The organism is Pelomonas aquatica, from assembly GCF_026712205.1.
GTDB lineage: Bacteria > Pseudomonadota > Gammaproteobacteria > Burkholderiales > Burkholderiaceae_C > Pelomonas > Pelomonas aquatica.
Genome location: NZ_JAPPUW010000016.1, coordinates 54,342 through 101,156, shown reverse-complemented (window position 1 = coordinate 101,156; position 46,815 = coordinate 54,342). Strand labels below are relative to the sequence as shown.

Below are 46,815 nucleotides of genomic sequence, written 5' to 3'. Positions count from 1 at the left end.
CTGGTCTCGCTGGTGGATACCCACCAGCAACTCCAGCGTTTTACTTGAACCGCCGGATGCGGACCCGCACGTCCGGTGGTGTGAGAGGGCTGAGGGGGCGACCCCTCACCCTACTCGATTTGGCGTCCGGCCCATCGGCAGTGCCCCACTGGCGGGTGCACGCGAAACGCGCAGGGGGCCATTGCCCATTCAGCATGCATCGTCGCCGGCGGGTGGCAAGGGGCCTTCTCATTCCGGGTAGAGGGTGATAGCCGGGAATTATTGCATCGCGTCAGGGCGTGAAAGAAGCCGCGAAAACGAGACCCCGAAGGCCGCAAACCCGCACCGTCATCCCCTTGTCATGCGACCGCTTCGCGCGCAAACTGGGCTCGTCGATTCCCCACTCCCACCCACCTCCGCTACCCGAAAGACCCTCCCTCCTCCTCCCCTCGTTCCTCATTTTTCCGGTTTCCGTTTTCCCGACCCTTCCTCTGAAAGGAGGCTTTATGAATCTGACGATCAGTGGCCATCACCTCGAAGTCACGCCGGCTCTGCGTGAGTATGTGCTTACCAAGCTGGACCGTGTGACCCGCCACTTCGACCAGGTCGTTGACATCAACGTCCTGCTGACCGTGGAGAAGCAAAAGGAAAAGGAACGCCGGCAGCGCGCCGAAGTGACGCTGCACGTGAAGGGCCGCGACATCTTCGTCGAGAACTCCCACGAGGATCTCTATGCCGCCATTGATCAGTTGATGGACAAGCTGGACCGCCAGGTCTGCCGCCACAAGGACAAGGTGCAGGACCACCACCACGCCTCGGCCAAGCGCCTCGAGGTGCCGGCACGCTGAGGCAGCCCGGCCCAAGCACCACGGCGGCCTGCGGGCCGCTTTTGTTTTTGCGATGCGCAATCCATGGCAATCGGTTGTTGCTGCAGTGCCGCAAAAACCCGCATTCGGGGGCCTGGAGAGGCGTTTTCCACGGCCCTAGGGTCTGCCGCCCACCCCAAAACGGCCCGGGGTTCCATAATCTGCTGCTCTGTGATGACCCATCGCCCGGTTCCGGCCGCGCCCCAACGGCGCCCCCGATGACCGGCCTCCGCCCATGAACCGTCTCGCCGCCATCCTGCCCGCCGACAATGTGTTGGTGAATGTGGATGCGTCCAGCAAGAAACGCGTCTTCGAACATGCCGGCCTGCTGTTCGAGAACCACCACCAGATGGCGCGGGCGCTGGTCACCGACAACCTGTTCGCGCGCGAGCGCCTGGGCTCGACCGGCCTCGGCCATGGCGTCGCGATCCCGCATGGCCGCGTCAAGGGGCTGAAGAACCCGCTGGCCGCCGTGCTGCGCCTGCAGCAGCCCATCGCCTTCGACGCGCCGGACGACGAGCCTGTCGGCCTGCTGATCTTCCTGCTCGTGCCCGAGGCGGCCACGCAGCGCCACCTGGAAATCCTGTCCGAGATCGCCGAGATGCTGTCCGACCGCGAACTGCGCGAGCAGCTCAAGTCCGAGCCGGACGCGGCGACGCTGCACAAGCTGATCGCGGCCTGGGAACCGCTGAAGTCCGTCGCCTGAGCCGGCGCCCCTCTTGAAGCCCACCTCGATCAGTGCAGAAAGGCTCTTCGAAGAGCACCGCGAGGCCCTGCGCTGGGAGTGGATCGCCGGCCACGCCCATCCCGAGCGCCGCTTCGACGAGGCCGCCGTGCGCGATGCGCAGAGCGCGGCCGACCTGGTCGGCTACCTGAACTACATCCATCCCTACCGGGTGCAGATCGTCGGCCGCCGCGAGGTCGCCTACCTCAGCCAGGAGAGCGTCGAGATCCAGGACCGCCGCATCTCGCGCATCGTCACGCTGGAGCCTCCGGTGCTGATCTGCGCCGACGACACCGTGCCGCCGCCGCGCCTGGTGGCCATGTGCGACCGCGCCGAGATCCCGCTGTTCCGCACGACCGAATCCGCCGGCCATGTCATCGACGTGGTGCGCGGCTACCTGGCCCAGCTGTTCGCCAACCGCACGACCCGCCACGGCGTGTTCATGGACATCCTGGGCCTGGGCGTGCTGCTGACCGGCGAATCGGGCCTGGGCAAGAGCGAGCTCGGCCTGGAGCTGATCTCGCGCGGCCACGGCCTCGTCGCCGACGACGCGGTGGACTTCTTCCGCATCGCGCAGACCGCCATCGAGGGCCGCTGCCCCGAGCTGCTGCTCAACCTGCTCGAAGTGCGCGGCATCGGCCTGCTCGACATCAAGGCCATCTTTGGCGAGACGGCGGTGCGCCGCAAGATGCGCCTCAAGCTCATCGTCCACCTCGTGCGCAAGGAGACGATGGAGCGCGACTTCGAGCGCCTGCCCTACGAGCCGCTCTATGAGGACGTGCTCGGCATGCCGGTGCGCAAGGTCGTCATCGCGGTCGACGCGGGCCGCAACCTCGCCGTGCTCGTCGAGGCCGCCGTGCGCAACACCATCCTGCAGCTGCGCGGCATCGACACCTACAAGGAATTCGTCGAGCGCCACCAGCGTGCTATCGACAACGGTTCCATAGATTGAACACGCTGAGCTCGTTCGGCGACATCGCCCGCCTGCTCGTCCTCAACACGGACAGCTACAAGGCCAGCCACTGGCTGCAATACCCGCCCGGCACGACCCGGGTCTTCAGCTACATCGAGGCGCGCGGCGGCAGCCTGCCCTACACGGTCTTCTTCGGACTGCAGGCGCTGCTGAAGGAATACCTCACCCAGGCGGTCACGAGCGATGACGTGGCACTGGCCGCCGAGGTCTGCGCAGCCCACGGCCTGCCCTTCCATCGCGAGGGCTGGCAGCACATCGTCGACGCGCATGCCGGCCGGCTGCCGGTGCGCGTCCGCGCGGTGCCCGAGGGCACGGTCGTGCCGGTGGGCCATGCCCTCGTCACCGTCGAGAACACCGACCCGGCCTGCTGGTGGCTGACCAGCTTCCTCGAGACGGCGCTGCTGCGCGTCTGGTACCCGACGACGGTGGCCAGCCACAGCCAGGCGACGCGCCGCCTGATCGCCGACGCGCTCGAACGCACCGGCGACCCGGCCGGCCTGCCCTTCAAGCTGCACGACTTCGGCGCGCGCGGCGTGTCCTCGCTGGAGTCGGCCGTGCTGGGCGGCATGGCCCACCTCGTGAACTTCCAGGGCACGGACACGATGTCGGCCCTGCTCGGCGCCCGCGCCTACTACGGCGAGCCCATGGCCGGCTTCTCCATCCCGGCGGCCGAGCACAGCACCATCACGGCCTGGGGCCGCGACGGCGAGCTGGACGCCTACCGCAACATGCTCAGGCAGTTCGCCAGGCCCGGCGCGCTGCTGGCCGTCGTGTCCGACTCCTACGACCTTGACAGCGCCGTCGCCAGGCTCTGGGGCGGCGCACTGCGCGACGAGGTCATCGCCAGCGGCGCGACCGTCGTCATCCGCCCCGACAGCGGCGACCCGACCAGCGTCGTGCTGCGCACCGTGCGCGCGCTGGACGCGAGCTTCGGCAGCGACCTGAACGCCAAGGGCTACAAGGTGCTGCGCCATGTGCGCGTCATCCAGGGCGACGGCATCACGCGCGCCGCCATCGCCAGCATCCTCGGCGCGCTGGAGTCGGCCGGCTACTCGGCCGACAACATCGCCTTCGGCCAGGGCGGCGCGCTGCTGCAGCAGGTCAACCGCGACACGCTGGGCTTCGCGATGAAGGCCTCGGCCGCCGAGGTGGGCGGGCGCTGGCGCGATGTCTTCAAGGCGCCCGTCACCGACCCCGCCAAGCGCAGCAAGGCCGGGCGGCTGACGCTGATGCGTCGCGGCGATGCGTTCGCGACCGTGCGCCTGGACTCGCCCGGCTACCAGCAGGCCCTGGCCGACGGTGCGACCGAGGTGATGCGCACCGTCTTCGAGGACGGCCGCCTGCTCGTCGACGACAGCTTCGCGGCCATCCGCGCCCGCGCGGCCGGCTAAGAGGTTGAGAGTCTTTCACCCATGCCCGCCCTGCACGCCAAAACACCCCCGCTCGTCGTTGCAAATGCTCGCCATAGCCCGAGCTATGGCTGTGCTTTGCGCCTAGATCGAGGGCGTTTTGACGCGCCTTTCGGGCACGGCCGAAAAACTCCCAACCTCTGAGTCCCCGGGGCGGCCGGGGGACAATCCGGCGATGGCAGTCCTCTCCCTCACCAACGCCCATCTCGCCTTCGGCCACGTCGCCCTGCTCGATGGCGCCAACTTCGCGCTGGAAACCGGCGAACGCGTCGGCCTCATCGGCCGCAATGGCACCGGCAAGTCCTCGCTGCTGAAGATCCTGGCCGGCCTCGAAAAGCTCGACGACGGCCTGCTGCAGCAACAGCAGGGCCTCACCAACGTCTATGTGCCGCAGGAGCCCGAGTTGCGTGCTGACGCGACCATCTTCGAGTCGGTGAGCGAGGGCGTGGCCGAGGCCAAGGCCCTGCGCGAACGCTACGAGCGCCACGACGAGAACGACGATCTGGCCTGGGTGCAGGAGCGCATCGAGCACATCGGCGCGTGGAACTGGGAGCAGCGCGTCGACGAGACGCTGCACCGCCTGGGCCTCGATGGCAGCCGCCTCGTCGGCAGCCTGTCCGGCGGCCTGAAGAAGCGCGTGGCCCTGGGCCGCGCGCTGGTGGCCCAGCCCGATGTGCTGCTGCTGGATGAGCCCACCAACCACCTGGACCTGGACGCCATCACCTGGCTGGAAGGCCTGCTGAACGACTTCAAGGGTTCGCTGCTGCTCATCACCCACGACCGCGCCTTCCTGGACAACGTGGCCAACCGCATCGTCGAGCTGGACCGCGGCCAGCTGCGCGGCTACCCCGGGAACTTCGCCGCCTTCCAGGCCGCCAAGGCCTACGAGCTGGAGAACGAGGCGCTGGCCAATGCACGCTTCGACAAGCTGCTGGCGCAGGAAGAGGTGTGGATCCGCAAGGGCGTGGAAGCGCGGCGCACGCGTTCCGTCGCCCGCGTGCAGCGCTTGCAGGAGATGCGTCTGCAGCATGCGGCACGACGCGACGTGCAGGGCAAGGTGAGGCTGGACATCGATACCGGCAGTGCCAGCGGCAAGATCGTGGCCGAGCTGGAGGACGTGTCCAAGAGCTACGGCGAGCGCGCCATCGTGCGCGGCTTCACCAGCACCATCCTGCGCGGCGACAAGGTGGGCCTGATCGGCCCCAACGGCGCGGGCAAGACGACGCTCTTGAAGATGATCCTCGGCGAGCTGCCACCCGACAGCGGCACGGTGCGCCTGGGCTCGCGGTTGACGGTGGCCTACTTCGACCAGATGCGCGACACGCTGAACCTCGACGCGACGCTGGCCGACACCATCAGCCCCGGCTCGGAGTGGATCGAGATCGGCACGCAGAAGAAGCACGTCAAGAGCTACCTCGGCGACTTCCTGTTCTCGCCGGCGCGCGCCAACTCGCCGGTGCGCACGCTGTCCGGGGGCGAGCGCAACCGCCTGCTGCTGGCCCGCCTGTTCGCGCGGCCGGCCAATGTTCTGGTGCTGGACGAGCCGACCAACGACCTCGACATCGAGACGCTGGAACTGCTGGAGGAACTGCTGGCCGACTACGACGGCACGGTCTTCCTCGTCAGCCACGACCGCCGCTTCCTGGACAACGTCGTCACGTCCACCATCGTCTACGAAGGCGATGCGCGCTGGCGCGAGTACGAGGGCAGCGTGCAGGACTGGCTGACGCAGTCCAGGCGTGCCGTTGCGCTGCAGGCCAAGGCCGCGCCGGCCGCCGCACCCACGCCGCCGCCCGCGCCCGAGCCGGCCCCGGTGGTCGCGACCAAGCGCAAGCTCAGCTACAAGGAGCAGCGCGAGCTGGACGAGATCCCGAAGCAGATCGCCGCGCTGGAGGCCGAGCAGACCCAGCTGAATGCGCTGATTGCCGGCAGCGAGCTCTACACGCAGGGCGCCAAGCGCATTGCCGAAGTGACCGACCGCGCCGCGGACATCGACGCCGAGCTGCTGGCGCTGATGGAGCGCTGGGAAGTGCTGGAGTCCAGGTGAACGCGCCGCCAGCCTGGAGCCCTCAGGCAGGCTGCAGCTTCTCGAGCGGCACGAAGGCCGTCTGCCCCTTGAGCTGGACGACCGTCTCGCCATGGCGGTGCACGACGTACTGGGCCACATGGACGGCGCCCTGGTAGCGGACCCTGTCGCCCGGCTTGACGACCGGCTGGGGCGGCAGGGCGGGCAGCACCGGCCGCGGCGCGGGCCTGGCGTCGCGCACCCGGCCGTGCAGGCCGGGCGACTGCTTGGCCATGGTCTCCAGCGCCCGCGTCATCTCGGCCTGCAGCTGTTCGGCCGTGAAGGGCTTCTTCAGCAGGAAATGGGCGCCGAGGGCCTGGGCCTCGAACCCGTGCTCGGGTGCGACCTCGAAGCTCAGCAGCGACAGCTGCAGGGCCGGCTGGACTTCGCGCAGGCGCTGGTAGAGCTGGAGGCCGGTCAGCGGCGCCTTCGGGAACCAGTCGGTGATCAGGAAATGGGGCTTGAAGGCCAAGCCCTGGGCCAGCGCGGCCTCGGTATCGGCGCAGCACAGGATGCTGTCGGCGGCGAAGCCGTGGCTGTGCAGCAGCTGGCGCGCGAAGGCCTGCACACCCGCCAGCGCGTCTACAACGAGAAATTTCAAGGGGTCGCTCATGTCCGCATCGGGCGCTGCGGCTGCGGCGGCGCCAGGCGACGGATTGTGCCGGCAGCCATCTGCCGGCCCCGGAGCGAACCCCTGTCGAGCGAGAAATTTTTCGTCGGCTCCGCGCGTGCGGGGCCGGGCCGTCAGCCTTGCAGGCGGCAGAAATCGGCGCGCAGGCCCGACGGCGTGCGCGCCAGGTAGAGCGTCTGGGCAGGGCCGCCTTCCCGCGTGAGCGTGAGCAGCGCGTCGCCCAGGCCCGCGGGCAACGGGCCGGCAAAGCTCAGGCTGAACTGCTCGCCGGCCTGAGGGCCGGGCCGGGGCGTGGCCGCCCGCAGCGTGACGGCATGCCCGTCGACCTCGAAGCGCTGGCCGACATGGGCCTGCCAGCTCGCCAGCCCGGCCTGCTCGCCCAGGCTGGGGCGCACGCCGGCCAGCGCGGCAGGGGTGCCGGCACCGGCAACGATGGCGGTGGCGCCGCCCTTCAGGAAATCGCGCTTGTTGATCATGGCGGGCACTCCTCGGTGGTGGGGCGGCGGGCGGGCCGGCGCATGGCCTGGTGCAGGCCTTCGGGCTCGCCATCGGCGACGAAGCCCAGCCGCTCGTAGAGCCGCCGGGCGGGGTTGTGGATCTCGACGTGGATGCCCAGAGACTGGCGGCGCCCGTCGGCCTCGCGCGCCAGCGCCTGCAGGCAGCGCGTGCCGATGCCGCGCCCGCGCCAGGCGGGCAGCAGCGCGATGTCGAGCACATGCAGGGCTTCGGGCCGGCGGTCGACCCAGAGCCGGCCGGCCACTTCGCCGTCGCCCGCGAGGATGAGCTGGCAGACCGCCCGCGGGAAATGCTGCCGGTAGTGCTGCTGCTGGGCGCGATGCTGCATCGCGACGAAGCGTTCGCACTGCTCGGCCGGCCAGCCGGTCAGCGCCAGTTCGTCGGCGCGCGTGCCGGCGTAGATGGCGAGCTGCCAGGCCTCGTCGGCCGGCGTCGCGACGCGCAAGCGGCAGTCGTCCATGGGGGTGGGCTCAGCTGCGCGCCGGGTATACGCCCTGCAGCGCGATGCAGAAGTTCAGGCTGAGATAGGGCTGGCGGTTCTCGTGCGGCTGGCTACCGCCGGCGGGGCTGATGGCGGTGCCCGCCATGAGCGTCGTCGGCCCCGGCGCGTGGTAAACATTGCCGCCGCCGTTGGCCGTCGGGGCCATCACATTGCCGGCCGGGCTCGTCGATGCCGGCGTGAGGCCGGCCATCAGGCCATGGGTGTGGACGGGCATCTCGGAAGCCAGCAGCGACACCGTGGCCTCGCCGTCGACCTCGCCAAGGAATCTCTGGCTCAGGCCTGCACCCTGTCCCGCGCCCATCGCGAAAGAGCCGCCCAAGTTGGGCAGCGCGAAGTTGGACGTGCCATTGCCGCCGTAGGTGGTGCCCAGCAGCGAGAACAGCGCGGTGTTCTGGCTGATCGGCATCAGCTGTCCATCGCAGGCGGCCCAGCCCTTGGGCGCGAAATTGAACGGCAGGACGCGAATCTCGGCGAGAAAGGGGTTGGACATGTCGCGCTCCTCAGGACTGGGACGGGAAGATGCCGAACAGCGAAATGATGTAGCTCACCGCCACCGTCGGCGCCATGTTGTCGTGGGGCTGCGAGCCGCCGGCCATGCCGACGCCGACCGCGGCCATCGGCGTCGACGCGGCCGCGGTGTCGTAGCTGGCGAAGCTGGTGGTCGCGAGCAGGGCGCCGCCGGGCGAAGTGCCGATGGCGGCGGCCGAGCTGGCGAGCATGGCATGCGTGTGCTGTGGGGTCTGGCCGGATGTCAGCGTGACGGTCTCTGAGCCCCCCTTCTCGCCGATGACGTGGCCCTGGCCCATATGCACCGGGATGCGGCCGGCCAGGTTCGGCAGCGCGAAATTGGATTGGCCATCCCCGCCATAGGTCGTGCCGACCAGCTGGAACAGCGTCGGGTTTTCTGAGATGGCCAGCAACTGGCCCTGGCAGAACGCCCACCCGACGGGCGCGAAGTTGCCGGCAAAGAGGCGGATCTCGCCAACGTAGGGGCTGGACATCGCGGTCTCCTCGTTCAGTTCTGGCTGGGGAAGATGCCTTGCAGCGCGATGATCCACATCAGCACGGTGTAGGGCTGCATGTTCTGGTGGGGCTGGCTGCCGCCGATCGAGGTCAGTGAACTGCTGCCCATCACCGTGTCATTGCCGACCGGCGCGTAGCGGTTCATGCCGCCACGCGGTTTTGCAGCCGGCAGCGCGCCGCCCGGCACGCTGGCATTGGCGATGTCGGCGCTGGCCGTCAGCGTGTGCGTGTGCGTCGGCAACTGGCTGCTGTTCAGCGTCACGGTTTCGGCGCCGGCTTTCTGGCCCAGCACGACGCCGTTGCCGCGGTGCAGCGGCGCCCGGCCCTGCAGGTCGGGCAGCGAGAAGGTTCTCATGCCGTCGCCGCCATAGGTGGTGCCCAGCAGCGAGAACAGCGCCTGGTTCTGGTTGATGGGCAGGAGCTGGCCGTTGCACAGCGCCCAGCCCTTGGGCGGGAAGTTGAAGCTCGCGAGCTTGAGTTCGCCGAGGAAGGGTTCAGACATGGCGGTGTCTCCTAGCCGAACACGGCTTCGTAATGCAGGCCGGCGGCCGTGCGGGCCACAGGCACCAGGAAGAGGTCCATCGCGTCGAGCTGCGGGTGCTCGAGCCGGTAGATGCGCTGCGGCAGTGCCGGCTCGGCCGCGGCCTCGAAGGTCAGGCTGAAGGACTGCGCGCCGCCGCGGCCGGCACTGGCGTCGATGAGCTGGGCCGGCAGTTCGGCCGCATCGTCCAGTCGCAGCGTGAAGCGGCTGCCCACCAGCGGCGCGAAGCGCGCCAGCGTGAAGGCGGCTTCAGGCACGGCGCCGCGCCGCGCCGGCGCCCAGGGCAGCGATGGCGAATAGCGCCAGCGTGGCCGGCTCAGGCAGGTTGTTGCCACCGCCAGGGCCCGTGCTGGCGTCTCGCGTGATGAGGTCGATGCGGAAGTCGGCATGCGCAGCGCCCGAACCCGTGCCTCGGTCCTTGAACACGATGTTGTCGAGGTCGAGGCTGACCGTGTGCGGGTCGATGAGGTTAACGAGGCCGGACGCCGGCAACGGGCTGGCCAGGCCGCTGAAGCCGCTGGTCAGGAAATCGTCGAAGGCATAGACGGTGAAGCCGGTGATGATCTTGCCGGCGATGCTGAGGGCGTCGAACTCGTAGCGCGCATGCTCGCCGCCGAGACCGAGGTAGCCGGTGGTGAAGACGGTGGTGCCGGAGTAGCTGCTCACGTGGATGGAGTCGCCGCTGAAGGAGACAAACTCGTTGTCCGCCAGAAAATTGCTGACGGCCCCGCTGCCGCCATGAACCACGGACTGGATGCCGGTGCCGAGATTGGCCGTGGTGACGAGCTGGGACACGCTGATTGGCGTTGCCGTCGGGTCGCCCAGGACGCCACCGGGCGCGATCAGCTTGACGGTGATGTCGCTGACGAAATTGGCCCGGGCCGACATCGACGACAGCGCGAGCAGCGTGCCGAGAGCGGCACCGATCAGGCTGCGGACGGGGGACGAAGCAAGTCGCATGAAACCCTCCCTGGCGTGAACCGAGCCGCAAGTTGACTCGCGGCCGGCCTCGGGCGCTAGGGGCCTGCCCCGCGAACGCGGGGGGAAGAAACTAGGGGGTTGTCGCGCGGCCGCGGAGGTCGTCCACGCACGCGCGCAGCGCGCGCCAGAAGGCCGGGTCCAGCGAGGTCGCCATGTTGATGCGCATCAGCGGGCCGGGGCGGCGCGTGGCGCTGAAGAGGGCGCCGGGCGCGGTCAGCCAGCCGGCGTCGAGCAGGGGCTGGGCCAGGCGCTCGGTGTCGACGCCGACGTTCAGCCAGCCGAACAGGCCGTCGGGCGGCGCGGCCCAGCTGAAGCCCTGCCTGGTGGCCAGGGACGCCACGCGCTGTCGCGCAGTGGCGAGGCGCTCGCGCAGGCGCTGCGCGTGGCGGCGCAGCCGGCCCTGCTCCAGGCACAGCGCGACGGCGCGCTCCAGCACGGGCGAGCTGGTCAGGCCGTCGAGCAGCTTGGTGTCGGTCAGCGCGCGCAGCCGCTCGGGCGCGGTGGCCAGATAGCCCACGCGCCAGGCCGGCGTCAGCACCTTGGAGAAGCCGCTCACATAGGTCACGCGGCGCAGGCCGTCCAGGGCCGCCAGGCGCGGCGCATGCTCGGACGCGAGGAAGCCGTAGCTGTCGTCCTCGACGATGAAGAAATCGTGCTCGTCGGCCAGGCGCAGCAGGCGGTGGGCGCCGGCCAGGTCGAGGCTGTGGCCGGTCGGGTTGTGCAGCACCGACACGGTCAGGTAGGCGCGCGGCCCATGCTGGGCGGCCAGCGCGGCGAGCACGTCCAGGTCCGGCCCGCGCGCGCCGCGCGGCACGGGCAGCAGGCGGATGCCGGCCTGCGTCAGCCGCGCGAACATGATGGCCCAGCCGGGGTCGTCGACGAGGACGGCGTCGCCCGGCTGCAGCTGGCTGCGGATGATGAGGTCCAGCGCATGCGTGGCGCCGTTGGTCGTCAGGATCTGGGCCGGCCCGGCGTGGATGCCCAGGTCGGCCAGGCGCTGGCCGAGGGCGTTGCGCAGGCGCTCGTCGCCGCTGGGGTCACCGTAGCTGAGCTGCACGGCGTGGGCCTGCGCATCGTGCAGCCGGCGCAGCGCGGACTGCAGCAGCGCCGGGTCCAGCCAGTCGGCCGGCAGCGTGCCCAGGCCCGGGGAGCGCGCCGCGTCGGCCTCGAACATGCCGCGGATCAGCGCGGTGGCGTCCATCGGCGCCTGGCGCGGCGCGGCCGCGGCCGCAGCGTGGGGCAGGCGCGTGGCCGCCGCGGGCCGCGTCTCGCGCACGAAGAAGCCGCGCTGGCGGCGCGCCTCCAGCAGGCCGGCGGCCTGCAGCTGGTCGTAGGCGGCGACGACCGTGTGCGGGCTGACGCCGTGCTGGCGCGCGCAGTCGCGCACCGAGGGCAGGCGGGCGCCCGGCAGCAGCAGGCGTTCGCGGATGCGCTGGGCATAGCGCTCGGCCAGTTGGCCCGCCAGGGGCTGGCTGGCGCCGCGCTGCAGCGGCGGATGTGTAGCGGTGGGCATGGCAATACAGAAGCGTGGCCGAACCGGCCGACTGTACTGGTTCTGTATCGGTTGCTGTGCCTAGACTGAGCCCATGCCAGGACTTTCCACATCGGCGATCCCAACCACCAGTGCCTCCGACGCGGCGCGAGGCCTGCTGCTCGGCATCGCCGGCGTCGTCATGTTCGCGCTCAGCATCCCGATGACGCGCCTGGCCGGCGGCAGCGTGCAGGCGCCGCAGCTGGACCCGGCCTTCGTCGCCTTCGGCCGCGCGGCCGTGGCGGGGCTGCTGTCCGTCGCCTACCTCGCCGCCACCGGCGCACGCCGGCCGCGCGGGCCGGAGTGGCGGCTGCTGGCGCTGACGGCGGGCGGCGTGGTCTTCGGCTGGCCGCTGCTGTCGGGCCTGGCCGTGCGGCATGTGGATGCCGTGCATGCGGCCGTCGTGTCCGGCGTGCTGCCGCTGGCCACGGCCGTCATCGCCGCGCTGGTGCTGCGCCAGCGGCCGAGCCGCGGCTTCTGGGCCTGCGCGTTCGCGGGCCTGGCCCTGGTCGTCGGCTTTGCGGCCTGGCGCGGCGCGGGCGGGCTGGAGATGGCCGACGGGCTGCTGCTGGGCGCCGTGGTCTGCGCTTCGGCGGGTTATGTCGGCGGCGCGCGGCTGTCCCGGGGGTTCAGCGCCGAGCAGGTCATCTGCTGGGTGCTGGTCATCAGCCTGCCCATCACGCTGCCGCTGGCGCTGTGGACCCGGCCGACCGCGCCGGTCGCGCCCTCGGCCTGGGCCGGCTTCGCCTATGTGTCGCTGGTCTCGATGTGGATCGGCTTCTTCGCCTGGTATCGCGGCCTGGCGCTGGGCGGCACGCTGCGCGTCAGCCAGGTGCAGGTGCTGCAGCCCTTCCTGTCCATGCTGTTCGCCGTGCCGCTGCTGGGCGAGAAGCTGGACGCGATGACCGTCGTCTTCGCCGCCGCGGTGCTGGCGGTGGTCTGGCTGGGCAAGCGCCAGCCGGTGAATTGATGCAGGAGATGTGCGATGGATGACCGATTCACGACCCGGCTCGCGCCCGGCCAGGCGCTGACGCTGGCCGCCGCGCGCGGGCCGCGCCGCCTGGTCGTGACCCAGGGCCGGCTGTGGGTCACGCTGGCCGGCCAGCTGGACGACCACTGGCTGCGCGCCGGCGAGGGCCTGACGCTGGCCGGCGGCCGGCCGGCCGTCGTCGAGGCCTGGCCCGAGGCTGCCTTCCAGCTGCTGCAGCCCGCCGCATCGCCGCGCGTGCCGCGGTCGACTGGATGCTAGGCTGAGCCCTTTGAAATTCCATGTAACTCCACCATGAGCACCGTCTGGACCCAAGCCCGCCGCGCTGCGCGGATGAACCCGTCGATCATCCGGGAGATCCTCAAGGTCACCGAGAAGCCCGGCATCCTGTCCATGGCCGGCGGGTTGCCGTCGGCCGACACCTTCCCGGTCGCCGAACTGAAGGCGGCCTGCGACCGCGTGCTGACCCAGGCGCCGCGCGAGGCCCTGCAGTACGCCGCCAGCGAGGGCTTCGCGCCGCTGCGCGAGTGGGTGGCCGGGCGCGTCGCGGCGCTGGGCATGCACGTCAGGCCCGAGCAGGTGCTGGTCACCAGCGGCTCGCAGCAGGGCCTGGACCTTGCGGCCAAGGTGCTGTGCGATGCCGGCGCGCCGGTGGCCGTCGAGACGCCGACCTACCTCGGCGCGCTGCAGGCCTTCACGCCCTACGAGCCCATCTACGCCAGCCTGGCCGGCGACGACGAGGGGCCGCGCCCCGAGGCGCTGGCGGCGCTGCCGCACGATGCGCCGGGCACGCGTTTCGCCTATCTGCTGCCCAACTACCAGAACCCGACCGGCCGCGTGATGAGCGCGCCCCGCCGTGCCGAGCTCGTCGACGCGGCGCGCCGGGCCGGCGTGCCCATCGTCGAGGACAACCCCTATGGCGACCTCTGGTTCGACCAGCCGCCGCCCGATTCGCTGTCCAGCCTCTGGCCCGAGGGCTCGCTCTACCTGGGCTCCTTCTCCAAGGTGCTGACGCCGGGCTTTCGCCTCGGCTACCTGATCGCGCCGGCCGAGCTCTTCCCGAAGCTGCTGCAGGCCAAGCAGGCCGCCGACCTGCACACGCCGGGCTTCAACCAGCGCGTCGTCCACGAGGTCATCCGCGACGGCTTCCTGGACCGCCACATCCCGTCCATCCGCGCCCGCTACAAGGCCAACCGCGACGCGATGGCCGCCGCGCTGCGCGAGCACCTGCCGCCGGGCTGCGAGTGGCAGTCGCCCGAGGGCGGCATGTTCTTCTGGCTGCGCCTGCCCGCGGGCCTGGACGCGATGGCCCTGCTGCCGCGCGCGGTCGACGCCGGCATCGCCTACGTGCCAGGCGCGGCCTTCTATGCGCACCAGCCGGATGCGCGCGCGCTGCGGCTGAGCTTCGTCACGCTGACGCCGGCGCTGATCGCCGAGGGCGTCGAGAAGCTGGGGCGGCTGCTGCACGAGGCGCTGGAGGTGGCGGCCGAACCGGCGCCTTAATCGCCGAGCCTGACAGAGAGCTGAAGCCCGCGCCTCGATCCGCCTCCCGGGTTTCCATATCCCCAATTCGTCGCCGCTCTGGCATCGTATGCATGGCCCCCGGCAAAGTCGCCGGGGTGGATTGCATAACGGAGACGAGGCAACGATGAAGCAGATCTTGACCGCAGCGGCCCTGGCGGCGATGGCATGGGGGGCGCAAGCCGCGGAGCCGATCAAGATCGGCGTGGCGGGGCCTTTCACCGGCGGGTCTTCGTCGATGGGCGTCAGCATGCGCGACGGCGTGCGCCTCGCGGCCGACGAGATCAACAAGGCCGGCGGCGTGCTGGGCCGCCAGATCCAGCTCGTCGAGCGCGACGACGAGGCCAAGAACGAGCGCGGCGTGCAGATCGCCCAGGAGCTCATCAACAAGGAAAGGGTGGCCGCCACCGTCGGCTACATCAACACCGGCGTGGCCCTGGCCTCGCAGCGCTTCTACCAGGACGCCAGGATCCCGGTGATGAACAACGTGGCCACCGGCTCCATCATCACCAAGCAGTTCGACGACAAGCCCGAGAACTACATCTTCCGCAACTCGGCCCACGACAGCATCCAGGCGCCGATGATCGTCGAGGAGGCCATCGCCAGGCGCGGCTTCAGGAAGGTCGCCATCCTGGCCGACAGCACCAACTATGGCCAGCTCGGCCGCGCCGACCTGGAGGCCGCGCTCAAGCTCAAGGGCGTCACGCCGGTGGCCGTCGAGAAGTTCAACATCAAGGACGTCGACATGACGGCCCAGCTGCTGAAGGCCAAGGAGGCCGGCGCCGAGGCCGTGCTGACCTATGGCATCGGCCCCGAGCTGGCCCAGATCGCCAACGGCATGACCAAGCTCGGCTGGAAGGTGCCGATGATCGGCAGCTGGACCCTGTCCATGGCCAACTACATCGACAACGCCGGCCCCGGCGGCGAGGGCGCGCGCATGCCGCAGACCTTCATCCAGGAGCCCACCACCCCGAAGCGCCAGAGCTTCATCATCAACTACCTGAAGACCTTCAACCCCAAGAACTCGCGCATCGAGTCGCCGGTGTCGGCGGCCCAGGGCTATGACTCCATCTACCTGCTGGCCGCGGCCATAAGGCAGGCCGGCTCCACCGAAGGCCCCAGGATCAAGGCCGCGCTGGAAGACCTGAAGACGCCGGTGGACGGCGTCGTGACGACCTACAACAAGCCCTTCTCCGCCCGCGACCACGAGGCCATCACGGCCAACATCCCGGTCATGGGCGAGGTCAAGGGCCAGCGCGTCGTCTACGCCTACCCCGACGACTTCAAGAAGGCCTCCGAGGTGCGCGTGAAGGACGCGAACGCCAAGGGGGCCCTCGAGCAGAAAAAGCGCCAGTAAAGAACGGCCATGCAGATATTGACCCAGCTCGTGTTCAGCGGCATCGCGCTGGGCATGATCTATGCCGTCATCGCCTTCGGCTACCAGCTCACGTTCGCGACCAGCGACACGCTGAACTTCGGCCAGGGCGAGGCGCTGATGCTTGGCGCGCTGGTCGGCCTCAGCCTGGTCGGCTGGGGCCTGAACTACTGGCTGATGCTGCCCCTGGTCTGCCTGTTCGGCGCGCTGCAAGGCGCGGTGGTCGAGCGCATCGGCGTGCGGCCGGCCATCAAGATGAAGAGCGAGTTCGGCTGGATCATGTCCACCATCGCGCTGGGCATCATCTTCAAGAACGTGGCCGAGAACGTCTGGGGGCGCGACGACCTGCGCTTCCCGTCGCCGCTGCCCGAGGCGCCGATGAAGATTCTCGGCGCCAATGTGCTGCCGATGGAGTTGCTGGTCATCGTCGGCGCGGTCGGCATGATGCTGGCCGTCGAGGTCTTCAACCGCAGGAGCATCTACGGCAAGGCGGTGGTGGCCACCTTCAACGACCGCGACGCCGCCAAGCTGATGGGCATCAACACCGGCCTCGTCATCACCTTCAGCTACGCGCTGTCGTCGCTGACGGCGGCGTTTGCCGGCGTGCTGATCGCGCCGCTGACGCTGACCGGCGCGACCATGGGCGCCGTGCTCGGGCTCAAGGCCTTCGCCGTCGCCATCATCGGCGGCCTGACCTCGGGCATGGGCATCGTCGTGGGCGGCATCATCCTCGGCGTGGCCGAGACGACGACGGGCTTCTACCTCTCCACCGGCTACAAGGACGTGCCCGGCCTCGTGCTGCTGCTGATCGTGCTGGCCGTGAAACCCGCGGGCCTGTTCGGCAAGACCGCCATCAAGAAAGTTTGATGATGTTGCGGGATGGACCTTTGAGCGAAGCGAAAAGCTCCGTCCTCAACTGGCTGAAAACATGAACATAAAAAACCTAGCGCTGGGCGCCGTGGCGGTCGCCGCCCTGGGCGCGTTCCCGCTGCTGTCGGGCAACCCGTACTACATCCACCTGGTCGAGACCATCATGATCTACGCGATCGTGCTGTTCGGCCTGGACATCGTCGTCGGCTACACCGGCCAGGTGTCGCTGGGCCACGCGGGCCTGTTCGGCATCGGCGCCTACACGGCGGGCGTGCTGATCCTGAAGCTGGATGCGCCGGTCTACGCGACGTTGCCGGCCGCCATCGCGGTGGCGGCCGTGTTCGGCGCGATGCTGGCGCTGCCGGCGCTGCGCGTGACGGGGCCTTACCTGGCCATGGTCACGCTGGCCTTCGGCACCATCATCCAGATCCTCATCAACGAGATGAGCTTCCTGACCGAAGGCCCGATGGGCATCACGCTGACCAAGCCGGCGCTGTTCGGCCACCCCCTCGACGAGATGCAGTTCTACTGGCTGGTCATGGCCTGCCTCGTCGCGGCGCTGGTCTTCGTGCACCGCGTGCTGCACTCCCAGCTCGGCCGCGCCTTCGAGGCCCTGCGCGGCAGCCCGGTCGCATCGGACTGCATGGGTGTCTCGGTCTACCGCTACAAGGTCTATGCCTTCGTCATCTCGGCGGCGCTGGCCGGCCTGGCGGGTTCGCTCTATGCCTATTCCGAGCAGTACATCAGCCCCAACACCTACAACTTCGAGCTGACGGTGATGTTCCTGCTGGCCATCATCATGGGCGGCCGCAAGACCCGCACCGGTGCGCTGCTCGGCGCGGCCATCATCGTCATGCTGCCCAAGCTGCTGGACGACCTGGAGGTCTTCCGCATCGGCGCCGTCGTGCTGGCCGTCATGGTGGCCCTCTCCGTGGCCGTGGGCCTGAAGCGCGGCAAGCTGACGAGGCAGGCCGCCGCCATCCCCGTGGTCGGCAGCATCGCGCTCGCGGCGGTCTCGTTCAAGCTGCAGACGATGACCGACTGGCGGCTGTCCATCTTCGGCCTCATCACGCTGTTCGTCGTCTACTACCTGCAGGACGGCATCGTCGGCTTCGTGCGCAATGCGCTGAACCTGAAGGTGAAGCAGGAGCGCGACCTGACCCAGGGCGCCGCCGCCGCGCTGACCCGCGCCGGCAGCCAGGGCGAGGCCGAGTTGCTCAAGGCCAGCGGCGTGCTGATGCAGTTCGGCGGCCTGAAGGCGCTGAACAACGTCGACCTCGTCGTGCAGCGCGGCAGCATCCACGGCCTGATCGGCCCCAACGGCTCGGGCAAGAGCACGATGATGAACGTGCTGACCGGCATCTACCAGCCCACCGCCGGCACGGTGGTGTTCGCCGGCCGCACGGTCAACGGCCGCACTTCGTCCGACATTGCGCTGTCGGGCATTGCGCGCACCTTCCAGAACGTGCAGCTGTTCGGCGAGATGACGGCGCTGCAGAACGTGCTCGTCGGCCTGCACCACAGCTTCAGCAGCCACCTCGTCGACATCGCGCTGCACCTGCCGCGCTACCGGCGCGAGGACCTCGAGCAGCGCGCCCGCGCGCATGCGCTGCTGGAGTTCGTCGGCCTGGACGTGCTGGCCGGCGAGGAGGCGCGCAACCTGCCCTACGGCAAGCAGCGCCTGCTGGAGATCGCCCGCGCGCTGGCGCTGGACCCGCAGCTGCTGCTGCTCGACGAGCCCGCCGCCGGCCTGACCGCGCCCGACATCAAGGAGCTGCTCGAGATCATCCGCAAGATCCGCGCGGCCGGCGTCACCGTCATCCTCATCGAGCACCACATGGACGTCGTCATGAGCCTGTGCGACCGCGTCTCGGTGCTGGACTTCGGCCAGAAGATCGCCGAAGGCCTGCCGGCCGAGGTGCAGGCCAACGAGAAGGTCATCGAGGCCTATCTGGGCGGCCAGGCGTCATGACGGTGGCCTGCATACAGCGGGCCGAGCGCCGGGCCGCTCCCAAGCCGGCCCGCACTCCCTCGGGGAGTCGGCTGGCGTACCCGACAGCCGGAGGGCTCCATTCATCATGCTGACCATCAAGAACCTCAGCGCGGGCTACGGCAAGGTCCAGGTGCTGCACGGCATCTCGCTGGACGTGCCCAAAGGCCGGGTCGTGACCCTGATCGGCTCCAACGGCGCCGGCAAGACGACGACGATGCGCGCGGTGAGCGGCATGATCAAGCCCAGCGGTGGCGAGATCACGCTCAACGAGCGCCGCATCGACGGCCTGGAGAGCTATCACATCGCCCGCCAGGGCCTGGCCCATTCGCCCGAAGGCCGGCGCGTGTTCGCGACGATGACGGTCACCGACAACCTGCGCCTGGGCGCCTTCCCGCGCTACACGGGCGAGCGGCCCAAGGGCGACATCGCCGGTGACCTGGAGCGCGCGCTCGAACTTTTCCCGCGCCTGAAGGAGCGCCGCCTGCAGCTGGCCGGCACGCTGTCCGGCGGCGAGCAGCAGATGCTCGCGATGGCCCGCGCCGTCATGCTCAACCCCGAGGTCGTGCTGCTGGACGAACCCTCCATGGGCCTCGCGCCCATCCTGGTCGACGAGGTCTTCCGCATCATCGAGAGCCTGAAGGCGCGCGGCGTGACCATGCTGCTCGTCGAGCAGTTCGCCGCCGCCGCGCTGAAGGTGGCCGACTACGGCTATGTGCTGGAGAACGGCCGCATCGCCGTGCACGGCCCGGCCGAGAAGCTGCGCAGCGATCCGGCCGTGCAGGCCGCCTACCTGGGCGGCGGCCACTGAGTTGGACAAGCGAGGCTACCGCCTCAGCTTCGCGGCGGCAGACATCGATGCCGTCGCGGCCCACGCCTTCCTGACCCGCGCCTACTGGTGCGAGGGCATCCCGCTGGCGCTGGTCGAGCGTGCGATCGCGAACTCGCTGTGCATCGCGCTGCATGCCGAGGGCGCGGGCCAGGTCGGCTTCGCCCGCGCGGTCACCGACCGCACGACCTTCGCCTATCTCTGCGACGTCTACGTCCTTGAAGACCACAGGGGGCGGGGGCTGGCCGATTGGATGGTTCAATCGCTGCTCGCTCACCCGGACCTGCAAGGCCTGCGCCGCTTCATGCTGTTCACGCGAGACGCCCAGCCGCTCTACGCCCGCCACGGCTTCCAGCCGCTGGCGACGCCGGAGCGCGGCATGGAGGTCGTGCGGCCGGGTCTCTACCTGACCGCCTCGCCTCCAACCAATGCCTGAACTGCGCCGCTTCGTCCAGGTCGACGTCTTCACCGCCACCCCGCTGAAGGGCAATGCCCTGGCCGTCGTCGTCGACGGCGCCGGCCTCGCCGACGCCGAGATGGCCGAGTTTGCGCGCTGGACCAACCTCAGCGAAACCACCTTCCTGTTGCCGCCCACCGATCCGGCCGCCGACTATCGCGTGCGCATCTTCACGCCCGGCGGCGAACTGCCCTTCGCCGGCCACCCGACGCTGGGCAGTGCCCATGCCTTCCTCGCCAGCGGCGGCGATGCGAAGAAGCCCGGCGAGGTCGTGCAGCAATGCGCCGTCGGTCTCGTGCGCGTGAAGCGCGACGGCGCCCGCCTGGCCTTCGCCGCGCCGCCGCTGAAGCGCAGCGGCCCGGTCGACGCGGCCACGCGCGCGCAGGCCATCGCGGCCCTGCGCATCGCGCCGGAGGCGCTGCTGGACGCGCAGTGGGTCGACAACGGCCCCGGCTGGATGGCCGTCCGCCTCGCCGACGCGGCCGGCGTGCTGGCCCTGCGGCCCGACTTCATCGCGATGCAGGGCCTCAAGCTCGGCGTCGTCGGCGCCCATCCGGCCGGCAGCGAATGCCAGTTCGAGGTGCGCGCCTTCGTGCCCGACCTCGGCATCCCCGAGGACCCCGTCACCGGCAGCCTGAATGCCGGCCTGGCGCTGTGGCTGCAGCAGGCGGGCCTGGCGGGCGACAGCTATGTGGCCGCGCAGGGCGCCGCGCTCGGCCGCGCGGGCCGAGTGCATGTGCGCCGCGATGCCGATGCGACCTGGATCGGCGGCGACGTCGTGCCCCTGATCCACGGCCAGGTGAGGCTGTGATGACCGAAGAACTCTTCCGCGAGGACGCGACGCTGCTGGGCTGCGACGCCACCGTGGTCGGGCAAGGGGAGGGCGGCGTCACGCTCGACCGCACCGTCTGCTACCCGCTCGGCGGCGGCCAGGCGGGCGACACCGGCTGGCTCGTCTCGCGCGAGCAGCGCTGGCGCATCGCCGACACGCGCAAGAGCAAGGAGAGCCCGGGCGCCATCGTCCACCTGATCGACGGCGAGCCGCCGGCCGTCGGCACGCCTGTGCGCGTGGAGGTCGACGCGCCGCGCCGCCAGGCCCACCGGCGCTTCCACACGGCCACGCATCTGCTGTGCGCGCTGCTGCCCTATCCGGTCGACGGCTGCTCCATCACCGAGACCTATGCGCGGCTGGACTTCCACACCGACCAGCCCTTCGACAAGGACGCCCTCCAGGCCGGCCTCGATCGCCTCGTCGCCGAGGCGCATCCGGTCGGCCACCGCTGGATCAGCGAGGAGGAGCTCGACGCCAACCCCGGCCTCGTGCGCTCCATGAGCGTGCAGCCGCCGCGCGGGCTCGGGCGGGTGAGGGTGCTGGAAATCAACGGCGTGGACCTGCAGCCTTGCGGCGGCACCCATGTGTCGAACACGGCCGAGATCGGCGCCGTGGTCGTCACGAAGATCGAGAAGAAGTCGGCCATGACGCGTCGCGTGGTCCTGGGGTTTGCGGGTTGAGGCTGCCGGTGCACGGAGCAAGTCATGGCCGCCCCCGATATCCAACTGATCAGGCCCGAATCTGCCGAAGACTGGCAGGAGGTTCGTCTCATCCTGCGCGACTACGCCGCCAGCCTGGTGGTGGACCTGGGCTTCCAGGGCTTCGAGGCGGAACTCGCCGCCCTGCCCGGCGCCTACGCGCCACCCGGTGGCCTGATGCTGCTGGCCACCGTCGACGGCGCGGTCGCCGGCAGCGGGGCCTTCCGGCCGCTGCCCGATGCCGATTACCCCAATGCCTGCGAGATGAAGCGCCTGTTCGTGCGCCCGGCCTTCCGCCGCTTCGGCCTGGGCCGCATGATTGCGCAGGCGCTGATGGAGCGCGCCGCCGAGGCCGGCTACTCGCGCATGCTGCTGGACACGCTGGACGACATGGCGGCCGCCCGCGGCCTCTACGAAAGCCTGGGCTTCGTCGAGGTGCCGCCGTTCTGCTTCAATCCCATCCCCGGCGCCCACTACCTGAAGGCCGAACTCGGCGCGTTCCGGCCGAGTTACTTCGGATAACCGCCTAGAGTGCCGGCATGGCACTCGAACCCGACATCCAGCCGCTGGGCGCTCACCGCTGCCTGCTCGGCGAATCGCCGCTCTGGCATCCCACCGAACAATGCCTCTACGCGGTCGACATCCCCGGCCGCCAGGTGCTGCGCTGGCGCGAGGGCGCGGACATGCCGGACATGTGGCCGCAGGACGCCGAGCCGGGCTGCATCGCGGCGCGGGCGGGCGGCGGCCTGCTGGTGGCGCGGCGCGATGGCCTGTGGGCGCTGGACACGTCGACGGGCGCCCAGCATCTCGTCAGCGCGCCGCCCTATGACCCGGCGCGACTGCGCTTCAACGACGGCAAGGTCGACCCGGCCGGCAGGCTGTGGGTCGGCAGCATTTCGGATGCGCGCGAGCCCGAGGCGGCGCTGTACCGTTTCGACGGCGGCGCCTTCGCGGCCCAGGTGCCCGGCCTGACGACGTCCAACGGCCTGGCCTGGAGCCCCGATGGCCGGCGCATGCACTGGTCCGACACCAAGGCACATCGCATCTACGTCGCCGACTTCGACGTGGCCACCGGCACGCTGTCTTCGCCGCGCGTCTGCGCCGAATTCAAGCCGCGCACGCCCGGCGAGGCCTATGGCGGTCGTCCCGACGGCGCGGCGATGGACGCCGAAGGCCACTACTGGGCCGCGATGTTCGAAGGCGGCTGCGTGCTGCGCATCGCGCCGGGCGGCGACGTCGTGCGGCGCATCGACCTGCCCGTGACCTGCCCGACCATGCCCACCTTCGGCGGCGCCGATGGCCGCACGCTCTTCGTCACGACGGCGCGCGAGAAGCGTCCCGCCGAAGAGCTGGCGCGCGAACCGCTGGCCGGCGCGGTGCTGCAACTGCGTGTCGATGTGCCCGGCTTGCCTGCGACGCTGACGCAGGCCTGAATTCCGAGCGCCGCCGGGGTTGCATTTACCCCGGTGTAACTCGTCACATATAATGAGGGGCTTTGTGGATGGCGCCCCGTGCGTCATCTCGGTGCGCGGCCCCTGGCAGTTTTAGGGGCCGAGTCGCCCACCCCAGGATCTGGCGCCATGACCGAAACCGGCCCCCGCAAGACCTGGCCTCCCGCCGCATCGTCGGCCGGCGGCTGGGACGACGAGAACGAGGAGCCGCCCGTCAAGGCCTTGAGCCCGGATGAGGCGGCGGCATTGAAGTCCGCGTTGCCGATGCTGTCGCCCTGGCGTGTGCTGGGGATGCAGCTGGTGGCAGGCTTGCTGTGCGTGGCCGTGATCCGGCTGTGGACGGCATCCGGCGTGGCCATGGTTTCGGCGCTGTACGGCGCCGCGGCGGTGGTGCTGCCCAACATGCTGCTGGCGCGGGGCATGACGAAGCGAGTGGACTCGGCAGTCGCTGCGGCTGCGGGGTTCATGGGTTGGGAATTTTTGAAAATCGGTGCATCGATCGCGATGCTGGTGCTGGCGCCAAAGGTGGTGCCGGGCCTGAGCTGGCCAGCCCTGCTGGTCACCCTCGCGGTGTGCATCAAGGTGAACTGGCTGGCGCTCGCGTGGCGCGGCCGAAAGAACTGACGAGGCAGAACGAAACATGGCAGCAGAAGGCCACGAAACCGCAGCCCCGAGCGCTGGTGAATACATCATTCACCACCTGCAGCACTTCCAGAGTGGCACGCAGAAGGGCATCGCCGACTTCTCCGTCGTCAACCTCGACTCGCTGTTCTTCAGCATCTTCCTCGGCGTGCTGAGCTGCTTCTTCCTGTGGCGCGCGGCGAAGTCCGCCACGTCGGGCGCTCCGGGTCGTTTTCAAGCCGCCGTCGAAATCCTCGTCGAAATGGTCGCCAACCAGGCCAAGGGCATCGTGCACAGCGCCGAGAGCCGCAAGCTCGTCGCGCCGCTGGCCCTGACCGTGTTCGTCTGGATCTTCCTGATGAATGCGATGGACCTGCTGCCGGTCGACCTGCTGCCTTGGGCTTGGCAGAACATCACCGGCGACCACCACGCCAAGCTGCGCGTCGTGCCGACGGCCGACCTGTCGATGACGATGGGTCTGTCCATCGGCGTGCTGGTCACCTGCCTGATCTACAACGTCAAGGTCAAGGGCGCCGGCGGCTGGGCGCACGAGCTGGTGGCCGCGCCCTTCGGCGACAAGGTCTATCTGTATCCGGTCAACTTCCTGATGCAGCTCATCGAGTTCGTCGCCAAGACCGTCTCGCACGGCATGCGGCTGTTCGGCAACATGTATGCCGGCGAACTGATTTTCCTGCTGATCGCGATGATGGGTGGCGCCTGGAGCCTGTCGGCCACCGGCATCGGCCTGGCCATCGGCCACATCGTCGCCGGCTCGGTGTGGGCGATCTTTCACATCCTGATCATCACGCTGCAGGCCTTCATCTTCATGATGCTGACGCTGATCTACATCGGCCAGGCGCACGACGCGCACTGAGCGTTCAAGTTTCCCCAAGCAGTTTTCCTTCAACCCTTTTCTCTCTAGTCCCTTAAGGAGTCATCGTGGAAGTCATTAGCTTTGTTGCTCTCGCCGCTGGTCTGATCATTGGTCTGGGCGCCTTCGGTGCCTGTATCGGCATCGGCATCATGGGCAGCAAGTACCTGGAGTCGGCCGCTCGCCAGCCCGAGCTGATGAACGAACTGCAGACCAAGATGTTCCTGCTGGCCGGCCTGATCGACGCGGCCTTCATCATCGGCACCGGTATCGCCCTGTGGTTCGCCACCGCCAACCCCTTCCTGGGCCAGCTGACGCAAATCGCCGGCAAGTAATTCGACGTTGCCGCCCCGCCCTCGGACTCCTGGGGGCGGCTTCAAGCACTCGAAACTTTGTGAGGCACCACCGTGTTTATTAACGCGTCGCTCATCGTTCAGATGATCGTGTTCCTGATCCTGGTCGGGTTCACGATGAAGTATGTGTGGCCGCCGATCATCAAGGCGCTCGACGAGCGTGCCGCGAAGATCGCCGCCGGCCTGTCCGCCGCCGACAAGGCCAAGGCCGAGCTGGCCGGCGCCGAGGCGCAGATCGCCCAGGAACTGGCCCAGACCAAGGCCGAATCCGGCAAGCTGATCGCCGACGCTGAAAAGCGTGCCGCCGCCATCGTCGACGAGGCCAAGAAGCGCGCCGAAGACGAAGGCGCCAAGATCCTCGCCGCCGCCAAGGCCGATGCCGACCAGCAGGTCGGCCGCGCCCGCGAAGCGCTGCGCGACCAGGTCGCCGCGCTGGCCGTCAAGGGCGCCGAGCAGATCCTGCACAAGGAAGTCAATGCCGGCGTCCATGCCGAGTTGCTGGCTCGCCTGAAGACGGAGCTGTAAATGGCCGAGATCGCCACCATCGCCCGCCCTTACGCGGAAGCGCTGTTCCAAGTCGCCAAGGGCCAGAACCTGGCTGCCTGGGGTGCGCAGCTCGACGCGCTGGCCCAGGTGGCGCAGGACGCCGATCTGCGCCAGTTCGCCGATCACCCCAAGGCCCAGCCTGCCCAGGTCGTCGCGGTCATGACCGCGGCTGCCAAGCAGACGCTGGCCGGCGGCGTGCAGAACCTGCTGCAGACCGTCGTCGAGAACGGCCGCCTGGCCGCGCTGCCCGAGATCGTGGCCCAGTATCACGTACTGGCCAATGCCGCCTCCGGCGTGTCCGATGCGCAGATCTACAGCGCCTTCGAGATCAGCGACGCGCAGCTCGCCGAGCTCAAGGCCACGCTGGAGAAGCGCTTCGGCCGCAAGCTCGACGCCCATGTGCAGCTGGAGCCCGGCCTGATCGGCGGCGTTCGCGTCGTCGTCGGCGACGAGGTGCTGGACACCTCCGTCAAGGCCCGCCTGGAGCGCATGAAGGTCGCTCTGACGGCCTGATCCGCAGCCCACGCCCCGCAAGACATTCCACCGATTCACCCCCGCGTCTGACCCCGCCCTTGATCCGGCGACGGAACGGCCACCTGGGAGACCAAGCATGCAACTGAATCCCGCTGAAATTTCCGAACTGATCAAGAGCCGCATCGAGGGTCTTGGTGGCAGCACGGACATCCGCAACCAGGGCACCGTCGTGTCCGTTTCCGACGGCATCGTCCGCGTCCACGGCCTCTCGGACGTGATGCAGGGCGAGATGCTCGAATTCCCGCCGGCCGCTGACGGCACGCAGACCTTCGGTCTGGCCCTGAACCTCGAGCGCGACTCCGTCGGCGCCGTGATTCTGGGTGCCTACGAGCACGTCTCGGAAGGCGACACCGTCAAGTGCACGGGCCGCATCCTGGAAGTGCCGGTCGGCCCCGAGCTGATCGGCCGCGTCGTCAACGCGCTGGGCCAGCCCATCGATGGCAAGGGCCCGATCAACGCCAAGATGACCGACGTCATCGAGAAGGTCGCCCCGGGCGTCATCGCGCGTAAGTCGGTTGACCAGCCGGTGCAGACCGGCCTGAAGTCGATTGACTCGATGGTTCCCGTCGGCCGTGGCCAGCGCGAACTGATCATTGGCGACCGCCAGACCGGCAAGACCGCCGTGGCGATCGACGCGATCATCAACCAGAAGGGTCAGAATATGACCTGCGTCTACGTCGCCATCGGCCAGAAGGCGTCGTCGATCAAGAACGTGGTGCGCTCGCTGGAGCAGGCCGGCGCGATGGACTACACCATCGTCGTCGCCGCCTCGGCTTCGGAATCCGCCGCCATGCAGTACGTGTCGGCCTACTCCGGCTGCACGATGGGCGAATACTTCCGCGACCGCGGCCAAGACGCCCTGATCGTCTACGACGACCTGTCCAAGCAGGCCGTGGCCTACCGCCAGGTCTCGCTGCTGCTGCGCCGCCCGCCGGGCCGCGAAGCCTTCCCCGGCGACGTGTTCTATCTCCACAGCCGCCTGCTGGAGCGTGCCGCCCGCGTGAACGCCGACTACGTCGAAGCCTTCACCAAGGGCGAGGTCAAGGGCAAGACCGGTTCGCTGACCGCGCTGCCGATCATCGAGACGCAGGCCGGCGACGTGTCCGCCTTCGTGCCGACCAATGTGATCTCGATCACCGACGGCCAGATCTTCCTGGAAACCAACCTGTTCAACGCCGGTATCCGCCCCGCCATCAACGCCGGTATCTCGGTGTCGCGCGTCGGTGGCGCCGCCCAGACCAAGCTGATCAAGGCGCTGTCCGGCGGTATCCGTACCGACCTGGCCCAGTACCGTGAGCTGGCCGCGTTCGCGCAGTTCGCCTCCGACCTGGACGAAGCCACCCGCAAGCAGCTGGACCGTGGCGCCCGCGTGACGGAACTGCTGAAGCAGGCCCAGTATTCGCCGCTGCCCATCTCGCTGATGGCCGCCTCGCTGTACGCCGCCAACAAGGGCTTCATGGACAGCATCGAGGTCAAGAAGGTCCTGTCCTTCGAGCACGGCCTGCACCAGTTCCTGAAGACCAGCCATGCCGCGCTGCTCGCCAAGCTCGAGAACGACAAGGCGATGGACAAGGATGCGGAAGCCGAGCTGAACGCTGCGATCACTTCTTTCAAGAAGTCCTTCGCTTAAGCCACGGAACCTCGGGGCCGAGCCTCAAACCTCAGCCCCGTACTGACTAGGAGTTCGAATGGCTTCAAGCAAAGAAATCCGCGGCAAGATCAAGTCGGTCGAGAACACCAAGAAGATCACCAAGGCGATGGAGATGGTCGCCGCGTCCAAGATGCGCAAGGCGCAGGAACGGATGCGCTCGGCCCGCCCCTACGCGGAGAAGATCGGCAATATCGCCGCCGAACTGGCCAAGGCCAACCCCGAGTACCGCCATCCCTTCCTGGTGAAGAACGAGGAGGCGAAGACGGTCGGCATGGTTGTCGTCACGACGGACAAGGGCCTGTGCGGCGGTCTCAACACCAACCTGCTGCGCGCGGCCACGGCCAAGCTGAAGGAAGTGGAAGCCGCTGGCCACAAGGCCGAGGTCGTCGCCATCGGCGGCAAGGGCCTGGGCTTCATGAACCGCATCGGCGCCAAGGTCGTGGCCCACGCCACGCAGCTCGGCGACCAGCCCCACATCGAGGCCCTGATCGGCCCCGTCAAGGTGCTGCTCGACGCCTACGCCGAAGGCAGGCTGTCCGCCGTCTACCTCTGCTACACCAAGTTCATCAACACGATGAAGCAAGAGGTGCAGGTGCACCAGCTGCTGCCGCTCAAGGCCAGCGAGCTGGCGACGGAAAAGCCGGCCCACTCGTGGGATTACATCTACGAGCCCGATGCCGCGACCGTCATCAACGAACTGTTGGTGCGCTACTCGGAAGCGCTGGTCTTCCAGGCCGTCGCCGAGAACATGGCCAGCGAGCAGTCCGCCCGCATGGTGGCCATGAAGGCTGCGACCGACAACGCCGGCACGCTGATCGGCGAGCTGAAGCTGGTCTACAACAAGACCCGCCAGGCCGCCATCACCAAAGAGTTGTCCGAGATCGTCAGCGGCGCGGCCGCGGTGGGCTGATCCGGCCCGAACGCAAAGATTTGAATTGAAGGAACGCACAAATGGCTAACACTCAAAACGTCGGCAAGATCGTTCAGTGCATCGGCGCCGTCGTGGACGTGGAATTCCCGCGCGACAAGATGCCCAAGGTGTACGACGCCCTCAAGATGGAAGGCTCGGCCCTGACGCTGGAAGTCCAGCAGCAGCTGGGCGACGGCGTGGTCCGCACCATTGCTCTGGGCTCGTCCGACGGCCTGCGCCGCGGCACCCAGGTCTACAACACCGGCGACACCATCAAGGTGCCGGTCGGCAAGGCCACCCTCGGCCGCATCATGGACGTGCTGGGCAACCCCATCGACGAGCGCGGCCCGGTCTCTTCCGAGCTGACCGCCTCCATCCACCGCGCAGCCCCCGCCTACGACGAGCTGAGCCCCTCGCAGGACCTGCTCGAAACCGGCATCAAGGTGATCGACCTGATCTGCCCGTTCGCCAAGGGCGGCAAGGTGGGTCTGTTCGGCGGTGCCGGCGTCGGCAAGACCGTGAACATGATGGAGCTCATCAACAACATCGCCAAGGCGCACTCGGGTCTGTCCGTGTTCGCCGGCGTGGGTGAGCGCACCCGTGAGGGCAACGACTTCTATCACGAGATGTCGGACTCGAACGTGGTCGTCCAGGACAAGCTGGAAGACTCCAAGGTCGCCATGGTCTACGGCCAGATGAACGAGCCCCCGGGCAACCGTCTGCGCGTGGCCCTGACCGGCCTGACCATCGCCGAGTCCTTCCGCGACGAAGGCCGTGACGTGCTGTTCTTCGTGGACAACATCTACCGCTACACGCTGGCCGGTACCGAAGTGTCCGCGCTGCTGGGCCGCATGCCTTCCGCCGTGGGCTACCAGCCGACGCTGGCCGAGGAAATGGGCCGCCTGCAGGAGCGCATCACGTCGACCAAGGTCGGCTCGATCACGTCCATCCAGGCCGTCTACGTGCCCGCGGACGACCTGACCGACCCGTCGCCTGCCACGACCTTCGCCCACCTGGACGCCACCGTCGTGCTGTCGCGCGACATCGCCGCGCTGGGCATCTACCCCGCCGTGGACCCGCTGGACTCCACCAGCCGCCAGATCGACCCCAACGTCGTCGGCGAAGAGCACTACACGACGACCCGCTCCGTGCAGGCCGTGCTGCAGCGCTACAAGGAACTGCGCGACATCATCGCGATCCTGGGCATGGACGAGCTGTCGCCGGAAGACAAGCTGGCCGTGGCCCGCGCCCGCAAGATCCAGCGCTTCCTGTCGCAGCCCTTCCACGTCGCCGAAGTGTTCACGGGCACCCCGGGCAAGTACGTGCCGCTGAAGGAAACCATCCGCGGCTTCAAGATGATCGTCAACGGCGAGTGCGACGCGCTGCCGGAGCAGGCCTTCTACATGGTCGGCACCATCGACGAGGCATTCGAGAAAGCGAAGAAGATTCAGTAAGACTTCGCATACGGCGCGCTGGCGTTGTTGCCGTGCTCGGTGGACGCGAGTCCACCTCCGCGCGGCGCCTAGCCAGCCCACCGTCTGCTCGCTTACTGAACCTTCTTCCCGTTAAACAAGGATCAATCTCATGGCAACCCTCCACGTCGATGTGGTCTCCGCCGAAGAGCAGATCTTCTCCGGCGAGGCCAAGTTCGTCGCCCTGCCGGGCGAGGCCGGTGAACTGGGCATCCTGCCCAAGCACACGCCGCTGATCACCCGCATCAAGCCGGGCGCCGTGCGCATCGAGCGCACCGACGGCAGCGAAGAGTTCGTCTTCGTCGCTGGCGGCATCCTCGAGGTGCAGCCCAACCGCGTGACCGTGCTGGCCGACACCGCCATCCGCGGCAAGGATCTCGACGAAGCCAAGGCCACCGAGGCCAAGAAGCTGGCCGAGGAAGCCCTGAAGAACGCGAAGAGCGACCTCGACCTCGCCAAGGCGCAGAGCGAACTCGCCATCCAGGCGGCCCAGATCGCCGCGCTGCGGAAGTTCCTCAAGAAGTGAGTCTCCCATCCCGCAAGGGTGAGACGATGACGGCAGGCCGAGCGCCTGCCGTTTGTTTTTCCGAGGCCCGAATCCCATGACTGCGACGAACGACGTCATCCGACTGACCGCGCCCGACGGCGCCACCGCCACGATGAGCCTGAACGGCGGCCATCTGCTGTCCTGGCAGCCGGCCGGCGCGCCCGAGCAGCTCTACCTGTCGCCGCGCAGCGAGTACGCATCGGGCAAGAAGGCCATCCGCGGCGGCGTGCCGGTGATCTTTCCGCAGTTCTCCGACCGCGGCCCGCTGCCTCGGCATGGCTTCGCGCGCACGCTGCCCTGGGAACTGGTCAGCCAGGAGCAGGGCCAGGACGACGCGCTGGCCGTGCTGCGCTTGCGGGACGGCGATGCGACGCGCGCGATCTGGCCGCATGCCTTCGAGCTGGAGCTGAGCGTGCGCGTGTCCGGCCGCAGCCTCGACATCGAGCTGGCCTGCGAGAACACCGGCGACGCGCCGCTGCAGTTCACGGCCGCCCTGCATACCTATCTGCGCGTGGCCGACCTCGATGCCGTCAGCGTCGAAGGCCTGGCCGGCCTGCGCTATTTCGACAGCGTCAAGCAGGCCGAGGCGCTGCAGCGCATGGACCTGCTGCTGACCGGCGAGAAGGGCGTGCTGGACCTGGACCGCATCTACTTCGGCGTGAAGGAACGCCCGCTGCTCGTGACCGAAGACCGCCGCCAGGTCGTCATCCAGCAGCAGGGCTTCGACGATGCCGTGGTCTGGAACCCGGGCCCCGAGCGCTGCGCGAAGCTGGCCGACATGCCGCCCGAAGGCTGGAGCGAAATGCTCTGCGTGGAGGCGGCCAGCATCGGCCGCCCGATCGAGCTGCAGGCCGGCGAGAACTGGGTGGGGCGGCAGAGCCTGAGCTTGCTCTGAATCAGAGGGCGGCGCGAGGGCGGCGCCGATAATCCGGCGATGTTCGCCCCCCTCCAAAACGACAGCTTTCTGCGCGCCTGCCTGCGCCAGCCGACCGATCACACGCCCGTCTGGCTGATGCGCCAGGCGGGGCGCTATCTGCCCGAGTACCGGGCCACGCGCGAGAAGGCCGGCAGCTTCATGGGCCTGGCGACGAACACCGACTACGCGACCGAGGTGACGCTGCAGCCGCTGGAGCGTTTCCCGCTCGACGCGGCCATCCTGTTCAGCGACATCCTGACCGTGCCGGACGCAATGGGCCTGGGCCTGTCCTTCCAGCAAGGCGAGGGCCCGAAGTTCGCCAAGGCCGTGCGCGACGAGGCGGCCGTGGCGGCCCTCGAAGTGCCTGACATGAGCAAGCTGCGCTATGTCTTCGACGCGGTCACGTCCATCCGCCGTGCGCTGAACGGCCGCGTGCCGCTGATCGGCTTCTCGGGCAGCCCCTGGACGCTGGCCTGCTACATGGTCGAGGGCGGCGGCTCCGACGACTACCGGCTCGTGAAGAGCCTGATGTATTCGCGCCCGGACCTGATGCACCGCATGCTGGACGTGAATGCGCGCGCCGTGGCCGCCTACCTGAACGCGCAGATCGAGGCCGGCGCGCAGGCCGTCATGCTGTTCGATTCCTGGGGCGGCGTGCTGGCAGACGGCGCCTTCCAGCAGTTCAGCCTGGCCTACTCGCGCCAGGTGCTGGCGGCCGTGAAGACCGAGCACGAGGGTCGGCGCATCCCGCGCATCCTGTTCACCAAGGGCGGCGGCCCGTGGCTGGACGAAATCGCCGACGCGGGCGCCGACGTCGTGGGCCTGGACTGGACGATGAACCTCGGCGCCGCCCGCGCCCGCGTCGGCCAGCGCGTCGCGCTGCAGGGCAACCTGGACCCCAATGTGCTGTTCGCGCCGCCCGAGGCCGTGCGCGCCCAGGCGCGGGCGGTGCTGGACAGCTTCGGCAGGCCCGCGGCCGGCAGCGGCCACGTCTTCAACCTGGGTCATGGCATCAGCCAGTTCACGCCGCCCGAGAGCGTGACGGCGCTGGTGGACGAGGTGCACAACTATTCGCGCCAGCAGCGTGCAGCGGCCTGAGATATCCGCCAAATCTGCACTTGCCCGATGACTTATCCCCAAAAATCGGGATGCGACCGAAGGGTTCTGGGTTTGGTGCGGCGCACCTAAGAGTTTTCCCGGATTCTTGCTAAGTGCTTGATTTTCAAGGCTTGCCGTGAAAGCCCGTCGAAGCCCGCGAATGCTTGGCCGGCGCACCGCAGACGGGCATGACGGCAGCGCGGGCGATTTGCTCACAAACTTATCCACAGAAATTGTGGGCAACCTGGGAGCCTTTGAAAATCATGGACTTGCAGCCGCTAGCTCAGCCAGCGCTTCATGAAACGCACGGAGCTTGGCTTGGCTGATTCCGGACCTGGCGCGGTGCTGCGCGTCGCCGTCGACGCGCCCCAGCACAGCGGCCTGAAGGGCCCGCTTGACTACGCCAGTGAGCAGGCGCTCGCATCGGGCTCGCTGGTGCGGGTGCCGCTGGGCAAGCGCGAATTGCTGGGCGTCGTCTGGCCCGGCGCCGCCGAGCCGGCCGAAGGGCTGGCGCTGAAGCCCGTCGCGGCGGTTTTCGACGCCCTGCCGCCGCTGGGCGCGGACTGGTGCCGGCTGCTGGACTTCGCGGCCGGCTACTACCAGCGCAGCGTCGGCGAGCTGGCCAGTGCGGTGCTGCCGCCGCAACTACGCGAACTGTCGCCGGCGCAACTCGCCGCCAGGCTGCGCAAGCTGGACCGCAAGCCGGCCAAGGCTGTCGCATTGCCCGAGCCGGTCCGGCCCGAGCTGGCGCCCGAGCAGGCTGCCGCCGTGGCGCGCATCGGCGCGCAGATCGCCGATGGCGCGGCCAAGCCCCTGCTGCTGTTCGGCGTGACCGGCAGCGGCAAGACCGAGGTCTATCTGCGTGCGGCGGAGGCGGCGCTCGCGGCCGGCCGGCAGGTGCTGGTGTTGGTGCCCGAGATCAATCTGACACCCCAGCTGGAAGCCCGCTTCACCGAGCGTTTCGCGGCCCTGCTGCCCGAGCCGCTGGCGATCGTGTCGCTGCACAGCGCGCTGACGCCGGCCCAGCGCCTGCAGAACTGGCTGGCCGCCCACCTCGGCCGTGCGCGCCTCGTGCTCGGCACGCGGCTGGCCGTGTTCGCCTCGCTGCCGAAGCTGGGCCTGATCGTCGTCGACGAGGAGCACGACCCCTCCTACAAGCAGCAGGACGGCGCCCGCTACTCGGCGCGCGACCTGGCCGTGTGGCGCGCCCACGACCTCAGGGTGCCGGTCGTGCTGGGCTCGGCCACGCCGTCGCTGGAGAGCTGGCAGCACGCCGAGAGTGGGCGTTATGAGCGGCTGACGCTGGCCGCGCGCATCGGCGGCGGCGCGCTGCCCAAGGTCAGGCTTTTCGACATGAAGGCGCTGCCGCCTTCGGCCGGCGTGACCACCGCGCTGACCGCGCCGTTGCTGGCCGCGCTGAAGGAGCGCCTGGCGCGCGGCGAGCAGAGCCTCGTCTTCCTGAACCGCCGCGGCTATGCGCCGGTGCTGCACTGCGGCGAATGCCAGTGGAAGAGCGACTGCCCGCATTGCAGCGCCTGGCGCGTCTTCCACAAGCGCGACCGCACGCTGCGCTGCCACCACTGCGGCTTCACCGAGCGCGTGCCGCATGCCTGCCCCAACTGCGGCAACCACGACATCGCGCCCATCGGCCGCGGCACCGAGAGGCTGGAGGAGCAGCTCGCCGAGGCCCTGCCCGGCGCGCGCGTGCTGCGCATCGACGCCGACTCCACGCGCCGCAAGGGCGAGCTGGAGGCCCAGCTGCAGGCCGTGCACGACGGCGAGGTCGACATCCTCGTCGGCACGCAGATGGTCACCAAGGGCCACGACTTCCGCCGCATCCGCTTCGTCGCGGCCGTGAACCCGGACGGCGCCTTGTTCAGCAGCGACTTCCGCGCGCCCGAGCGCCTGTTCGCGCTGCTGATGCAGGCCGGCGGGCGGGCGGGGCGCGACGCCGCGGGCGAGTCAGCGAGCGAGATGTGGGTGCAGACCTGGCATCGCGACCATCCGCTCTACCAGGCGCTGGCGCGGCACGACTATGTGCGCTTCGCCGGCGACCAGCTGGCCGAGCGCCGCTCGGCCAGCCTGCCGCCGTTCTCGCATCTGGCGCTGCTGCGCGCCGAAGCGCGCACGGCCGACGCGGCCAAGGCCTTCCTGGATGCGGCCGCGGCATTGCTGCCGGACGCGCAGGTGCTCGTCTACCCGCCGGTGCCGCATGCGGTGGCCCGCGTGGCCGACGTGGAGCGCATGCAGATGCTGGTGGAGGCCGGCCAGCGCGTGCGGCTGCAGGCCTTCCTGCGCGAGTGGGTGCCGGCGCTGATCGCGCTCAAGCGCGAGCACAAGGCCGTACTGCGCTGGGCCGTGGATGTGGATCCGCTGGCGATCTGAGTGAAGCCGCTCAGCCGTGCGGCGCGTGGCCCAGCGTGCTGGCCAGTGCGGTGGCACGGCGCTGCTGTTCCTGGCGGCGCAGCAGGCGGCCCAGCGGGCGGGCCAGGCCCAGCACCAGCGCGCCGAGGGCGATGAGCAGGATGCCGGCGTCGAGCTGGGCGGCGATGCCGCCGAAATCGCCGTCGGCCGCGCTGTCGTGCGGGGCGGGCGTCCAGTGGCTGCTGCCGTTCAGCGCCGTCAGGCTGGCCGAGCCGAGGCGGCCGGCGTCGGCGATCAGGGTGGCGGTCGCGGTGTCGGTCACGGCTTGCGGATGAGCCTCATGCCCGGCGCCGGCCGGCGCGGTGGAGCTCAGGGCAGCGAGGGCAGCAGCAAGGACCAGTGCTTTCATGATGCGGGCTCACCGTGAAACGAAGGGGCTGGATCGCATTGTTCGCAGCCTAGCGCGGCCGGGATGTGAAGACTTCACGCGCTTGGGGGGGACCCCCGCGAATGGGCGATTCAGCCTTGATTTGGTAGCTGTTCGCGTGCGGCGGCCTTGGCGGCCAGCTCGGCGCGCATGCGCTTGAGCTTTTCCCTGGGGTCCTCGCGGCCGCTGCCCTCGTTGAGCTTCATCTCGGCCAGGAAGCGGCTCGGAATGCCCACGACCGTGTCGCGGCCTTTCTTGCGCCGGCGCAGCGTCGAGACGGCCAGCGTCGTGCGCGCGCGGGTGATGCCCACATACATCAGCCGGCGCTCCTCCTGCAGGGCCTCGGCCGTCAGCTCGACCTCTTCGCGCTTGAAGGGCAGCAGGCCCTCGTTGACGCCGGCCAGCACGACATGGGGCCACTCCAGGCCCTTGGAGGCGTGCAGCGTGGTCAGCGTGACCTGGTCCTGCTCCTCGCCGCGCTCGGCCAGGGACAGGATGACGGAGATGGTCTGGGCCACGTCGAGCACGCTCTGCTTGGGCTCGGTGAAGCTGACGCCGCCTTCCTCGCTGTGCTGGCCGCCGCAGCGCTTGGCGATCCAGTCGACGAAGTCCAGCACATTGCCCCAGCGGGCCTGGGCGACCTTCTCGTTCTCCTCGCTGTCGATCAGGTGGGCTTCGTAGGTGATGTCCTTCAGCCATTCCATCAGCAGCGCATGCGCGGCGGTGTGGCCCTCGGTGTGCTTCGCCTTGTATTGCAGCTCGTTCACATAGCGGCCGAACTCGTGCAGCTGGGCCAGCGCACGCGCCGTGACGGCCGTGGCCAGGCTCTCGGAGAACAATGCCTCGAACATGCTGCACTTCCACTGTGCCGAGAAGCTGCCGAGGGCGCCCAGCGTCGTGTGGCCGATGCCGCGCTTGGGTGTCGTCACGGCGCGCAGGAAGGCGGGGTCGTCGTCCTGGTTCACCAGCAGGCGCAGCCAGGCGCACAGGTCCTTGATCTCGGCCTTGTCGAAGAAGCTCTGGCCGCCGGACACCCTGTAGGGAATCTGCGCGCGGCGCAGCGCCTGCTCGAAGACGCGGGCCTGGTGGTTGGCGCGGTAGAGGATGGCGAAGTCCTTGAACTGCGGGCCCTTGCCGTCGGCGCGCAGCTGCTGGATGCGCGCGACCGCACGCTCGGCCTCGTGCTCCTCGCCGTCGGCCTCCAGGATCGCGATGGGCTCGCCGTCGCCGTACTCGCTCCAGAGCTTCTTCTCGAACAGCTTGGGGTTGCCGGCGATGACGTGGTTGGCCGCGCGCAGGATGGCGCCGGTGGAGCGGTAGTTCTGCTCCAGCGGGATGACCTTGAGCGCCGGGAAGTCCTGCGGCAGCCGCTTCAGGTTCTCGATGGTCGCGCCGCGCCAGCCGTAGATGCTCTGGTCGTCGTCGCCCACGGCGGTGAACATGCCGCGCTCGCCCACCAGTGCCTTCAGCAGCTCGTACTGGACGGCGTTGGTGTCCTGGTATTCGTCCACCAGCACATAGCGCAGCTTGGTCTGCCACTTTTCGCGCGCTTCGGCGTGGGTGCTCAGCAGCTTCAGCGGCAGCGTGATCAGGTCGTCGAAGTCCACCGCCTGGTAGGCCGCGAGGCGCTCCTGGTAGCGCAGCATGACGGCGGCGGCCGCGCGCTCGTCCTCGTCCTTGGCGGCGTGGGCGGCCTGGGCCGGCCCCAGGCCCTGGTTCTTCCACAGCGAGATGGTCCACTGCCAGCGCCGCGCCTGGTTGATGTCGGTCGTGCCGCCGGCGTCCTTCAGCACGTTCAGCACGTCGTCGCTGTCGAGGATGGAGAACTGCTCCTTCAGCCCGAGGCGCGCGCCCTCCTCGCGCAGCAGGCGCACGCCCAAGGAATGGAAGGTCGAGATCGCCAGATCCTTGGCCGCCTTGTTGCCCACCAGCGCCTTGGCCCGCTCGCGCATCTCCTGCGCGGCCTTGTTCGTGAACGTGATCGCTGCGATCTGGCTCGGCCGGTAGCCGGACACCAGCAGCTGCGCGATCTTGGTCGTGATGACGCGCGTCTTGCCCGAGCCCGCGCCGGCGATGACGAGGCAGGGGCCGCTCAGGTGGTGGACGGCGGCGAGCTGGGCCGGGTTCAGGCCGGCGGACGGCGATGCGGACGACATGGGGCGCGCATCATGCCACTCGGGCGACGCCTTCCCCCGGCAGCGCGCGCAAGCCAAGGCCCAGCAGCAGCAGCGTGAAGAAGATGAAGCCGATGCGCGGCGCGTCCAGCAGGCTGTCGAAGGCGCCGACCACGCCGAAGCCGATCAGCGCGGCGACGATGGCCGGCGCCAGCGGGTGGTCGCGCCCGCGGCCGAAGCTCAGGCGCAGCAGCGCCAGCAGCCAGGCCACGGTCAGCAGCGCCAGGCCCGTCAGGCCCTGCTCGAACAGCACATGCAGGGCCGCGTTCTTGGTGTGCCAGGGCAGGTGATGGCGGTCGCTGGAGAAGAACCAGCGCGCCATCTCGCGGTTGAAGTCGCCGTTGACGAGCAGTTGCCGGCCCTGGGCGTCCTGCATGGCGATGCGGGCGATGTCGACGCGCGCGCCGCGCGTGTCCAGCGCCATCGAGAAGGTCACGAAGCGCGGCGCCCACCAGTCGCCGCCCAGCGCCGGCACCGGGCCGAGCTTGAACTCGCGGGTCTGCCAGCCGCCAGCGGCGCCAGGCCTGGCGCCATCCGCCGCAACTTCGGCCTGCGGGGGCTTGAGCGTCTGCTCGATGCCGCTGCACCGGTCCGGATAGATCAGGTTCTTCTCGCAGATCTGCAGCACGAGATTGGCCTCGGCCGCGGTGCGGCTGACGAGCTGGAGGGTGACCGGCCCGGGCGCCGGCGCCGGGATGCGCTGGCTGACGTGGAGCTGCTCGCCACCGCCCAGCACATGCTTGCCCGCGGCGAGCGCCAGGTAGAACTCGGTCGGGTCGTGGCGCAGCCGGTAGTCGCCGATCTGGTCGGCGGCCGGGCCATCGTAGAAATTGCTCGCGACGAAGCGGCCAGCGCCCTTGCCCAGCAGCCACTGCCGGCCGCCGTGCAGCAGCCGCAGGCTCTCGCGCCAGTGCGTCAGGCGGGTCTGGCCGTCCTCCTTCCAGGTGGCGACGCGGTCGCGCAGATAGGCGCCGCCGCCCAGCGCCGCGACGACGGCCATGACCAGCATCAGCCCCGCCACCAGCAGCGCGCGCTTGCGCCAGCCGGCGGCGCCATGGCTGCCGGCGCCCTGCAGCGGCCACAGCCGCGGCTCCAGCAGCATCGCGGCCCACAGGCCGGCCAGCGCCAGGCCGGCGGCCAGCGCCGTCCAGCGGCCCGCGGTGCCGCCCCAGTAGTCGGCCACGATGACCACCGTCGACAGCAGCCAGAACCAGGCCGTCGTCACCAGCAGCGTGTAGACGGGGCGCAGCTGGCCGGGCTCGTCGCGCCAGCGCAGCAGGCCGCAGGCGACGAGGGCGACGACGTTGAGCACATAGGCCGCCTTGGGCACGGTCGTGGACAGCACCCAGCTCGCCGCGGCCAGCAGCAGGGCCAGCAGCGCGCCCATGAGCAGTGCGGTCAGGCGCTGGCCGAAGCCGGGCTTCCACAGGCTGGCCGGCATGGTCAGCAGCACGACCATCACGCCGAACAGCGCCGCCAGGCCGCGATAGCCGCCGCCGCCGAACACCAGGGCCGCCGCCAGCGCGAAGGCGCCGGCCATGGCCAGCGCGCCCAGCTTGGCCGCGCGCGGCAGCGGGGCGTCGATGGCGCCGGTCGAGCCGTCGATGTGGCTGCTGTCGGCCGGCGCGGCCACGGCGCGGCGGCGCTGGGCGTCGGCCAGCAGCACCATCGGCACCAGGGCCAGCGGCAGCGCGAGGTAGACGCCGCGCGAGAACGTCGTCAGCACCGCATAGGCGGCCAGCAGCAGGATGACGAGGCCGGCGCCGAAGTTCAGCGGCGAGCGCGTGCGCAGCAGGGCCAGCAGCGCGAAGGGCAGCGTCATCACGAGGAAGCCGTCCAGCGCCGCGCCGCCGACATGCATCTCCCAGAACAGCGCCGTCGTGCGGTAGTCGGTGGAGAAGTCGAGCAGGCCGGTGTAGGCCAGGCGCTCCCACAGCGCGGCCGCGCTGCCGCCGAGCAGGGCCAGCACCAGGCCCAGCAGCAGGCCGCGCGCGAAGCCGCGCGGGCGCGCCGCGGCGGCGGCCGTCCACAGCGGCAGCAGGGCCAGCACGAGGAAGATGGCCTTGGCGTTGCGCACCGAGTTCATCGCCTCGTGATAGCCCTGGAACCAGCCGAACTCGAAGCCGCCGGCATCGGCGAAACCGCGCTTCATGCTCCAGGCCGCCGACAGCGCCAGCGCGGCGATCAGCAGCAGCACGACCGGCGAATAGACCAGCGCATGCCGCCAGGCCGGCGCGCGGTCGCGCGCGTTCAGCTGCAGCGCATAGGCGAGGTAGCCGCCGCAGCCGCAGGCCGTGACGAGCAGGTCCAGCTCTTCAAAAGTGATCCAGCCCGTCCATGGCGCCAGGCCGATCAGCGGCAGCGGCGCGAGCACGAGGAGGGGTGTCTTGACCCAGAACACGGCCGCCGCCAGCGCGACGGCGCCCCATGCCGCCAGCGCCAGCGGGCCCGACAGCGGGTGGTGCCAGGCCAGCTCGGCGCCGACCGCGCCCAGCCCCAGCGCGGCCAGCAGGGCCAGCCACTGCAGGCGCGTGGCCGGCAGCCTGAGCTTGAACTCGCCCAGGCCGAGCAGGCCGGTGGGGGCGGGCTGGGTGCCGACGGCAGCCATCAGCGCGGCTGCCGCGGGCAGGCCCGCGTGGGGGCCGGCTGGGCGGCGGTCAGGGGCGCGGGCAACGGACGGGCCATGGGGACTCCGAAAGTCGGGGGTCGCATTGTTGCCGAGCGCCGCGCGCGGCGCATCCCCAGGCCATCCCCCGATCGGAGGTCAGCCCTGGCGCTGGCCGGCCGGTGCGGCGGTCGTCGCCTGCGGCTCCGTGACGCGGGCGCTCAGGACCAGCAGGGCCAGCCCGGCGGCGGCACCCAGCCACAGCCAGCGCTTCCACCAGGCCCGCCTGGGGCCGGCCTCGGCGGGCGGTTCGGCCATTTCGGCGGCGCTGCGCTGCGGGCCCTGGCCCAGCCAGTCGCGCAGCTCGTCGGCCATGCCCTCGGCGCCGCGCGTGCGCAGCTCGGGCGACTCGGCCATCGCGGCGCGCAGCAGTGCGTCGAGCCGGATCTGCTGCGCCCCGCTCATCAGCGGCCATGGGTCGCCGGCGCTGCCGCGCCTGGGCGCCAGGCCCCGCGGCGTGTCCTCCCAGCCGCAGATCAGCCCGCGGGCCAGGGCGCCCAGGCCGTAGACCTCGCTGGCCAGCGTGGGCGGCGCGCCGTTGCGGCGCTCGGGCGCGACGAAGGCCGGCGACGCGCCGATGCTGAGGCCGCGGTCGAAAGGGTCGGTCGGGTCCGGGATGCGGGCTAGCCCCAGGCCCATCAGGCGCACGCCGCCCTCGGGGCCGAGCCAGATCATGGCCGGGTCCAGCTCGGCCAGCAGCCAGCCCTGCTGGTGGGCCGAGCGCAGCGCCTCGCACAGTTGCACCAGCAGCTCGATGCGCTGCTGCAGGCCCAGGGCCGACAGCTGCGGCAGCAGCGGCGCGCCATGCCGGCCCTCGACGATCAGATAGGGATGGGCGTCGGGCGTCACGCCGCTGTCGCTGGGCACCGCGATGTTGGGGTGCTGCAGCCCGGCGAGGTCGCCGGCCTGGTCGGCATAGCGCAGCATGACGCCGGCGCCCTGGTCGCTGCGGTCCAGCACCAGCACGGCGGCCTGCTGCTCGGTGGCCAGCGCGTGGTGGGCGCTGTACCACTGGCCGGCATGGGCCTGCTCGCCGTCGGGCAGCGGCTTCATCAGCCGCCACACGCCCAGGGCCTGGCCTTCGTCCAGAGGCGCGGCGGCGGCGGGCGGTGGCAGGGAGAGGTTGGGCATGCGCATGGCGCGGCATATTAGGGGTGACCCCAGGTCGCCGCCATCCCCCGCCTTGACAAAGCCGGCGCCCGCGCGCAATCGCTCACGGGGGCTGCGGCAGCGTGATCGCGACGCGCAGGCCGCCGTCGTCGCGGTTGGCCAGCGCGATGCGGCCGTCGTGGGCCTCGGCGATCTCGCGCGCCAGCGCCAGGCCCAGGCCGGTGCCGGCGCGCTTGGTCGAGTAGAAGGGCAGCAGGGCCTGGGCCAGCACGGCCTCGCTCATGCCGGGGCCGCGGTCCAGCACCTCGATGCACAGCTCGCCGCCCTGCAGGCCCAGGCGCAGCGCGACCGCGTCGGTGGCGCTGCCGGACTCGTGCGCGTTCTTCATCAGGTTCAGCAGCGCCTGCTCGATCTGCGCCGGGTCGAACCAGCCGGGCTCGGCGGGCGGCGCGCCGTCGATGCGGAACTCGGCCAGCGTCGCCAGGCGCGCCAGGAAGGCCGGCCAGTGCACCGCCTCGCGGCGCGGCGCGGGCAGCTTGGCAAAGCTCGCATAGCCCGCCAGGAAGCCGTGCAGATGGGCCGCGCGTTCGCCAATGCTGGCCAGCACGCCGGGCAGCCGCTGGCGGTCGCCGCGGCGCGCCAGCTCGGCGCCGCTGTGCGCCAGCGACGAGATCGGCGCCAGCGAGTTGTTCAGCTCGTGGCTGAGCACGCGGATGACGCGCTTCCAGGTCGCCACCTCGGCGCGCGACAGCTCGCGCGTCATGCGCCGCAGCAGCCGCAGCCGGTGCGGCTGGCCCTGCAGCCGGAAGCTGCGCGTGCTGTGGTGGAAGGTCTCCTCGCCGCCGTCCTGCAGCGTGACGGCGAAGAGCCGGTCGGCCTCGCCGGCCAGGGCCTCGCGCAGCGCCTCGGGCTGGCGGGCGATGACGGCGCCGAAGTCCAGACCGGCCAGGCTGCGGCCGTCGCCCAGCAGCTGGCGCGCGGCCAGGTTGGCGATCGCGATGCGGCCGCCCGGCCCGGTCAGCACCAGGGCCACGGGGCTGTTCTGCACGACGGTGTCCAGCAGCAGCTCGCGCTGCGCCAGGTGCTGGCGCTGCTCGCGCAGGGCCAGGCCCAGCTCGGCGTGCAGCCGCGTCAGCACGGCCAGCTCGCCGGGGGCCTCGGGCGCCAGGTTCAGGCTGAAGTCGCCGTCGCGATAGCTCAGCACGGCGCCCTCCAGCGCCCGCGTCAGCCGCAGCAGCGGCGCCAGCCACAGCGCCGCCAGCCAGGCCAGCAGCGGCAGCATCACCAGCACGGCGGCGACCCCGGCGGCGCCCGCCTCCAGCCCGGCGCGGCGCACGCCGAGCACGACCAGCGGCGGTACGACGGCCGCCACCGCAAGGGCCAGCAGGGCCCGGGCGCGCAGGGACAGGCGCAGGCCCATCAGGGCTCTATCCCATAACGCTCCAGCCGCCGGTACAGCGCCTGGCGCGACAGGCCGAGCTGCGTCGCCGCGCGGCTGACGACGCCGCCGGCCGCGCCGAGCGCCGCGACGACCGCCTCGCGGCTGGGCTCGTCGAGGTTGCGCCAGGCGCCGCCATTGCCGGCCGCCTCGTCCAGCCCCAGCAGGGCCGGCGTGATCTCGCCGCCCTGGCCGAGCAGGGCCGCGCGCTCGACGGCGTTCTTCAGCTCGCGCACATTGCCCGGCCAGCGGTGGGCGAGCAGGGCCTCGCGCGCGGCCTCGCCCAGCCGCCCGCGGCCGGCCAGGAAGTGCTCGGCCAGCGGCAGCACGTCGTCGCGGCGCTCGGCCAGCGCGGGCAGCTTCAGCTCGATGAGGTTGAGGCGGTAGAACAGGTCCTCGCGGAAGCCGCCTGACTTCACCATCGCGCGCAGGTCCGCGTTCGTCGCGCTCAGCACGCGCACGCGGGTCTGGCGGGTCTTGCTGGAGCCCAGGCGTTCGAACTGGCCCGTCTCCAGCACGCGCAGCAGCTTGACCTGGCCGGCCAGCGGCAGGTTGCCGATCTCGTCCAGGAACAGCGTGCCGCCGTCCGCGGCCTCGAAGCGGCCCATGCGCGCCTTGGCCGCGCCGGTGTAGGCGCCGCTGTCGCTGCCGAACAGCTCGGCCTCGATCAGCTCGGCCGGCAGCGCGCCGCAGTTCAGCGCGACGAAGGGCCCTTCGCGCGCCGCCGAGTTGGCGTGCACGAAGGCCGCGACGCGCTCCTTGCCCGCCCCGTTGGGCCCGGTGACGAGCACCGGCACCGGCGCCGCGGCGATCTGGCCGGCCAGCTCCAGCAGCGCCAGCATCGCGTCCGAGCCGAACACCAGGCCGGCGAGGTCGTGGCGCCGCGCCAGCGCCGCGCGCCGCACGGCCCGCGCCTCGCGCAGCCGGGCGATCTCGCTATTGGCCTCGCCCAGCTCCAGCAGGTTCTCCACGCTGGCCAGCAACTTGGCGTCGTCCCAGGGCTTGGCGAGGTAGTCGGCCGCGCCGGCCTTGACCAGGGCCACGGCGGCGTCCAGCCGGGTCCAGGCCGTCAGCAGGATGACGGGCAGGTCGGGCCGCCGCGCGCGGATCGCGCGGAACAGCTGCTCGCCTTCCTCGCCCGAAGTTGTATCCGCCGTGAAGTTCATGTCCTGGATGACGAGGCCGAAGGCCTGCCGCTCCAGCAGGGCCAGGCCCTCGGCGGGGCTGGCGGCCACGGCGGCCTCGATGTCGTGCAGGGACAGCAGCAGCTCCAGCGCCTGGCCCACGCCGGGATGGTCGTCAATGATCAGAACACGTCGCATGGCGGCGGAGGATAGGGCGGTTCCGCGCCTCCGGGCCTTAACGCCCGGTTACCTCTGTATCGCCCACCTAAGTGTTTACCTGGGCGGTTTGTCACGGCGGCGCGCGGCACGCGCCCCTATCCTGCGCCGCCTTGCGCGCGAAGACGCGCAAGCCCCGGGCCGCAGCCGCGGCTCGAACAACGTCGAAGGGAAACTGCAATGTCGTCTGTGGGAATTGACGCCGTGCCCGGCCCGGGCCGGAGTGCCGGTTGGCTCGACAAGGAGCGCACCATCGCCGGCGTGGGCTTCAACCGCTGGCTGGTGCCGCCGGCGGCCCTGGCCATCCATCTGTGCATCGGCATGGCCTATGGCTTTTCGGTGTTCTGGCTGCCGCTGTCCAAGGTGCTGCCCGGCGCCGCGGCCTGCTCCAAGGGCGCCGGCTTCCTCGGCGGCCTGGCCGCCGGCATCGCCGAGTTCACGCGCACCGACTGCAACTGGAACGTCGCCACGCTGGGCTGGATGTACACGCTGTTCTTCGTCTTCCTCGGCTGCGCCGCGGCCATCTGGGGCGGCTGGCTGGAGCGTGCCGGCCCGCGCAAGGCCGGCGTCGTGTCGGCGCTGTGCTGGTGCGGCGGCATGCTGGTCTCGGCGCTGGGCATCCAGATGCACCAGTTCTGGCTGATGATCCTCGGCAGCGGCGTCATCGGCGGCATCGGCCTCGGCCTGGGCTACATCAGCCCGGTCAGCACGCTGATCAAGTGGTTCCCCGACAAGCGCGGCATGGCCACCGGCATGGCCATCATGGGCTTCGGCGGCGGCGCGATGATCGGCTCGCCGCTGGCGGCCGAGCTGATGAAGCAGTTCGCGACGCCCGAAGGCGTCGGCGTCACGCAGGCCTTCGTCGTGATGGCCCTCGCCTACTTCGTGTTCATGATGGGCGGTGCGCTCGGCTACCGCGTGCCGCCCACGGGCTGGAAGCCCGCCGGCTGGAGCGCGCCCGCCGCGCAGGCCGGCAACGCGATGATCACGCAGCGCCATGTGCATGTGAGCAAGGTCTGGGGCATCCCGCAGTTCTGGCTGGTCTGGATCGCGCTGTGCATGAACGTGTCGGCCGGCATCGGCGTCATCGGCATGGCCAGCCCCATGCTGCAGGAGATCTTCGGCGGCGCGCTGATCGGCGTGCCCGCCAGGTTCGTCGACCTGGACAAGGCCCAGCTCGCCGCCATCGCCGGCGTGGCGGCCGGCTTCGCGGCGCTGCTGAGCCTGTTCAACATCGGCGGCCGCTTCTTCTGGGCCAGCCTGTCCGACACCCTCGGCCGCAAGGCGACCTATGTGGTCTTTTTCGTGCTGGGCGGCCTGCTCTACGCCAGCATGCCGGGCAGCGCGGCGGCGGGCTCCAAGCTGGCCTTCGTCGGCGCGGCCTGCGTGATCCTGAGCATGTACGGCGGCGGCTTCTCGACGGTGCCGGCCTACCTCGCCGACCTGTTCGGCACGCAGATGGTGGGCGCCATCCACGGCCGCCTGCTGACCGCCTGGGCCACGGCCGGCATCCTCGGCCCGGTCGTCGTGAATTACATGCGCGACTACCAGCTGGGCCTGGGCCTGCCGCGCGAGCAGGTCTACAACCAGACCATGGTCATCCTCGTCGGCATGCTGGCCGTCGGCCTGCTCGCCAACCTGATGATCCGCCCGGTGGCCGCCCGCCACTTCATGAGCGACGAGGAGCTGGCGCAGGAGCAGCGGCTGGCCCGCGAGCGCGCCGCCGCGGCCGAGGTGGGCAGCGGCCGTCGCCAGGCCGCGGCCACGTCCACGCTCGCCCTGGTGCTGGCCTGGGCCGCCGTCGGCCTGCCGCTGGCCTGGGGCGTCTACAAGACCCTGGTCAGCGTGGGCAAGTTCTTCCACTGACCCCGGCCTGCTAGGCTGACGGGCCCCGCGTCCTTTCGAGGCGCGGGGCCTTTTTCCTGAAGTGCGAGCGATGAGCGAACAGAAGATCGAGCTGTACGACGGCCCGGCCGGCGGCTGGGGCGCGTTGAAGAGCGTGGCTCGCCACCTCAACGAGCAGGGCGTGGCCGTGAAGGGCGCCAGGACGCTGCTGCACGCCAACCAGGCGGACGGTTTCGACTGCCCCGGCTGCGCCTGGCCCGACCGCGACCACCGCTCGACCTTCGAGTTCTGCGAGAACGGCGCCAAGGCCGTCGCCGCCGAGGCGACCGCGCGGCGCGCGACGCCCGAGGTCATTGGCGCCAAGACGCTGGCCGAATGGGCCGAGGCCTCGGACTTCGACCTGGAAGCCACGGGCCGCCTGACCGAGCCGCTGGCCTACGACCCCGGGACGGACCGCTACCAGCGCACGAGCTGGGAGGCCGCCTTCGCGCTGATCGCGCAGGAGCTGCAGGCCCTGCCCGACCCCAACGAGGCCATCTTCTACACCTCGGGCCGCACCAGCAACGAGGCCGCCTTCCTCTACCAGCTGTTCGTGCGCGAGTACGGCACGAACAACTTCCCCGACTGCTCCAACATGTGCCACGAGCCCAGCGGCTCGGGCCTGCGGCCGACCATCGGCGTCGGCAAGGGCACGGTCACGCTGCACGACTTCGAGCAGGCCGACTGCATCCTCGTGTTCGGCCAGAACCCCGGCACCAACCATCCGCGCATGCTGGGCGAGCTGCGCGCGGCCCGCAAGCGCGGCGCCAGGATCATCAGCTTCAACCCGCTGAAGGAGCGCGGCCTGGAGCGCTTCGCCGACCCGCAGGACAAGCTGGAGATGCTGAGCTTCGGCTCGGCGCCGATCAGCAGCCACTACTTCCAGCTCCAGGTCGGCGGCGACTTCGCGCTGCTCAAGGGCATGTGCAAGCGCGTCGTCGAGCTGGACGACGTCGCCATCGCGATGGGCCTGCCGCGCGTGCTCGACGTGGGCTTCATCGCCGAGCACACCCACGGCTTCGACGCCTTCCTGGCCGAACTGCGCACGCAGCCCTGGGAGCCGCTGGTGCAGGCCTCGGGCCTGAGCCGCGAGCAGATCGAGCAGGCGGCCGACCTCTATGCCGGCAGCGAGCGCGTCATCG

The 46,815-nt window shown here is 70.0% G+C and carries 46 protein-coding genes (1 of these 46 cut by a window edge); 31 read left to right on the top strand and 15 right to left on the bottom strand.

Annotation, left to right across the window (positions count from 1 at the left end):
- Nucleotides 1-485 precede the first annotated feature (485 nt).
- The 5 genes from hpf (at nt 486) to NYP07_RS17275 (ending at nt 5,998) form a co-directional block, all read left to right on the top strand.
- Nucleotides 486-827, top strand: coding sequence for a ribosome hibernation-promoting factor, HPF/YfiA family (gene hpf / locus NYP07_RS17295; protein WP_268152645.1), 342 nt, complete (start codon nt 486-488; stop codon nt 825-827).
- 253 nt (nt 828-1,080) lie between these two features.
- Complete coding sequence (gene ptsN, locus NYP07_RS17290) at nt 1,081-1,551, top strand: PTS IIA-like nitrogen regulatory protein PtsN (RefSeq protein WP_268152643.1); 471 nt, start codon at nt 1,081-1,083, stop codon at nt 1,549-1,551.
- A gap of 13 nt (nt 1,552-1,564) precedes the next feature.
- On the top strand, nt 1,565-2,521 hold the full coding sequence (hprK, locus tag NYP07_RS17285) for an HPr(Ser) kinase/phosphatase (protein ID WP_268152641.1): 957 nt from the start codon (nt 1,565-1,567) through the stop codon (nt 2,519-2,521).
- Complete coding sequence (locus NYP07_RS17280; protein ID WP_268152639.1) at nt 2,518-3,933, top strand: nicotinate phosphoribosyltransferase; 1,416 nt, start codon at nt 2,518-2,520, stop codon at nt 3,931-3,933. Before hprK ends, NYP07_RS17280 begins: the two co-directional genes overlap by 4 nt.
- Nucleotides 3,934-4,126: 193 nt before the next feature.
- The gene (locus NYP07_RS17275) at nt 4,127-5,998 is read left to right on the top strand and encodes an ATP-binding cassette domain-containing protein (RefSeq protein WP_268152637.1); all 1,872 of its coding nucleotides are present in this window, start codon (nt 4,127-4,129) and stop codon (nt 5,996-5,998) included.
- 22 nt (nt 5,999-6,020) lie between these two features.
- Here NYP07_RS17275 and NYP07_RS17270 read toward each other — a convergent pair whose 3' ends face one another.
- From NYP07_RS17270 to NYP07_RS17230, 9 genes are all read right to left on the bottom strand, one after another.
- Nucleotides 6,021-6,617 carry a response regulator gene (locus NYP07_RS17270; protein WP_268152635.1) on the bottom strand — a complete coding sequence of 199 codons (597 nt, stop codon included), beginning with the start codon at nt 6,615-6,617 and terminating at the stop codon, nt 6,021-6,023.
- A gap of 143 nt (nt 6,618-6,760) precedes the next feature.
- A complete protein-coding gene (locus tag NYP07_RS17265; protein ID WP_268152633.1) occupies nt 6,761-7,123 on the bottom strand; it encodes a DUF6916 family protein in 363 nt (120 codons plus the stop codon).
- Complete coding sequence (locus tag NYP07_RS17260; protein WP_268152631.1) at nt 7,120-7,623, bottom strand: GNAT family N-acetyltransferase; 504 nt, start codon at nt 7,621-7,623, stop codon at nt 7,120-7,122. The genes NYP07_RS17265 and NYP07_RS17260 overlap by 4 nt, the downstream gene beginning before the upstream one ends.
- A gap of 10 nt (nt 7,624-7,633) precedes the next feature.
- Complete coding sequence (locus NYP07_RS17255; RefSeq protein ID WP_268152629.1) at nt 7,634-8,155, bottom strand: phage tail protein; 522 nt, start codon at nt 8,153-8,155, stop codon at nt 7,634-7,636.
- A 10-nt stretch (nt 8,156-8,165) separates the two neighbouring features.
- Nucleotides 8,166-8,666: a phage tail protein gene (locus NYP07_RS17250; RefSeq protein WP_268152627.1), complete on the bottom strand. Its 501-nt coding sequence runs from the start codon at nt 8,664-8,666 to the stop codon at nt 8,166-8,168.
- Between the two features lie 14 nt (nt 8,667-8,680).
- Nucleotides 8,681-9,190: a phage tail protein gene (locus NYP07_RS17245; RefSeq protein ID WP_268152625.1), complete on the bottom strand. Its 510-nt coding sequence runs from the start codon at nt 9,188-9,190 to the stop codon at nt 8,681-8,683.
- Between the two features lie 11 nt (nt 9,191-9,201).
- Nucleotides 9,202-9,486, bottom strand: a complete 285-nt coding sequence (locus NYP07_RS17240) for a DUF6916 family protein (RefSeq protein WP_268152623.1) — start codon at nt 9,484-9,486, stop codon at nt 9,202-9,204.
- Complete coding sequence (locus tag NYP07_RS17235; RefSeq protein WP_268152621.1) at nt 9,479-10,189, bottom strand: PEP-CTERM sorting domain-containing protein; 711 nt, start codon at nt 10,187-10,189, stop codon at nt 9,479-9,481. Before NYP07_RS17235 ends, NYP07_RS17240 begins: the two co-directional genes overlap by 8 nt.
- A 91-nt stretch (nt 10,190-10,280) precedes the next feature.
- Complete coding sequence (locus NYP07_RS17230; protein WP_268152619.1) at nt 10,281-11,723, bottom strand: aminotransferase-like domain-containing protein; 1,443 nt, start codon at nt 11,721-11,723, stop codon at nt 10,281-10,283.
- 73 nt (nt 11,724-11,796) lie between these two features.
- Between NYP07_RS17230 and NYP07_RS17225 the strand changes: the two genes are divergently transcribed.
- The 24 genes from NYP07_RS17225 to NYP07_RS17110 all read left to right on the top strand — a co-directional run bounded on the left by NYP07_RS17225 (nt 11,797) and on the right by NYP07_RS17110 (nt 34,656).
- Entirely contained in the window at nt 11,797-12,711 is a 915-nt protein-coding gene (locus NYP07_RS17225) for a DMT family transporter (protein WP_268152617.1), read from the top strand.
- A gap of 15 nt (nt 12,712-12,726) precedes the next feature.
- Complete coding sequence (locus NYP07_RS17220; protein WP_268152615.1) at nt 12,727-12,990, top strand: DUF2917 domain-containing protein; 264 nt, start codon at nt 12,727-12,729, stop codon at nt 12,988-12,990.
- A gap of 33 nt (nt 12,991-13,023) precedes the next feature.
- Nucleotides 13,024-14,232, top strand: a complete 1,209-nt coding sequence (locus NYP07_RS17215; protein WP_268152613.1) for an aminotransferase-like domain-containing protein — start codon at nt 13,024-13,026, stop codon at nt 14,230-14,232.
- A gap of 145 nt (nt 14,233-14,377) precedes the next feature.
- Nucleotides 14,378-15,607, top strand: a complete 1,230-nt coding sequence (locus tag NYP07_RS17210) for an ABC transporter substrate-binding protein (protein ID WP_268152611.1) — start codon at nt 14,378-14,380, stop codon at nt 15,605-15,607.
- Nucleotides 15,608-15,616: 9 nt separating this feature from the next.
- Nucleotides 15,617-16,492 carry a branched-chain amino acid ABC transporter permease gene (locus NYP07_RS17205; protein WP_268152609.1) on the top strand — a complete coding sequence of 292 codons (876 nt, stop codon included), beginning with the start codon at nt 15,617-15,619 and terminating at the stop codon, nt 16,490-16,492.
- Between the two features lie 61 nt (nt 16,493-16,553).
- A complete protein-coding gene (locus tag NYP07_RS17200; protein ID WP_268152606.1) occupies nt 16,554-18,467 on the top strand; it encodes a branched-chain amino acid ABC transporter ATP-binding protein/permease in 1,914 nt (637 codons plus the stop codon).
- A 106-nt stretch (nt 18,468-18,573) separates the two neighbouring features.
- Nucleotides 18,574-19,296 carry an ABC transporter ATP-binding protein gene (locus NYP07_RS17195; protein ID WP_268152604.1) on the top strand — a complete coding sequence of 241 codons (723 nt, stop codon included), beginning with the start codon at nt 18,574-18,576 and terminating at the stop codon, nt 19,294-19,296.
- 1 nt (nt 19,297) lies between these two features.
- The gene (locus tag NYP07_RS17190; protein WP_268152602.1) at nt 19,298-19,750 is read left to right on the top strand and encodes a GNAT family N-acetyltransferase; all 453 of its coding nucleotides are present in this window, start codon (nt 19,298-19,300) and stop codon (nt 19,748-19,750) included.
- Entirely contained in the window at nt 19,743-20,582 is an 840-nt protein-coding gene (locus NYP07_RS17185) for a PhzF family phenazine biosynthesis protein (protein WP_268152600.1), read from the top strand. Before NYP07_RS17190 ends, NYP07_RS17185 begins: the two co-directional genes overlap by 8 nt.
- Nucleotides 20,582-21,283: an alanyl-tRNA editing protein gene (locus NYP07_RS17180; RefSeq protein ID WP_268152598.1), complete on the top strand. Its 702-nt coding sequence runs from the start codon at nt 20,582-20,584 to the stop codon at nt 21,281-21,283. The genes NYP07_RS17185 and NYP07_RS17180 overlap by 1 nt, the downstream gene beginning before the upstream one ends.
- A 24-nt stretch (nt 21,284-21,307) precedes the next feature.
- Nucleotides 21,308-21,823, top strand: coding sequence for a GNAT family N-acetyltransferase (locus NYP07_RS17175; protein WP_268152597.1), 516 nt, complete (start codon nt 21,308-21,310; stop codon nt 21,821-21,823).
- 17 nt (nt 21,824-21,840) lie between these two features.
- Complete coding sequence (locus NYP07_RS17170) at nt 21,841-22,734, top strand: SMP-30/gluconolactonase/LRE family protein (RefSeq protein ID WP_268152595.1); 894 nt, start codon at nt 21,841-21,843, stop codon at nt 22,732-22,734.
- 147 nt (nt 22,735-22,881) lie between these two features.
- Nucleotides 22,882-23,376: an ATP synthase subunit I gene (locus NYP07_RS17165; RefSeq protein ID WP_268152593.1), complete on the top strand. Its 495-nt coding sequence runs from the start codon at nt 22,882-22,884 to the stop codon at nt 23,374-23,376.
- A 16-nt stretch (nt 23,377-23,392) separates the two neighbouring features.
- Nucleotides 23,393-24,247, top strand: a complete 855-nt coding sequence (atpB, locus tag NYP07_RS17160; RefSeq protein WP_268152591.1) for a F0F1 ATP synthase subunit A — start codon at nt 23,393-23,395, stop codon at nt 24,245-24,247.
- Between the two features lie 65 nt (nt 24,248-24,312).
- Nucleotides 24,313-24,579: a F0F1 ATP synthase subunit C gene (atpE, locus tag NYP07_RS17155; protein WP_378990698.1), complete on the top strand. Its 267-nt coding sequence runs from the start codon at nt 24,313-24,315 to the stop codon at nt 24,577-24,579.
- A 72-nt stretch (nt 24,580-24,651) separates the two neighbouring features.
- The gene (locus NYP07_RS17150) at nt 24,652-25,122 is read left to right on the top strand and encodes a F0F1 ATP synthase subunit B (protein WP_268152589.1); all 471 of its coding nucleotides are present in this window, start codon (nt 24,652-24,654) and stop codon (nt 25,120-25,122) included.
- The gene (locus NYP07_RS17145; RefSeq protein WP_268152587.1) at nt 25,123-25,656 is read left to right on the top strand and encodes a F0F1 ATP synthase subunit delta; all 534 of its coding nucleotides are present in this window, start codon (nt 25,123-25,125) and stop codon (nt 25,654-25,656) included.
- A gap of 97 nt (nt 25,657-25,753) precedes the next feature.
- Nucleotides 25,754-27,307 carry a F0F1 ATP synthase subunit alpha gene (gene atpA / locus NYP07_RS17140; RefSeq protein WP_268152585.1) on the top strand — a complete coding sequence of 518 codons (1,554 nt, stop codon included), beginning with the start codon at nt 25,754-25,756 and terminating at the stop codon, nt 27,305-27,307.
- A gap of 58 nt (nt 27,308-27,365) precedes the next feature.
- A complete protein-coding gene (gene atpG, locus NYP07_RS17135) occupies nt 27,366-28,238 on the top strand; it encodes a F0F1 ATP synthase subunit gamma (protein WP_268152583.1) in 873 nt (290 codons plus the stop codon).
- A gap of 41 nt (nt 28,239-28,279) precedes the next feature.
- Nucleotides 28,280-29,692: a F0F1 ATP synthase subunit beta gene (gene atpD, locus NYP07_RS17130; protein ID WP_268152581.1), complete on the top strand. Its 1,413-nt coding sequence runs from the start codon at nt 28,280-28,282 to the stop codon at nt 29,690-29,692.
- Between the two features lie 130 nt (nt 29,693-29,822).
- A complete protein-coding gene (locus NYP07_RS17125; protein ID WP_268152580.1) occupies nt 29,823-30,236 on the top strand; it encodes a F0F1 ATP synthase subunit epsilon in 414 nt (137 codons plus the stop codon).
- A gap of 76 nt (nt 30,237-30,312) precedes the next feature.
- A complete protein-coding gene (locus NYP07_RS17120; RefSeq protein WP_268152578.1) occupies nt 30,313-31,152 on the top strand; it encodes a D-hexose-6-phosphate mutarotase in 840 nt (279 codons plus the stop codon).
- 39 nt (nt 31,153-31,191) lie between these two features.
- The gene (gene hemE / locus NYP07_RS17115) at nt 31,192-32,271 is read left to right on the top strand and encodes a uroporphyrinogen decarboxylase (protein ID WP_268152576.1); all 1,080 of its coding nucleotides are present in this window, start codon (nt 31,192-31,194) and stop codon (nt 32,269-32,271) included.
- A gap of 318 nt (nt 32,272-32,589) precedes the next feature.
- Nucleotides 32,590-34,656, top strand: coding sequence for a primosomal protein N' (locus NYP07_RS17110; protein WP_268152574.1), 2,067 nt, complete (start codon nt 32,590-32,592; stop codon nt 34,654-34,656).
- A gap of 10 nt (nt 34,657-34,666) precedes the next feature.
- Here NYP07_RS17110 and NYP07_RS17105 read toward each other — a convergent pair whose 3' ends face one another.
- The 6 genes from NYP07_RS17105 to NYP07_RS17080 form a co-directional block, all read right to left on the bottom strand.
- A complete protein-coding gene (locus tag NYP07_RS17105) occupies nt 34,667-35,044 on the bottom strand; it encodes a hypothetical protein (protein WP_268152572.1) in 378 nt (125 codons plus the stop codon).
- 110 nt (nt 35,045-35,154) lie between these two features.
- On the bottom strand, nt 35,155-37,218 hold the full coding sequence (locus NYP07_RS17100; protein ID WP_268152570.1) for an ATP-dependent helicase: 2,064 nt from the start codon (nt 37,216-37,218) through the stop codon (nt 35,155-35,157).
- Between the two features lie 10 nt (nt 37,219-37,228).
- Nucleotides 37,229-39,844 (bottom strand): hypothetical protein, encoded by a 2,616-nt coding sequence (locus tag NYP07_RS17095; protein ID WP_268152568.1) that lies wholly within the window; start codon nt 39,842-39,844, stop codon nt 37,229-37,231.
- A 156-nt stretch (nt 39,845-40,000) separates the two neighbouring features.
- The gene (locus NYP07_RS17090; protein ID WP_268152566.1) at nt 40,001-41,032 is read right to left on the bottom strand and encodes a serine/threonine protein kinase; all 1,032 of its coding nucleotides are present in this window, start codon (nt 41,030-41,032) and stop codon (nt 40,001-40,003) included.
- A gap of 82 nt (nt 41,033-41,114) precedes the next feature.
- Nucleotides 41,115-42,431, bottom strand: a complete 1,317-nt coding sequence (locus NYP07_RS17085) for a sensor histidine kinase (protein WP_268152564.1) — start codon at nt 42,429-42,431, stop codon at nt 41,115-41,117.
- The gene (locus tag NYP07_RS17080) at nt 42,431-43,771 is read right to left on the bottom strand and encodes a sigma-54-dependent transcriptional regulator (protein ID WP_268152562.1); all 1,341 of its coding nucleotides are present in this window, start codon (nt 43,769-43,771) and stop codon (nt 42,431-42,433) included. The genes NYP07_RS17085 and NYP07_RS17080 overlap by 1 nt, the downstream gene beginning before the upstream one ends.
- A gap of 198 nt (nt 43,772-43,969) precedes the next feature.
- Here NYP07_RS17080 and NYP07_RS17075 point away from each other — a divergent pair, with 198 nt between their 5' ends.
- Both NYP07_RS17075 and NYP07_RS17070 read left to right on the top strand, forming a co-directional pair.
- On the top strand, nt 43,970-45,655 hold the full coding sequence (locus tag NYP07_RS17075; protein WP_268152560.1) for an OFA family MFS transporter: 1,686 nt from the start codon (nt 43,970-43,972) through the stop codon (nt 45,653-45,655).
- Nucleotides 45,656-45,725: 70 nt separating this feature from the next.
- A protein-coding gene (locus tag NYP07_RS17070; protein ID WP_268152558.1) for an FdhF/YdeP family oxidoreductase crosses the window boundary here: on the top strand, nt 45,726-46,815 show its start. Its footprint extends 1,220 nt past the window's final position; only the first 1,090 of its 2,310 coding nucleotides appear in the window; its start codon is at nt 45,726-45,728; its stop codon lies beyond the right edge, outside the window.

Excerpts from the sequence above, each read along its gene's own strand:
- hpf (WP_268152645.1), top strand. The coding sequence starts at position 486 with ATGAATCTGACGATCAGTGGCCATCACCTCGAAGTCACGCCGGCTCTG.
- ptsN (WP_268152643.1), top strand. The coding sequence starts at position 1,081 with ATGAACCGTCTCGCCGCCATCCTGCCCGCCGACAATGTGTTGGTGAAT.
- NYP07_RS17275 (WP_268152637.1), top strand. The coding sequence starts at position 4,127 with ATGGCAGTCCTCTCCCTCACCAACGCCCATCTCGCCTTCGGCCACGTC.
- NYP07_RS17265 (WP_268152633.1), bottom strand. The coding sequence starts at position 7,123 with ATGATCAACAAGCGCGATTTCCTGAAGGGCGGCGCCACCGCCATCGTT.
- NYP07_RS17260 (WP_268152631.1), bottom strand. The coding sequence starts at position 7,623 with ATGGACGACTGCCGCTTGCGCGTCGCGACGCCGGCCGACGAGGCCTGG.
- NYP07_RS17255 (WP_268152629.1), bottom strand. The coding sequence starts at position 8,155 with ATGTCCAACCCCTTTCTCGCCGAGATTCGCGTCCTGCCGTTCAATTTC.
- NYP07_RS17250 (WP_268152627.1), bottom strand. The coding sequence starts at position 8,666 with ATGTCCAGCCCCTACGTTGGCGAGATCCGCCTCTTTGCCGGCAACTTC.
- NYP07_RS17245 (WP_268152625.1), bottom strand. The coding sequence starts at position 9,190 with ATGTCTGAACCCTTCCTCGGCGAACTCAAGCTCGCGAGCTTCAACTTC.
- NYP07_RS17235 (WP_268152621.1), bottom strand. The coding sequence starts at position 10,189 with ATGCGACTTGCTTCGTCCCCCGTCCGCAGCCTGATCGGTGCCGCTCTC.
- NYP07_RS17230 (WP_268152619.1), bottom strand. The coding sequence starts at position 11,723 with ATGCCCACCGCTACACATCCGCCGCTGCAGCGCGGCGCCAGCCAGCCC.
- NYP07_RS17225 (WP_268152617.1), top strand. The coding sequence starts at position 11,797 with ATGCCAGGACTTTCCACATCGGCGATCCCAACCACCAGTGCCTCCGAC.
- NYP07_RS17220 (WP_268152615.1), top strand. The coding sequence starts at position 12,727 with ATGGATGACCGATTCACGACCCGGCTCGCGCCCGGCCAGGCGCTGACG.
- NYP07_RS17215 (WP_268152613.1), top strand. The coding sequence starts at position 13,024 with ATGAGCACCGTCTGGACCCAAGCCCGCCGCGCTGCGCGGATGAACCCG.
- NYP07_RS17210 (WP_268152611.1), top strand. The coding sequence starts at position 14,378 with ATGAAGCAGATCTTGACCGCAGCGGCCCTGGCGGCGATGGCATGGGGG.
- NYP07_RS17205 (WP_268152609.1), top strand. The coding sequence starts at position 15,617 with ATGCAGATATTGACCCAGCTCGTGTTCAGCGGCATCGCGCTGGGCATG.
- NYP07_RS17200 (WP_268152606.1), top strand. The coding sequence starts at position 16,554 with ATGAACATAAAAAACCTAGCGCTGGGCGCCGTGGCGGTCGCCGCCCTG.
- NYP07_RS17195 (WP_268152604.1), top strand. The coding sequence starts at position 18,574 with ATGCTGACCATCAAGAACCTCAGCGCGGGCTACGGCAAGGTCCAGGTG.
- NYP07_RS17185 (WP_268152600.1), top strand. The coding sequence starts at position 19,743 with ATGCCTGAACTGCGCCGCTTCGTCCAGGTCGACGTCTTCACCGCCACC.
- NYP07_RS17180 (WP_268152598.1), top strand. The coding sequence starts at position 20,582 with ATGACCGAAGAACTCTTCCGCGAGGACGCGACGCTGCTGGGCTGCGAC.
- NYP07_RS17175 (WP_268152597.1), top strand. The coding sequence starts at position 21,308 with ATGGCCGCCCCCGATATCCAACTGATCAGGCCCGAATCTGCCGAAGAC.
- NYP07_RS17170 (WP_268152595.1), top strand. The coding sequence starts at position 21,841 with ATGGCACTCGAACCCGACATCCAGCCGCTGGGCGCTCACCGCTGCCTG.
- NYP07_RS17165 (WP_268152593.1), top strand. The coding sequence starts at position 22,882 with ATGACCGAAACCGGCCCCCGCAAGACCTGGCCTCCCGCCGCATCGTCG.
- atpB (WP_268152591.1), top strand. The coding sequence starts at position 23,393 with ATGGCAGCAGAAGGCCACGAAACCGCAGCCCCGAGCGCTGGTGAATAC.
- NYP07_RS17145 (WP_268152587.1), top strand. The coding sequence starts at position 25,123 with ATGGCCGAGATCGCCACCATCGCCCGCCCTTACGCGGAAGCGCTGTTC.
- atpA (WP_268152585.1), top strand. The coding sequence starts at position 25,754 with ATGCAACTGAATCCCGCTGAAATTTCCGAACTGATCAAGAGCCGCATC.
- atpG (WP_268152583.1), top strand. The coding sequence starts at position 27,366 with ATGGCTTCAAGCAAAGAAATCCGCGGCAAGATCAAGTCGGTCGAGAAC.
- atpD (WP_268152581.1), top strand. The coding sequence starts at position 28,280 with ATGGCTAACACTCAAAACGTCGGCAAGATCGTTCAGTGCATCGGCGCC.
- NYP07_RS17125 (WP_268152580.1), top strand. The coding sequence starts at position 29,823 with ATGGCAACCCTCCACGTCGATGTGGTCTCCGCCGAAGAGCAGATCTTC.
- NYP07_RS17120 (WP_268152578.1), top strand. The coding sequence starts at position 30,313 with ATGACTGCGACGAACGACGTCATCCGACTGACCGCGCCCGACGGCGCC.
- hemE (WP_268152576.1), top strand. The coding sequence starts at position 31,192 with ATGTTCGCCCCCCTCCAAAACGACAGCTTTCTGCGCGCCTGCCTGCGC.
- NYP07_RS17105 (WP_268152572.1), bottom strand. The coding sequence starts at position 35,044 with ATGAAAGCACTGGTCCTTGCTGCTGCCCTCGCTGCCCTGAGCTCCACC.
- NYP07_RS17100 (WP_268152570.1), bottom strand. The coding sequence starts at position 37,218 with ATGTCGTCCGCATCGCCGTCCGCCGGCCTGAACCCGGCCCAGCTCGCC.
- NYP07_RS17095 (WP_268152568.1), bottom strand. The coding sequence starts at position 39,844 with ATGGCTGCCGTCGGCACCCAGCCCGCCCCCACCGGCCTGCTCGGCCTG.
- NYP07_RS17090 (WP_268152566.1), bottom strand. The coding sequence starts at position 41,032 with ATGCCCAACCTCTCCCTGCCACCGCCCGCCGCCGCCGCGCCTCTGGAC.
- NYP07_RS17085 (WP_268152564.1), bottom strand. The coding sequence starts at position 42,431 with ATGGGCCTGCGCCTGTCCCTGCGCGCCCGGGCCCTGCTGGCCCTTGCG.
- NYP07_RS17080 (WP_268152562.1), bottom strand. The coding sequence starts at position 43,771 with ATGCGACGTGTTCTGATCATTGACGACCATCCCGGCGTGGGCCAGGCG.
- NYP07_RS17075 (WP_268152560.1), top strand. The coding sequence starts at position 43,970 with ATGTCGTCTGTGGGAATTGACGCCGTGCCCGGCCCGGGCCGGAGTGCC.